The sequence below is a fragment of the Dyella sp. genome (genome assembly GCF_036746095.1).
In the GTDB taxonomy this organism is placed as follows: Bacteria; Pseudomonadota; Gammaproteobacteria; order Xanthomonadales; family Rhodanobacteraceae; genus Dyella_B.
In genome coordinates, this window is record NZ_DAIOEU010000017.1 from 1 (window position 1) to 57,363 (window position 57,363).

The 57,363-nt window shown below is 62.2% G+C and carries 50 protein-coding genes and 1 tRNA gene (1 of these 51 only partly in view); 20 read left to right on the forward strand and 31 right to left on the reverse strand.

The genetic code is table 11. The features are described 5' to 3' along the window. Positions 1–229: 229 nt before the first annotated feature. Positions 230–5,149, reverse strand: a complete 4,920-nt coding sequence (locus tag V7M64_RS09435; protein ID WP_333678839.1) for an NAD-glutamate dehydrogenase domain-containing protein — start codon at positions 5,147–5,149, stop codon at positions 230–232. A gap of 530 nt (positions 5,150–5,679) precedes the next feature. Here V7M64_RS09435 and V7M64_RS09440 point away from each other — a divergent pair. After that, positions 5,680–6,873: an efflux RND transporter periplasmic adaptor subunit gene (locus V7M64_RS09440; protein ID WP_333678841.1), complete on the forward strand. Its 1,194-nt coding sequence runs from the start codon at positions 5,680–5,682 to the stop codon at positions 6,871–6,873. An 11-nt stretch (positions 6,874–6,884) separates the two neighbouring features. After that, positions 6,885–10,106 (forward strand): efflux RND transporter permease subunit, encoded by a 3,222-nt coding sequence (locus V7M64_RS09445; RefSeq protein ID WP_333678843.1) that lies wholly within the window; start codon positions 6,885–6,887, stop codon positions 10,104–10,106. 152 nt (positions 10,107–10,258) lie between these two features. On the opposite strand, the gene V7M64_RS09450 is transcribed toward V7M64_RS09445, so the two are convergent. The 3 genes from V7M64_RS09450 to V7M64_RS09460 form a co-directional block, all read right to left on the reverse strand. Next, positions 10,259–10,627, reverse strand: coding sequence for a hypothetical protein (locus V7M64_RS09450; protein ID WP_333678845.1), 369 nt, complete (start codon positions 10,625–10,627; stop codon positions 10,259–10,261). Further along, positions 10,624–11,952 (reverse strand): hypothetical protein, encoded by a 1,329-nt coding sequence (locus V7M64_RS09455; RefSeq protein ID WP_333678847.1) that lies wholly within the window; start codon positions 11,950–11,952, stop codon positions 10,624–10,626. Before V7M64_RS09455 ends, V7M64_RS09450 begins: the two co-directional genes overlap by 4 nt. Positions 11,953–12,375: 423 nt before the next feature. Further along, complete coding sequence (locus tag V7M64_RS09460) at positions 12,376–13,536, reverse strand: acyl-CoA dehydrogenase family protein (RefSeq protein WP_333678849.1); 1,161 nt, start codon at positions 13,534–13,536, stop codon at positions 12,376–12,378. Between the two features lie 164 nt (positions 13,537–13,700). Here V7M64_RS09460 and V7M64_RS09465 point away from each other — a divergent pair, with 164 nt between their 5' ends. The 3 genes from V7M64_RS09465 (at position 13,701) to metH (ending at position 18,790) form a co-directional block, all read left to right on the forward strand. Beyond that, entirely contained in the window at positions 13,701–14,627 is a 927-nt protein-coding gene (locus V7M64_RS09465) for a metalloregulator ArsR/SmtB family transcription factor (RefSeq protein WP_333678851.1), read from the forward strand. A 202-nt stretch (positions 14,628–14,829) separates the two neighbouring features. After that, positions 14,830–15,915 carry a homocysteine S-methyltransferase family protein gene (locus V7M64_RS09470; RefSeq protein WP_333678853.1) on the forward strand — a complete coding sequence of 362 codons (1,086 nt, stop codon included), beginning with the start codon at positions 14,830–14,832 and terminating at the stop codon, positions 15,913–15,915. Positions 15,916–16,105: 190 nt separating this feature from the next. Further along, positions 16,106–18,790 carry a methionine synthase gene (gene metH / locus V7M64_RS09475; protein ID WP_333678855.1) on the forward strand — a complete coding sequence of 895 codons (2,685 nt, stop codon included), beginning with the start codon at positions 16,106–16,108 and terminating at the stop codon, positions 18,788–18,790. Between the two features lie 53 nt (positions 18,791–18,843). Here the strand turns inward: metH and V7M64_RS09480 are convergent, their stop codons facing one another. After that, positions 18,844–19,206, reverse strand: coding sequence for a lipid-A-disaccharide synthase N-terminal domain-containing protein (locus V7M64_RS09480; RefSeq protein WP_333678857.1), 363 nt, complete (start codon positions 19,204–19,206; stop codon positions 18,844–18,846). 117 nt (positions 19,207–19,323) lie between these two features. Here V7M64_RS09480 and V7M64_RS09485 point away from each other — a divergent pair. After that, positions 19,324–19,398: transfer RNA gene (locus tag V7M64_RS09485), tRNA-Val, on the forward strand. Positions 19,399–19,748: 350 nt separating this feature from the next. Beyond that, the gene (locus V7M64_RS09490; protein ID WP_333678859.1) at positions 19,749–19,943 is read left to right on the forward strand and encodes a hypothetical protein; all 195 of its coding nucleotides are present in this window, start codon (positions 19,749–19,751) and stop codon (positions 19,941–19,943) included. A gap of 7 nt (positions 19,944–19,950) precedes the next feature. Here V7M64_RS09490 and V7M64_RS09495 read toward each other — a convergent pair whose 3' ends face one another. The 3 genes from V7M64_RS09495 to V7M64_RS09505 form a co-directional block, all read right to left on the reverse strand. Further along, complete coding sequence (locus V7M64_RS09495; protein ID WP_333678861.1) at positions 19,951–20,550, reverse strand: DUF4142 domain-containing protein; 600 nt, start codon at positions 20,548–20,550, stop codon at positions 19,951–19,953. After that, positions 20,547–21,566, reverse strand: coding sequence for an SDR family oxidoreductase (locus V7M64_RS09500; RefSeq protein ID WP_333678862.1), 1,020 nt, complete (start codon positions 21,564–21,566; stop codon positions 20,547–20,549). The genes V7M64_RS09495 and V7M64_RS09500 overlap by 4 nt, the downstream gene beginning before the upstream one ends. A gap of 198 nt (positions 21,567–21,764) precedes the next feature. Then, positions 21,765–22,259, reverse strand: coding sequence for a cupin (locus V7M64_RS09505; protein WP_333678863.1), 495 nt, complete (start codon positions 22,257–22,259; stop codon positions 21,765–21,767). Between the two features lie 368 nt (positions 22,260–22,627). On the opposite strand from V7M64_RS09505, the gene V7M64_RS09510 reads away from it, so the two are divergent. Further along, complete coding sequence (locus tag V7M64_RS09510) at positions 22,628–22,813, forward strand: hypothetical protein (RefSeq protein ID WP_333678865.1); 186 nt, start codon at positions 22,628–22,630, stop codon at positions 22,811–22,813. A gap of 9 nt (positions 22,814–22,822) precedes the next feature. Here the strand turns inward: V7M64_RS09510 and V7M64_RS09515 are convergent, their stop codons facing one another. From V7M64_RS09515 to V7M64_RS09580, 14 genes are all read right to left on the reverse strand, one after another. Beyond that, on the reverse strand, positions 22,823–23,125 hold the full coding sequence (locus V7M64_RS09515; RefSeq protein WP_333678867.1) for a cytochrome C oxidase subunit IV family protein: 303 nt from the start codon (positions 23,123–23,125) through the stop codon (positions 22,823–22,825). After that, positions 23,122–23,775: a cytochrome c oxidase subunit 3 gene (locus V7M64_RS09520; protein WP_333678868.1), complete on the reverse strand. Its 654-nt coding sequence runs from the start codon at positions 23,773–23,775 to the stop codon at positions 23,122–23,124. Before V7M64_RS09520 ends, V7M64_RS09515 begins: the two co-directional genes overlap by 4 nt. Then, complete coding sequence (gene ctaD, locus V7M64_RS09525; RefSeq protein WP_333678869.1) at positions 23,775–25,391, reverse strand: cytochrome c oxidase subunit I; 1,617 nt, start codon at positions 25,389–25,391, stop codon at positions 23,775–23,777. The genes V7M64_RS09520 and ctaD overlap by 1 nt, the downstream gene beginning before the upstream one ends. Positions 25,392–25,556: 165 nt before the next feature. Next, on the reverse strand, positions 25,557–26,507 hold the full coding sequence (coxB, locus tag V7M64_RS09530) for a cytochrome c oxidase subunit II (protein WP_333678871.1): 951 nt from the start codon (positions 26,505–26,507) through the stop codon (positions 25,557–25,559). Beyond that, on the reverse strand, positions 26,504–27,298 hold the full coding sequence (locus V7M64_RS09535; protein WP_333678873.1) for an SCO family protein: 795 nt from the start codon (positions 27,296–27,298) through the stop codon (positions 26,504–26,506). The genes coxB and V7M64_RS09535 overlap by 4 nt, the downstream gene beginning before the upstream one ends. Continuing rightward, positions 27,295–27,648, reverse strand: coding sequence for a hypothetical protein (locus V7M64_RS09540; protein WP_333678874.1), 354 nt, complete (start codon positions 27,646–27,648; stop codon positions 27,295–27,297). Before V7M64_RS09540 ends, V7M64_RS09535 begins: the two co-directional genes overlap by 4 nt. Next, positions 27,632–28,723: a hypothetical protein gene (locus V7M64_RS09545; RefSeq protein ID WP_333678875.1), complete on the reverse strand. Its 1,092-nt coding sequence runs from the start codon at positions 28,721–28,723 to the stop codon at positions 27,632–27,634. Before V7M64_RS09545 ends, V7M64_RS09540 begins: the two co-directional genes overlap by 17 nt. Beyond that, complete coding sequence (locus tag V7M64_RS09550; protein WP_333678876.1) at positions 28,720–29,295, reverse strand: cytochrome c; 576 nt, start codon at positions 29,293–29,295, stop codon at positions 28,720–28,722. Before V7M64_RS09550 ends, V7M64_RS09545 begins: the two co-directional genes overlap by 4 nt. Before the next feature lie 149 nt (positions 29,296–29,444). Continuing rightward, positions 29,445–29,978 (reverse strand): DUF3341 domain-containing protein, encoded by a 534-nt coding sequence (locus V7M64_RS09555; protein WP_333678877.1) that lies wholly within the window; start codon positions 29,976–29,978, stop codon positions 29,445–29,447. Continuing rightward, the gene (gene nrfD, locus V7M64_RS09560) at positions 29,978–31,330 is read right to left on the reverse strand and encodes an NrfD/PsrC family molybdoenzyme membrane anchor subunit (protein WP_333678879.1); all 1,353 of its coding nucleotides are present in this window, start codon (positions 31,328–31,330) and stop codon (positions 29,978–29,980) included. The genes V7M64_RS09555 and nrfD overlap by 1 nt, the downstream gene beginning before the upstream one ends. Then, positions 31,327–34,281, reverse strand: coding sequence for a TAT-variant-translocated molybdopterin oxidoreductase (locus V7M64_RS09565; RefSeq protein ID WP_333678881.1), 2,955 nt, complete (start codon positions 34,279–34,281; stop codon positions 31,327–31,329). The genes nrfD and V7M64_RS09565 overlap by 4 nt, the downstream gene beginning before the upstream one ends. Next, positions 34,269–34,916, reverse strand: a complete 648-nt coding sequence (locus V7M64_RS09570) for a cytochrome c3 family protein (protein WP_333678883.1) — start codon at positions 34,914–34,916, stop codon at positions 34,269–34,271. The genes V7M64_RS09565 and V7M64_RS09570 overlap by 13 nt, the downstream gene beginning before the upstream one ends. 121 nt (positions 34,917–35,037) lie before the next feature. Then, a complete protein-coding gene (locus V7M64_RS09575) occupies positions 35,038–35,532 on the reverse strand; it encodes a hypothetical protein (protein ID WP_333678885.1) in 495 nt (164 codons plus the stop codon). Between the two features lie 172 nt (positions 35,533–35,704). Further along, on the reverse strand, positions 35,705–35,899 hold the full coding sequence (locus V7M64_RS09580) for a hypothetical protein (protein WP_333678887.1): 195 nt from the start codon (positions 35,897–35,899) through the stop codon (positions 35,705–35,707). Positions 35,900–36,254: 355 nt separating this feature from the next. On the opposite strand from V7M64_RS09580, the gene V7M64_RS09585 reads away from it, so the two are divergent. Then, positions 36,255–37,154, forward strand: a complete 900-nt coding sequence (locus V7M64_RS09585; protein ID WP_333678888.1) for an SDR family oxidoreductase — start codon at positions 36,255–36,257, stop codon at positions 37,152–37,154. 87 nt (positions 37,155–37,241) lie between these two features. Here V7M64_RS09585 and V7M64_RS09590 read toward each other — a convergent pair whose 3' ends face one another. The 3 genes from V7M64_RS09590 to V7M64_RS09600 form a co-directional block, all read right to left on the reverse strand. Then, the gene (locus tag V7M64_RS09590; RefSeq protein WP_333678889.1) at positions 37,242–37,592 is read right to left on the reverse strand and encodes a glycine zipper 2TM domain-containing protein; all 351 of its coding nucleotides are present in this window, start codon (positions 37,590–37,592) and stop codon (positions 37,242–37,244) included. Positions 37,593–37,695: 103 nt separating this feature from the next. After that, the gene (locus V7M64_RS09595; RefSeq protein ID WP_333678891.1) at positions 37,696–39,546 is read right to left on the reverse strand and encodes a CHASE3 domain-containing protein; all 1,851 of its coding nucleotides are present in this window, start codon (positions 39,544–39,546) and stop codon (positions 37,696–37,698) included. Between the two features lie 119 nt (positions 39,547–39,665). After that, on the reverse strand, positions 39,666–40,016 hold the full coding sequence (locus V7M64_RS09600) for a response regulator (protein ID WP_333678893.1): 351 nt from the start codon (positions 40,014–40,016) through the stop codon (positions 39,666–39,668). A 245-nt stretch (positions 40,017–40,261) separates the two neighbouring features. Here V7M64_RS09600 and V7M64_RS09605 point away from each other — a divergent pair, with 245 nt between their 5' ends. Next, positions 40,262–40,390: a hypothetical protein gene (locus V7M64_RS09605; protein WP_324150897.1), complete on the forward strand. Its 129-nt coding sequence runs from the start codon at positions 40,262–40,264 to the stop codon at positions 40,388–40,390. A gap of 7 nt (positions 40,391–40,397) precedes the next feature. Here V7M64_RS09605 and V7M64_RS09610 read toward each other — a convergent pair whose 3' ends face one another. The 3 genes from V7M64_RS09610 to tkt form a co-directional block, all read right to left on the reverse strand. Next, the gene (locus V7M64_RS09610; protein ID WP_333678895.1) at positions 40,398–40,877 is read right to left on the reverse strand and encodes a PA2169 family four-helix-bundle protein; all 480 of its coding nucleotides are present in this window, start codon (positions 40,875–40,877) and stop codon (positions 40,398–40,400) included. Positions 40,878–41,285: 408 nt separating this feature from the next. Further along, entirely contained in the window at positions 41,286–41,534 is a 249-nt protein-coding gene (locus V7M64_RS09615; protein ID WP_333678897.1) for a hypothetical protein, read from the reverse strand. A gap of 293 nt (positions 41,535–41,827) precedes the next feature. Continuing rightward, complete coding sequence (tkt, locus tag V7M64_RS09620; protein ID WP_333678899.1) at positions 41,828–43,873, reverse strand: transketolase; 2,046 nt, start codon at positions 43,871–43,873, stop codon at positions 41,828–41,830. A 490-nt stretch (positions 43,874–44,363) separates the two neighbouring features. On the opposite strand from tkt, the gene V7M64_RS09625 reads away from it, so the two are divergent. From V7M64_RS09625 to V7M64_RS09660, 8 genes are all read left to right on the forward strand, one after another. Then, positions 44,364–45,857 (forward strand): efflux transporter outer membrane subunit, encoded by a 1,494-nt coding sequence (locus V7M64_RS09625; RefSeq protein WP_333678946.1) that lies wholly within the window; start codon positions 44,364–44,366, stop codon positions 45,855–45,857. Beyond that, positions 45,854–47,176 carry an HlyD family efflux transporter periplasmic adaptor subunit gene (locus tag V7M64_RS09630; RefSeq protein ID WP_333678901.1) on the forward strand — a complete coding sequence of 441 codons (1,323 nt, stop codon included), beginning with the start codon at positions 45,854–45,856 and terminating at the stop codon, positions 47,174–47,176. Before V7M64_RS09625 ends, V7M64_RS09630 begins: the two co-directional genes overlap by 4 nt. Before the next feature lie 87 nt (positions 47,177–47,263). Continuing rightward, positions 47,264–48,796, forward strand: a complete 1,533-nt coding sequence (locus tag V7M64_RS09635; RefSeq protein WP_333678903.1) for a DHA2 family efflux MFS transporter permease subunit — start codon at positions 47,264–47,266, stop codon at positions 48,794–48,796. 108 nt (positions 48,797–48,904) lie between these two features. Beyond that, a complete protein-coding gene (locus V7M64_RS09640; protein ID WP_333678904.1) occupies positions 48,905–49,297 on the forward strand; it encodes a response regulator in 393 nt (130 codons plus the stop codon). A gap of 73 nt (positions 49,298–49,370) precedes the next feature. Next, entirely contained in the window at positions 49,371–50,270 is a 900-nt protein-coding gene (locus V7M64_RS09645) for a Ku protein (protein WP_333678905.1), read from the forward strand. 204 nt (positions 50,271–50,474) lie between these two features. Then, positions 50,475–51,338 carry a DUF72 domain-containing protein gene (locus V7M64_RS09650; protein WP_333678907.1) on the forward strand — a complete coding sequence of 288 codons (864 nt, stop codon included), beginning with the start codon at positions 50,475–50,477 and terminating at the stop codon, positions 51,336–51,338. A gap of 138 nt (positions 51,339–51,476) precedes the next feature. Further along, positions 51,477–54,056, forward strand: coding sequence for a DNA ligase D (gene ligD / locus V7M64_RS09655; protein WP_333678908.1), 2,580 nt, complete (start codon positions 51,477–51,479; stop codon positions 54,054–54,056). Positions 54,057–54,086: 30 nt separating this feature from the next. After that, a complete protein-coding gene (locus tag V7M64_RS09660) occupies positions 54,087–54,293 on the forward strand; it encodes a hypothetical protein (RefSeq protein WP_333678909.1) in 207 nt (68 codons plus the stop codon). A 381-nt stretch (positions 54,294–54,674) separates the two neighbouring features. Here the strand turns inward: V7M64_RS09660 and V7M64_RS09665 are convergent, their stop codons facing one another. Together V7M64_RS09665 and V7M64_RS09670 are read right to left on the reverse strand one after the other, a co-directional pair. Beyond that, positions 54,675–55,190 carry a DUF6496 domain-containing protein gene (locus tag V7M64_RS09665; protein WP_333678911.1) on the reverse strand — a complete coding sequence of 172 codons (516 nt, stop codon included), beginning with the start codon at positions 55,188–55,190 and terminating at the stop codon, positions 54,675–54,677. A 73-nt stretch (positions 55,191–55,263) separates the two neighbouring features. After that, the gene (locus tag V7M64_RS09670; protein ID WP_333678913.1) at positions 55,264–55,740 is read right to left on the reverse strand and encodes a YetF domain-containing protein; all 477 of its coding nucleotides are present in this window, start codon (positions 55,738–55,740) and stop codon (positions 55,264–55,266) included. Between the two features lie 196 nt (positions 55,741–55,936). On the opposite strand from V7M64_RS09670, the gene V7M64_RS09675 reads away from it, so the two are divergent. Next, on the forward strand, positions 55,937–56,158 hold the full coding sequence (locus tag V7M64_RS09675) for a hypothetical protein (protein ID WP_333678914.1): 222 nt from the start codon (positions 55,937–55,939) through the stop codon (positions 56,156–56,158). Positions 56,159–56,257: 99 nt separating this feature from the next. Here the strand turns inward: V7M64_RS09675 and V7M64_RS09680 are convergent, their stop codons facing one another. Further along, entirely contained in the window at positions 56,258–56,794 is a 537-nt protein-coding gene (locus V7M64_RS09680) for a DUF4142 domain-containing protein (protein ID WP_333678915.1), read from the reverse strand. Positions 56,795–56,984: 190 nt separating this feature from the next. Between V7M64_RS09680 and V7M64_RS09685 the strand changes: the two genes are divergently transcribed. Next, a protein-coding gene (locus V7M64_RS09685; RefSeq protein WP_333678917.1) for a hypothetical protein crosses the window boundary here: on the forward strand, positions 56,985–57,363 show its 5' portion. It continues 125 nt past the right edge of the window; 379 of the gene's 504 nt are visible here — the first part of the coding sequence; it begins with the start codon at positions 56,985–56,987; its stop codon lies off the right edge, out of view.

The window sequence follows — 57,363 nt, forward strand, 5'->3', positions numbered from 1 at the left end:
CCGGGTGCTATGCCCGCGCATTTCTGAAGAACTTCATTTTCCCCGGACAGCAGTGGGCGAAGGCCGGAATGACGGTTCGTTTTGAAACGGGGCCTATGTAACCCCAAGATTTTTCTGGAATAACTAGCAAAAAAACGTGGGGATACCTCAGCCCTATTCCTCCCCTACTGACGCAGGGGAGGGAATGGCACTTCGCTATTACAAGGACGGCTTGCGGTGAGTGAGAAAATTACACCGGCATTTGCGCCAATTGCGCCAGGCGGCGCACCGCCACCGAGGCAATCGGATAATCCGCATTCTGCGTGAGAATCTCCGCCAGCATGCTGCGGGTGTGCTTCAACGCGGGATCGTCACGCTCCAGCCATGCCTGCACCGGCGACTTGCTGCCGTTGCCGCCATTGAGCGCGAGCACTTGCGTCGCCAGCGCGCGATGCTGATGGTTGAGTTCATCCAGCAGCGAACCGCGTGCCTGCGCATGCCAATGCCCTTCCACCGGCAAGGCTTCGATCTGGCCGCGCAGCCATTCCAGGTCCAACGCCTGGCCCAGCTCGTAGAACACGCCGGCAACCTTGGCTATCGGCTGGCCGGTCTGTTGCGCGACTTCCACCATGTCCAGCATGGCGCGCAGTTCCGGCAGCTTGGCCAGGCGCAGCGCGAGATCGTTGGGCAGCCCTAAGCCTTCCCACTTTTCCTGGCTGGTGGCGAAGTCGGCCTTGCCGGCCGGGGTCAAGGTGTCGGGCAAGGTGTTGCTGAGTTCGGTCACTGCCGCCTGGTAGCGTTCCACGTTCGCGGCGATTTCCAGTGAGCCACCCGGGCGGTTGAGCAGCCAGCGCGTGAGATGGCGCAGTTGTCCCCAGACCTGCATGATCGCATCGACCTGCGTGTTCTCGGCGACCTTGCTGTCCTGCGCTTCGATCTCGGCCCACAGTTCGCGTGCGCCGAGAATTTCGCGCGCAGCCGTGTACGCCTTGGCGACGGCCGCCGGCCCCTGCCCGGTGTCTTCCTGCATGCGCATCATGAAGGTGGCGCCCATGCGGTTGAGGGTGGAGTTGGTCACCGCGGTGGCGATGATTTCGCGCTTCAGGCGATGGCGTTGCATGTGCGCGGCGTATTTGTCGTGCAGCGGCTTCGGGAAGTAGCGCACCAGTTCCTTGGACAGGTACGGGTCTTCCGGCACGTCCGATTCCAGCAGTTGCTGGTAGAGGCGGATCTTGTCGTACGACAGCAGCACCGACAGTTCCGGACGGGTCAGGCCATGGCCACGTGCCTTGCGATCGGATAGCTCGGTTTCGCTCGGCAGGTTTTCCACCTGGCGATCGAGCAACCCTTCGCTTTCCAGGGTGCGGATGAAATGCGCCATCGAGCCGATGCGCTTCACCGACTGGCGCTCCATCAAGGTGATGGCCTGGTTCTGGCGGTAGTTGTCCCACAGCACCAGCTGGCCGACTTCGTCGGTCATCGAGGCGAGCAGGCGGTTGCGGTCATCCGTGGTGATTTCGCCGCGCTGTACCGCATCGCCGAGCAGGATCTTGATGTTCACTTCGTGGTCGGACGTGTCCACGCCGGCGGAGTTGTCGATGAAGTCGGTGTTGAGCAGCACGCCATGCTGCGCCGCTTCGATGCGGCCTTTCTGGGTGAAGCCGAGGTTGCCGCCCTCGCCCACCGTCTTGCAGCGCAGTTCCGTGCCGTTGATGCGCAGTGCATTGTTGGCGCGGTCACCGACGTCGCCGTGCGTTTCGCTGCTGGCCTTGACGTAGGTACCGATACCGCCGTTCCACAACAGATCCACCGGCGCCTTGAGGATCGCGCTCATCAGTTCGTTCGGCGAGAGATGCTCGACGCTGGCCTTGATACCCAGCGCCTCGCGTACTTCCGGCGAAACCGGAATCGACTTCACGCTGCGCGGCCATACGCCGCCGCCAGCAGAAATCAGCGACTTGTCGTAGTCATCCCAGCTCGAACGCGGCAGCTTGAACATGCGCTCGCGCTCGGCGAAGGACTTGGCCGTATCCGGATTGGGATCGAGGAAGATGTGGCGGTGGTCGAACGCGGCCAGCAGGCGAATGTGGCGCGACAGCAACATGCCGTTGCCGAACACGTCGCCGGACATGTCGCCAATGCCGACGCAGGTGAAATCTTCACCCTGGCTGTCGCGGCCCAGCGCACGGAAGTGGCGCTTCACCGACTCCCACGCGCCCTTGGCGGTGATGCCCATGCCCTTGTGGTCGTAACCGTTGGAGCCGCCGGATGCAAACGCATCGCCCAGCCAGAAACCGTGTTCGATCGAGATGGCATTGGCGATGTCGGAGAACGTGGCCGTGCCCTTGTCGGCCGCCACCACCAGGTAGGGGTCATCGTCGTCGTGACGGATCACGTCATGCGGCGGCACCACCTTGCCTTCGACCAGGTTGTCGGTGATGTCGAGCAGGCCGTTGATGAACAGGCGATAGCAGGCAATGCCCTCGGCCAGCTGCGCGTCGCGATCGCCACCGACCGGCGGATGCTTGACGAAGAAACCGCCCTTCGAACCCACTGGCACGATCACGGTGTTCTTCACCATCTGCGCCTTCACCAGGCCCAACACTTCGGTGCGGAAGTCTTCGCGGCGATCCGACCAGCGCAGGCCGCCGCGTGCCACGGGCCCGAAGCGCAAGTGGATGCCTTCCACGCGCGGCGCGTAGACGAAGATCTCGCGATACGGCACCGGCTTGGGCGCATCGGGAACCTGCTTGGAATCGAACTTGAAGCTGATGTAATGGCGATGCGCGCCTTCCCACAGCTGGAAGAAGCTGGTGCGCAGCGTGGCGCGGATCGTGTTCATGAAGCTCAGCACGATGCGCTCGTCGTCCAGGCTGGCGACGTCATCGAGCAGCGACTTCAGCGATTGCCACAGCACGTGCACCTGCTGGTCGCGCTTTTCCGCCAGCGCGTTGACGATCTCGTCGATCAGCTCCGGCTTGGCCTTCTGCGTGTCGGCGGAGATCAGCGCCTGCATCTCGCGGCGCAGGTCGTCCTGTGCCTTTTCCAGCTCGTTGGCGGAAAGCAGCTCGCGGCGCGGATCGAACTTGGCGTTGAACAGCTCGATCAGCAAGCCGGCGATGGCCGGATAGCGGATCAGCGTTTCTTCCATGTAGCTCTGCGAGAACGCAATGCCCACCTGCTGCAGGTATTTGCAGTAGCCGCGCAAGGTGGCGACCTGGCGCCAGTCGGCTTGCGCCAGCAGCACGAGGTTGTTGAAGCCGTCGCTCTCGGCCTCGCCGCGCCACAAGGCTTCGAAGCCGCGTTCGAAGCGATCGCGCAGGTGGGCCAGGTCGAACTTCAGCGGCGCCTTCGTCTTCAGTTCGAAATCGTGGATGGTGAGCGTGCGGCCTTCGCTTTCCAGCGTATAGACATGTTCGGCGAGCATGCGCACGCCCATGTTTTCCAGCATCGGCAACGCGTCGGACAGCGAGATCGGCGCGCCGACGTGGATCACCTTGAAGCGCAGGCTCTGGTCGCGCGTATCTTCATAAAGATGCAGGTGGATCGAATCGTCGCTCTTGAGCGTGGTCAGCGCGATCACGTCCAGTGCGGCCTGCTCCGGCGCCACGTCTTCGATGTAGCCGGCCGGCAGCAGCTTGCCGAAGCGATTGAACAGCGCCACGCCCTGCGCTTCGCCGGCCTTGCCGATCAGGCTGTCGCGCAGCCCGTCGTACCAGTTGCGCACGATGTGCTGCAGGCGCGTTTCCAATTCTTGCGTGTTGAACTTGGGATGGTCGCCCAGGTGCGGGCGCACGGTGACATGCAGGCGTGCAAGCGCGGATTCGCCCATCAGAACGTTGGAATCCAGGCTCTCGCCGTGGAACACCTCGCGCAGCATGCCTTCGATGCGCTCGCGCACCGTGGTATTGAAGCGCTCGCGCGGCACGAACACCAGGCAGGTGAAGAAACGGCCGTAGCGATCGCGGCGCAGGAACAGCCGCGTGCGGGCGCGCTGCTGCAGCTCCAGGATGCCCATGGCGGTGGCGAACAATTCGTCTTCCGTGCTCTGGAACAGTTCTTCCGGCGGCAGCGTTTCCAGGATGTGGCGCAGCGCCTTGCCCGAATACGCATCGCGCTTCAGGCCCGAGCGAGCCAGCACCGCTTCCACGCGCCGGCGCACCAGTGGCACCTCTTGCGGACGCATCATGTAAGCGTTGGAGGTAAACAGGCCGAGGAAGCGCTGTTCGGAAACCGGCGCGCCGTTGGCGTCGAATTTCAGCACGCCGACATAATCCATGTTGCCGGCACGATGCACGTGCGAGCGCGCATTGGTCTTGGTCAGGATGATCGCATCGTACGCACCGGATTGCGGTAGGTCATGCGCCGCCAGCGAGCGCAGCGAGCGCGGCGCGATCGAACGCTCGCTCTTGTGCAGGATGCCGAGGCCCGATTCCTCGACCGGGCGCAGCACTTCATCGCCGTCGGTCTTGGCTACTTCGTATTCGCGATAGCCCAGGAAGGTGAAGTTGTCGTCGGCCAGCCAGCGCAGGAATTCGCTCGCTTCATTGACGGATGCAGGGTCCAGCGGCAGCTTGCGGTTCGGCAGGTCCGCGGCGATGGCCAGCGCTTTCTCGCGCATCGTGTTCCAGTCGCGCACGGCGGCGCGCACGTCTTCCAGCGCATCTTCAATGCGATTGGTCAACTGCGCCCGGATGGATTCTTCGACGATGCTGTCCACTTCGAAATGCATCACCGATTCGGCCGTGCCATGCTCGCCGCCAAGCTGTTGCAGCTGGCCGCCGGCATCGCGGTTCGCCTTCACCACCGGATGCAGCACGAGATGGACGGCAGAGTACTCGGCCAGGATCATGCTTACCGTATCGACCAGGAACGGCATGTCGTCGGTGATGATTTCCACCGCGCTGCGGGCCGCATGCGCGGCACCCGTGATACGTACGGCGGCGCGGTGCGGCGTGCGCTGCTGCAGGAAATCGAGCAGGCCGGCCACCACCTGCGCCCACGCGGCGGGCGTATGCAGGTCGACGTCGGTGCTGGCAATGCGCGAGAAAAAGGCGCTGATAAAAAATTGCGCCTCATCAAGGCGCTTGGTTGGATAACCGCTTTTCTTCAACTCTTCGAGCACGACAGACACGAGGGGGATGTCATTGGCCGCACGGATCGCATTCATGGCTTCTACTTAAGAAGTGGAGATGATGGGGTTTGAAAGCTTTAAAAGGATACGCTCCGCCCTGCGTTGAATCCATCGGCAGCGCAGCAACGCGCGTCATGCGCGATTAACCGTGCGATGTGCTTGGCAACGAGGCGATGCGTGCGCGTCATCCCCGCGAACGCGAACATGGACACCACCAGCTGTCGTTGTATTGCAGCAAGCGACAACGTCGAAGCGTGCCGCATCGGGGCGATGGCGATGGCATACATCGCCATGGCAGCGGCACGCGCCCGGCCGGTTTGGTCACAGGCGGGCCTGCCGCGCCTGTGCCGTTCGTCATCTGCCCAAAAGGCTGGATTCCCGCACTGCAGAAATTGTAAACTGGCCGGTATAGTCTTGCCCCTGAAACCTGTTGCGCAGCGACCAACGACACAGGACAAACTGGCCTTGATCCGATAAACGTAAGAAATTCCGGCAAGTACGGCCGGGCCTCGGCATGTGTTGCCAAGCCTCACCCCATCCGATTTACGCAAGTCCATGGAGCCCTCATGAAGTCGACGCCAATGCGCACACCGGTGCTGTGCCTGAGTTTGCTGGCACTTGCCGCCTGTAGCAGCAAGGAACAAGGTCCGCCCAAGATGCCGCCGCCGACGGTGGGGGTGATCGAAGCCCAGCCGCAGAACGTGCCGCTGACCAAAGACCTGGTAGGACGCCTGTCCGCCTTCCGCAGCGCCGACGTGCGTGCCCGCGTCTCGGGCGTGCTGCTCAAGCGCGTCTATACCGAAGGGACGGATGTGAAGCAGGGCCAGCTGCTGTTCCAGATCGATCCGGTGCCGTACAAGGCCGCCCTGGCCAATGCCGAAGCCGCGCTGGCTTCGTCCCAGGCCAGCTACACCAATGCGCACGTGATCGCCAACCGCGACCGCCAGCTGGTGCCGCAGGGCTACATCTCACGCCAGCAGTTGGATACCGATGAAGCCAACGAACGCTCCGCCCAGGCTGCGGTGAAACAGGCCCAGGCGAACGTGCAGACCGCACGCATCAACCTCGGCTATACCAACGTGACCGCCCCGATCGACGGCCGCGCCGGCGAGCAGCAGGTGACCGAGGGCGCGATCGTCGGCAACAGCACGACGGATGCAGGCGCCAACGCTACCTTGCTGACTACGGTGGACCAGCTCGATCCGCTGTACGTCAACTTCACCATGAGCGCCGCCGATCTCGAAACGCTGCGTCATGCCCAGACCAACGGCAACGTGCAGCTTGCCGAGCAGGACAAGACCACGGTGCAGATCACCCTGCCCAGCGGCGCCAAGTATGACAAGCAAGGCACGTTGGATTTCTCCGATACGTCGGTCAATCCGACGACGGGGGCGATCAACCTGCGTGCCGTGGTGCCCAATCCCAACCGCCGCATCCTGCCGGGCATGTACGTCACCCTCACGGCCAACATGGGTGAGCTCAACAAGGTATTCCTGATTCCGCAGGCCGGTATCCAGCGCGATCCTGTCGGCGCCTATGCGCTGGTGGTCGGCCAGGACGGCAAGGTCGCGCAGAAGCGCGTATCGGCCGACACCATGCGCGGCCACGATTGGATCGTTACCAGCGGCCTCGCCGCCGGTGATCAGGTGATCGTGTCGGGTGTCCAGGGCGTCAAGCCGGGCGCTCCCGCCAAGGCCACCCCGTGGAAGCCTGACCAGGCTCCCGCCGGCCAAGGTCCCGCCCCGGCCGGTCATCAGTAAGGAGAACACGGATGCCGAGTTTCTTTATCGACCGCCCTATTTTCGCGTGGGTGGTCGCCATCCTGATCACTCTGGTCGGCATCATTTCGGTGCTGGGCATGGGTGTGGAGTCCTACCCCAACATCGCGCCGCCGCAGGTCACGGTCACCGCCACCTTCCCGGGTGCCAGTGCACAGACCATGGAAGACACGGTCACCAAGGTGATCGAGCAACAGCTCACCGGCGTGGACAACCTGTTGTACTTCAGTTCGGCCTCGAACTCGAACGGCACCTCAACGATCACGCTGAGCTTCGCCACCGGTACCGATCCCGACATCGCGCAGGTGCAGGTGCAGAACAAGGTGTCGCTGGCACAGCCGCAGTTGCCGGCCGCAGTGACGCAGCAGGGCGTGGTGGTGGCCAAGGCCAACCCGGACTTCCTGATGTTCGTGGGCCTGATCTCCAACAATCCGGAGATCGACAGCGGCCGCCTCAGTGACATCGTCGGTTCGCAGGTCATCAACACGATCGGCCGCATTCCCGGCGTGGGCAGCACCTTCCAGGTGGGCTCCGAATACGGCATGCGCGTCTGGCTGAATCCGGACAAGATGCAAGGCTACGGCCTGTCCGCCTCGCAGGTGGAAAGCGCGATCTCCGCCCAGAACGTGCAGTTCGCTGCCGGCTCGCTGGGTTCCGATCCCGCCCCCAACGGACAGACCTTCACCGCCACGGTGTCGGCGGAAGGCCTGTTCTCCACCCCTGAGCAGTTCGGCAACATCATCCTGCGTGCCAATCCCGACGGCACCACGGTGCGCCTGAAGGACATCGCGCGCATCCAGCTCGGCCCACAAACCTATGGCTTCGCCTCCACCTGGAGCGGCCAGCCCGTGGGTGGCTTCGGCGTGCAGTTGCTGCCGGGTGCGAACGCGCTGCAGGTAGCTACGGCGGTGCGTTCGAAGATGGACGAACTGGCCAAGGACTTCCCGCAGGGCGTCACCTGGTTCGCGCCGTACGACAGCACGCCGTTCGTACGCGTGTCGATCGATGAAGTGATGCACACGCTGATCGAGGCGATCATCCTCGTGTTCTTCGTGATGCTGATCTTCCTGCAGAACTTCCGCGCCACGGTCATTCCTACCCTGGTGATTCCGGTCGCGCTGCTCGGCACCTTCATTGGCCTGGCGCCGATGGGCTTCACCATCAACCAGCTCACCCTGTTCGGCATGGTGCTGGCTATCGGTATCGTGGTGGACGACGCGATCGTGGTGATCGAAAACGTCGAACGCATCATGACCGAGGAAAACCTGCCGCCGAAGGAAGCCACGCGCAAGGCGATGAGCCAGATCACCGGCGCGGTGGTGGCCATCACCGTGGTGCTGGCGGCGGTGTTCGTGCCGTCCGCCCTGCAGCCGGGCGCCACCGGCGTGATCTACAAGCAGTTCGCGCTGACCATCGCCGTGTCGATGGGCTTCTCCGCGTTCCTTGCGCTGTCGTTCACGCCGGCGCTGTGCGCGACCATCCTCAAGCCCACGCACGAGCATAAGAAGAACTTCATCTACCGCGGGTTCAACAACGTCTTCGACCGCGTCACGCATACCTACCAGGGCCACATCGGCAGCGCCGTCCGCCATGCCCCGCGCTGGATGATCGTGTTCGCGCTGATCGCGGCGCTGGCCGGCTTCCTCTACACCAAGCTGCCCACCGGTTTCGTGCCCAGCGAAGACCAGGGCTTCGCGCTGGCCATCGTCAGCCTGCCACCCGGTGCTTCGCTTGAACGCTCCGAGCAGGTCATGAAGGAGGTCAAGGACACGCTGGACAAGAGCCCGCTGAAAGACGATTACGTCGGCATGTACCAGATCAGCGGCTTCAGTTTCGTGGGCCGCAGTGAAAACGCCGGCATGGTGTTCATCAAGCTCAAGGACTGGAGCGAGCGCTCGATCACCGCGGACCAGTTCATCCTGAAGGCCAACGGCATCCTGCACGGCGGTATTCGCGACGCGATGATCTTCGTGGTGAACCTGCCGACCATCCGCGGCCTCAGCCAGTTCGGCGGCCTGGACATGTACCTGCAGGCACGTAGCGGCCAGTCGCGCGCCGAGCTGGGCCAGGCGATGGGCATGTTGCTGGGCAAGGCTTCCAAGAGCCCCACCCTGTTCGGTACCCGTCCGAACATCCTGCCGGATGCCCCGCAGTACAACCTCACGGTGGATCGCGTGCAATCCGGAGCGCTGGGCCTGTCGGTCAGCGACGTGTACACCGCCATCCAGCTGATGCTGGCGCCGGTCTACATCAACAACTTCATCTACGAAGACCGCGTCAAGCGCGTGATGGTGCAGGCCGATGCACCGTATCGCATGGATACGGATGCGCTCAGCCACATCTACACCCCCAGTTCGCTGGGTACCAGCACCACGTCGGCTGCTTCAAACAGGTTGAGCACCTCGTCGTCGGGCAATGCTTCGAGCAGCACCAGTTCGCCGTACGGCCCGTACAACATGATCCCCCTGTCCAGCGTGGTGCATTCCACCTGGAGCATGGCTGCACCTTCGCTCACGCGCTACAACGGCTACCCGGCCATTGAAATCGTGGGTGACTCCGCCCCGGGCTACTCCACCGGCCAGGCCATGGCGACCTTGCAGAACATCGTCAACAACGACCTGCCGCATGGCTTCGGCGCGGATTGGACCGGCCAGTCGTACCAGGAATTGCTGGCGGGCAACTCGGCGACGTTGCTGATGATGCTGTCGATCTTCATCGTGTTCCTGTGTCTGTCGGCCTTGTATGAAAGCTGGTCGATACCGGTGTCCGTGCTGCTGGTGGTGCCGCTGGGCCTGCTGGGCATGGTGCTGGCGTCCATGTTGCGCGGCTTCCCGAACGACATGTACTTCAAGATCGGCATGGTGACGGTGATCGGCCTGGCCGCGAAGAACGCCATCCTGATCGTGGAATTCGCGGTGGAGCAGCAAGCCGAAGGCAAGACGCTGTTCGAGTCCGTGGTCACCGCCGCCCGGCTGCGACTGCGCCCGATCCTGATGACCTCGATGGCCTTCATCCTCGGCGTGCTGCCGCTGGTGACGTCCTCCGGCGCCGGCGCCAACTCCCGCCACGAAATCGGTACCGGCGTGATCGGTGGCATGCTGTTCGCCACCTTCCTCGGCCTGCTGCTGATCCCGGTGTTCTACGTGAGCGTGCGCCGCATGCTGGGCGACAAGATGGATGAAGCAACGCACAAGCTGGCTCGCCATGAGCACTAGTGGCTACGGTTAAAGCGTCAATGAAAAAAGCCCCGGCATTGCCGGGGCTTTTGTAAGTTGGTACGCAGACCCACCGTGATTTAGTCTCCAACTCAGACATTCGCGCTATTGGGGGTTGCACGTCAAACGACGCACAACCCCATCGACCTGAGTCAATCACACAGGCCATTGTTAACGTCAATGTACGCACGGAACCTTTCCGAGTAACACGTTTCCGGCCCGATGGGCTCTCTTTGAGCCTCGGCTTCTCTTTTTGGTGTCGTAATTTGCGTAGTTGGGCTCAAGTTGGAGGCGCCATTCGCCCATTGCCAGCTGGCATCTACATATGTTTTCACAACGCCTGTTTCCGCATGGCGCGCCAAGAAGTAGGAATAATCGCTGGCCGCGGTGGTTCTTGCATGCGTTGAAGACATGCATTGAATACCCATCACCACGATCAACACCGATCCCGCACGCACCGTTTTCCATCGCGCCACCGGCACATCACTCCTGACGCGTGCCGTGCCAAATAGTCTTTTCATGGCGTTACCTCCTCGACTGCATCGACTTCCTCACCGGTACCATCGTGCGAGGTCTCGCTTGCCCCCGCTATGAAGCCGCCACTCTTGGCAATGGCCCTTACACCATCGTTGCCGCCGCTTTGCAGAGGCGCAATGGGCGTCAACGTACCGTTGCTCGCATGCCATACATAGGCCTCGTTGACACCGTTGGCCTCGCCATTGCCGATAATCACACCGTTGTCCGCAATGCCCGCCGCACCTGCACGGGAGCCACCAGGGAGTTGGTCGATGGGCGTGGCATTGGTTCCCTTGGATGGGTCCCAGTAGAACGCGGAGGTGTAGCCGCCTGCGATCAGGCGAGTACCGGCAACCTGTCCGGAGGCATTCATATCCACACCGACATTGCGCAGCGAGGTGTTGCCATTGATCGTCATCAGCACGGTCGGCCCGCTTCCTCCGGAACCCCACTCCACCGTTCGAAACGTATCGGGTGTGGCACCGTTCGTCCCGAGATAAAAACACTCACCCAGGATCTGGCCGCTGGTGTTGATTTTTTTGGCCGTGCAATAGCTGGCGCCGCTTGGCTTGAACAATATGAGGGGGGCGCTGGTGCTGGTGAGCCAAAGCACTGCTACATTCTTGCCCCCGCCACCCGCGCCCGCCGGACAGTTGCCGACGATGGAAGGCGGCGCTGCATCATTGATGTCTACGGGAACGCAGTTGGTGACCGAACCGAGCAAGGCCGCAGGAAGGGCCGTAGGTGTGCCGGCAGCGTTCCATATGACTGGCGTTGCGTCTTCGTTCCCGTTGATGCTGGTGCCAACAATGTTTCCTTGCTGATTGACCGCAGTTTCGATGGTCTGCACATCCGCCAGCAGCCCGGCAATGCCAGGTAACGGCTGCAATTGCGTAGGTGTGATGGCTGGATTGCCAGCGTTCCAGAACACAGCCTGCGGCACGCTGTTGGCATCCTCGCAACTGCCGACAATGATCGCGCTGGGCAACAGCGCATTGTTGATACCCCCCACCGTACAAGCCTCGCCACCGTTTCCATTAGTGGTAAGAGGCGCCAGCGGTACAGGCTTGCCCAGTGTGGCCGCGACAAACCCTTCGCGAATGAACGTGCCGGAAAGGCAATTGCCGACGGCGATCGCACTGTCGTTTACATCCGCCGAACTGCATTGCAATCCAGCAGATGTTCCCTCATCACTCCAACTTGCGTAAGCCGGACTGGACATGCCCGCAAGAACCATTCCCGCTGCCAGAACGCTTAGCGATGCACCAAAAGCATGACGCATTTGCATAAAGCCTCCAGAGGAAAAAGAAAGACACACGGGCCGTTGCAACCACGTAAAGTGGCTGCAGAAGCCCGAACCGTAGCCTCACGCCGTTCAACAACACTCGTATCGACCCGCGACCGGAAAGTCGCAAGCGCAAAAGCAGAAGAAATGCAGAAAGCAGTAACGTCGATGCCCTTCGCAACAGCCGCCTTTTACGCTTGCAAACATAGGCAATGCGTAAGCTCGGGGTGAATGGCGCCTTGGCACACGCGTCCCCGTTTTGACCGAAGGCGCACGACGCGGGGAAATGCCGACGCTTGCGTGGGCTGGGATGCAATCCCGGCAATGGAAAAAACGTCTGGGATGCAATCCCAGCCTACGACTCCATCCCCACAGACGGTTCTCCACTCAGTGGCTGGAGAATCCGATTGGAATGGACGAAGCGTGCCACGCAAACGCCTCGCCCTTATCAACAGCAACGGTTGCTTGTCAGCGCAAACCAGTCTCCGCACGCGCAATCACCAGCCGCTGGATCTCGCTGGTGCCCTCATAGATTTCAGTGATCTTCGCATCGCGGAAATAGCGCTCCAGCGGCATCTCCTTCGAATAGCCCATGCCGCCATGAATTTGCACGGCCTGGTGCGAAATCCACATGGCCGCTTCCGAAGCCACCAGTTTCGCAATCGATGCTTCGGTACCGAAACGTCCGCCGTTCTTTTCCGCCTCGCCTTTCGCCCACGCTGCACGCAATGTAAGCAGCGTGGCCGCGTCGAGCTTGCACTTCATGTCGGCGATCTTGGCCTGCGTCATCTGGAACGTGCCGATCGGCTGGCCAAAGGCCTTGCGATCGCGCGACCACTGCAACGTCGCTTCATACGCCGCCCGCGCGATACCCACCGCCTGCGATGCAATACCGATGCGGCCGGCATCGAGCACGCCCATCGCGATCGAAAAGCCCTTGCCTTCGTCGCCGAGCAGGTCTTCCTTCGGACACACGTATTCGTTGAATTCGATTTCGCACGTGGCCGACGCGCGGATGCCCAGCTTCGGCTCCGTCTTGCCCGCATGGAAACCAGGCCGCTGCGTGTCGATGATGAACGCCGACACGCCCTTCGCCCCGATACCCGGCGTGGTGATGGCGAACAGCACGATATAGCGGGCCACCGGACCGGAGGTGATCCAGCTCTTCTTGCCGTTGATCACCCAGTCACCGTCGGCGTTCTTCGACGCACGGGTATGCATGGCCGATGCGTCCGAACCGGACTGCGGCTCGGTCAGCGCATACGCGCCGATCGCATCACCTTGCGCAATCGCACGCACATACTTCTGCTTCTGCTCTTCCGTGCCGTGCTTGAGGATGCCGTTGCAGAACAGCGAATTGTTCACCGACATGATGGTGGACGTCGCCGCATCCGCCGCGGCAATTTCAATCACCGCCAGCGCATAGCCGATCGGATCCATCCCCGCACCGCCGTATTCATGCGGCACCTCGATACCCATCAGCCCGAGCTGGCCCATCTCGCGGATGTTGTCCAGCGGGAACTCGCCCTTGGCATCGAGTTCGGCCGCCACCGGCACGATGCGCTTTTGCGCAAAATCGCGTGCGATGGACTGGATGGACAACTGATCTTCGGTGAAACGGAAATCCATGAGCGGCTCCGGGGGAAAAGGGGTGGGGAAGCCGGCCATTTTAGCTGCCCGCTGCATAAGGCCCTGTGCGAGTGCAGCAGAGCGCCTCGGCATTCATTCTCTTGACGGGTCACTCCTACCCGCCTACTCTTACCCATCTTTCTATCGCGATATAAGGATGCACGATGGATCTGGCCACCGCCTCCAGCGTGTTGCGCCTGCTGGCCGATCCCACTCGCGTACGGCTGCTGGCGCTGCTCGAGCGGGAGGAACTGACCGTGGCCGAGCTGGCCGCGGTGCTGCATCTGGCCCAGCCACGCGTCTCCACACACCTCGCCAAGCTCAAAGAGGCCGAGCTGGTGCGCGATCGCCGCGCCGGCGTTTCGGCCTACTACCGCGCCAACAGCGAAGGCGACGAGCGCCAGCACGCGCTGATCCGCTCCCTGCGCGAAAGCATCGACGACGCCCTGCTGCGCGAAGACGCAGCGCGACTGACCGCCGTGCTGGCCCAGCGCGGCAACGCACATGGCTGGGCCGATACCGTGGCAGGCGACATGGAACGCCACTACTCGCCAGGACGCACGTGGGAAACGCTGACCCGCGCCCTGCTGCAATTGCTGGAGACCGGCGACGTGCTGGACATCGCTTCCGGCGACGGCGTCACCGCCGAATTGCTCGCGCCGCACGCGCGCTCGATCGTTTGCGTGGATGCGAGCGAGCGCGTGGTGGAAGCGGCGGCCAAACGGCTCGCGCCTTTCAACAATGTCGAGGTGCGCCAGGGCGACATGCATGCCTTGACGCTGCAGGGCGGCAGCTTCGACCTGGTGTTGATGCTGCATGCGCTTACCTATTCCGAACGCCCGGCCAAGGCCGTGGCCGAAGCCGCGCGCGTGCTGCGCCCCGGCGGCAAGCTGCTGGCCGCCACGCTGGGCAAGCATGACCATCGCGCTGTGGTCGAACCCTTCGATCACCGCAACCTCGGGTTCACCGAGAGCGAACTCACCAAGCTGGCCACGCAGGCCAAGCTTGAAGTGTTGAGTTGCAACCGCCTGAGCCGCGAGCGCAAGGCACCGCATTTCGAAGTGATCAACCTGCTCGCGCGCAAACCATGAACGTCCCGACCTCCGTTTACTTCATACCGTCATTCCGGCGAACGCCGAAGCGCTTTACAACAGCGAATGCTGGTCAATCCAGTGCAAATACTCGTCCGAAGGACACAACACCTATGTCGAGTGCTTCGCACAGCGTATTCAGACTGGATTCCGGCCTTCGCCGGAATGACGGCGTTGAGGCACTACGCACAGGAGCATGTCCATGAGCACCCTCCCCTGGTCTCATCCCCATCGCGTTGCCGCACTCCAAGCCGCCCTGCGCGAACGCATCCTTATTCTCGACGGCGGCATGGGCACCATGCTGCAAGGCCACTCATTGGATGAAACAGGCTTTCGCGGCGAACGCTTCGCCGAAGGCCGCGATGCGCAGCACGCACATGCACACGATCATCCCGGCGCGTGCGACCTGAAAGGCAACAACGACCTGCTCACCCTGACCAAGCCGGAGATCATCCGCGGCGTGCACCAGGCCTATCTCGAAGCCGGCGCCGACCTGGTCGAAACCAATACCTTCAACTCCACGCGCATCAGCCAGGCCGACTACCACCTGCAACACCTGGCGTACGAGTTGAATCGCGAAGGCGCCAAGCTTGCGCGTGCCGCGTGCGATGCGTTCACCGCCAGGAACCCGGCCAAGCCGCGTTTCGCGATCGGCATCCTCGGTCCCACCAGCCGCACGGCTTCGCTGTCGCCCGACGTGAACGACCCCGGCTTTCGCAACGTCACGTTCGAAGAGCTGGTCGACAACTACACCGAAGCGGCCAGCGGCCTGCTCGACGGTGGCGCCGACATGATCATGGTGGAAACCATCTTCGACACACTCAACGCCAAGGCGGCCCTGTTCGCGCTGAGCGAGCTGTTCCGTGCACGCGGCAGCCGCGTGCCGGTGATGATCTCCGGCACCATCACCGACCGCTCCGGGCGCACGCTTTCCGGCCAGACCGCCGAAGCGTTCTATTACTCGGTCAAGCACATCCGCCCGCTGTCTGTCGGCTTGAACTGCGCGCTCGGCGCTGCCGATCTGCGTCCGCACATCCAGACCTTGGCCAACACGGCCGATTGTTACGTCAGCACTCATCCGAACGCCGGCTTGCCGAATGCGTTTGGCGAATACGACGAAACGCCCGCGCAGATGGCCGCCGTGATCGATGGCTTTGCACGCGATGGACTGCTCAACATGGTGGGCGGCTGTTGCGGCACCACGCCGGCGCACATCAAGGCGATTGCAGAGGCTGTGAGCAAGTATGTGCCGCGCCAACTTGCTTCTGAAGATAGGCAAGCGGCATGAGTGCATTCCAGATGCCGCCGCGCTTCGCTCCCTCTCCCCGCTGGGGAGAGGGCTGGGGTGAGGGGCTGGTCTCGCCACAAACCCCCTCTTTGCAAAGCCGCTCTCATCAAACATCCCCGCAAGATTCGTCCCTCACCCTAACCCTCTCCCCGGAGGGGAGAGGGAACTGTCCGTCGCAAGATCACCCTTGATGAACATAACCCGCCACACCCGCCTCGCCGGCCTCGAGCCGCTGGTCATCACGCCGGACCTGCTCTTCGTCAACGTCGGCGAACGCACCAACGTCACCGGCTCGGCGCAATTCAAGAAACTGATCAAGGAGGACCGCTACGAAGAAGCGGTGGAAGTCGCGCGCCAGCAAGTCGCCAACGGCGCGCAGATCATCGACGTCAACATGGACGAAGGCCTGATCGATTCGGAAGCCGCCATGACGCGCTTCCTCAACCTGATCGCCGCCGAGCCGGACATCGCGCGCGTGCCGGTGATGGTCGACTCCTCCAAATGGACGGTGATCGAAGCCGGCCTGCGCTGCCTGCAAGGCAAGGGCGTGGTCAATTCCATCTCGATGAAGGAAGGCGAAGAGATGTTCCTGGAGCACGCACGCAAGGTGCTCCAATACGGCGCCGCCGTCGTGGTGATGGCATTCGACGAACAAGGCCAGGCAGACACTTGCGAGCGCAAGGTGGAAATCTGCTCGCGTGCGTACAAGCTGCTCACCGAGAAACTCGACTTTCCGCCCGAAGACATCATCTTCGATCCCAACATCTTCGCCATCGCTACCGGCATCGACGAACACAACAACTACGCGGTTGATTTCATCCAAGCCACGCGCGAATTGAAGAAACGCTTTCCGCACAGCCACGTGTCCGGTGGCGTGTCCAACGTGTCGTTCTCGTTCCGCGGCAACAACACCGTGCGCGAGGCGATCCATTCGGTGTTCCTGTACCACGCCATCAAGGCCGGCATGGACATGGGCATCGTCAACGCCGGCGCATTGATGATCTATGACGACGTGCCGGACGAACTGCGCGAACGCGTGGAAGACGTGGTGCTCAACCGCCGCGCCGACGCCACCGAGCGCCTGCTGGAAATCGCCGACCGCTACAAGGCGAAGAAGGGCGAAGCCGTCGTCGAAAACCTCGCCTGGCGCGACAAGCCGGTACACGAGCGTCTTGCACACGCGCTGGTGCACGGCATCGACCAGTTCGTCGATGAAGACACCGAAGAAGCGCGCCAGCAGACGACGCGTCCGCTCGACGTGATCGAAGGCCCGCTGATGGCCGGGATGAACATCGTCGGCGACCTGTTCGGCGCCGGCAAGATGTTCCTGCCGCAGGTGGTGAAATCCGCGCGCGTGATGAAAAAAGCGGTGGCCTATCTGCTGCCGTATATTGAAGCGGAAAAACTGCGCACCGGCGATGCCGGCAAGAACAACGGCACCATCGTGATGGCCACCGTGAAAGGCGATGTGCACGACATCGGCAAAAACATCGTCGGCGTGGTGCTCCGCTGCAACAACTTCGAAGTGATCGACCTTGGCGTGATGGTGCCGGCGCAAAAGATTCTGGACACCGCGCGCGAGCACAACGCCGACATCATCGGATTGTCCGGCCTGATCACGCCATCGCTGGAGGAAATGAGCCAGGTTGCGCGCGAAATGCAGCGGCAGGAATTCCACATTCCGCTGCTGATCGGCGGCGCCACCACCTCGCGCGCGCACACGGCGCTCAAGATCGAGCCGCATTACAAGTCGCCCACGGTGTGGGTGAAAGATGCTTCGCGCGCCGTCGGCGTGGCGCAGTCGCTGGTCAGCAAGGAGCTGGTCGACGGTTTCATGGCGAAGATCCGCGCCGAATACGCCGACATCCGCGAACGCCACAAGCAACGCGGCGCCGCGAAAACGCTGGCGCCGCTGGAACACGCGCGCAAGCAGCGCTTCGATTGCGACTGGCAAAGCTATACGCCGCCACCGCCGAACAAGCCTGGCATCACCACCTTCGACAACTATGACCTGGCCGAACTGCGTGCGTATATCGATTGGACGCCGTTCTTCCAGGCGTGGGAACTGGCCGGGCGCTATCCCGCCATTCTCAAAGATGACGTGGTCGGCAAGCAGGCCACCGAACTGTTCGCCGATGCGCAAGCCATGCTGGACAAGATCATCGCCGAGCGCTGGCTGACGGCGCGTGCGGTGATTGGTTTCTGGCCGGCTTGCGGTGTGGGCGATGACATCGAGATCCAGCTGGCGGATGGGAAGCGGCGCGTTCACCATCTGCGCCAACAGGCCGAAAAACCCGTCGAACGTCCCGACTTCTGCCTGAGCGATTTCATCGCCCCGAAGGAAGCCAACAGACAGGACTGGATCGGCGCGTTCGCCGTTACCGCCGGCATCGGCATCGAAGCACATGTCAAGCGCTTCGAAGCAGAGCACGACGACTACTCAGCCATCCTGCTCAAGGCTCTCGCCGACCGCCTCGCCGAAGCCTTCGCCGAACGCATGCACGAGCGTGTGCGTCGTGAGTTCTGGGGTTACCAACCGGACGAGGCCTTGGACAACGAAGCGCTCATTGGTGAAAAGTACCGCGGCATCCGCCCGGCTCCCGGCTATCCCGCCTGTCCGGATCACACCGAAAAAGCCGCGCTGTTCGAACTGCTCGACGCCACGCGCAACGCCGGCATCCAATTGACCGAAGGCTTCGCGATGTATCCGGCGGCGGCGGTGTCCGGCTGGTATTTCTCGCATCCGGGCAGCCAGTACTTCGTGGTGGGGCGTATCACGCGCGAGCAGGTGGAAGACTATGCGAAGCGCAAAGGTTGGACGCGCGAAGAAGCGGAGCGTTGGCTGGCGCCGAACCTCGATTACGATCCGGAATAACGCCGCCCTCACTCCCGCCATTTCCGCGAAAGCGGGAGTGACGGCCGAGGGCGTTACGCCTTGTCCCCGATCTCATCCCGCCCGTGATGCCGCATATGCATCACCAGGTTGTAAACCGACACGAACACCGGGAAGAAGTTGGAAAGAATGCCCACCGAGTCATTCTTGCCGAACACGAAATAGGCCAGCAGCAAGGCGCTGCCCGACACCGACATCCACCAGAACGACAGCGGCATCACCACCCGCTTGTATTTGCGCGTGTAATAGAGCTGCACGAACCAGCGCCCGGTGAACATGAAAGTACCCATGAAGCCGACCACCTTCCAGGGCGTGAGATGGAAATTCTGCAGGGCATGCAGCATGTGCGAGAGATCGAAATGCATGGGTGGCCGCTTGGCAAAAAAGAAACGGGCCATTTTAGCCGCCCGGAGGCGCTAGGGATGCTCTGATCTGTTCCACGTACCCGGCAACGCAACGGCCCCACAGGCGGTTGACGTTTCAGCCCATGGTCCGTATAGTTGCGCGTTCCCGGCGGGCGGTTAGCTCAGCGGTAGAGCACTGCCTTCACACGGCAGGTGTCACAAGTTCGATCCTTGTACCGCCCACCACTCCAGTTTCAAGAAAAGAAGGCTACCTCCCGGTGGCCTTTTTTGTTGCCGGGGGCGGGCTTGCGCGCATGCCCGCCACTTGCAAAAAAGACGCTTGCGCAGTCACTTATTGGCGGACCGTCATGCAAGCGGCAATGAATGCACCGCCAAACAAAAACGTTCGCATGCACGCACCGGCACACGCATGCGTTTCATGCGGCTGACACATCGATGAAGCATGCTACGCCATGGAAATGGCGCCTTCCCCTGCCCCCTTCTTTCCGTGAAGAAATGCATTGACACGGCATGCGCGTTCTTTTCAAGCATCCGATGAGAAGGTGCCGAACGTCCCCGTCTTCGCCCCGACAACCATGAGCATCCGCAACGCCATCATCGCCAGACGCAAGCGCACGATCGGCCTGTCCGAGCAGGAGCGTGCCACCACGGAGGCGCACCGCCGCCGCGGGGGCAAGGCGAGCCAGGAGGGTGGCAAGCGGAGGATGGGGCCAACCCTGGCGCAGTGGGAATATGCCGGCCGTCGGCACGCCATCTGGGCGGACTGGTAATTCCTGCCTATTGGCTTTCGCGCCGCTGCTGCGCGGGGCCGCCTTCCTTCATCAATGCACGTGCCGCAGCCAGGTGTCCCTGCAGCACGGGGATCCCGCGCGCGGCGATGGTTTTCAGGCGATCGTCCGCGGCGGTTTTGGCAGCCGCTTCGTAGGCCGCGATGATGCTGCGGTGCTCCTTCACCATCATGCCGGCAAAGGCCTGGTCGAAGGCTTCGCCATGCAACGATTGCAAGTGCGCTTGCATCGCGCGGATGCTCCGCACCGGCACGCCATGCGCGTGGCCCTTGCTGCCCTTGCCCGCCGCGAACTGCGCAAATTGCAGGTTGAGCGCGGCGTGGTCGCTGACGATGCGGCTCGCCAACGCTCGCATGCGCGGGTTGTCGGACCGGCCCATGGCCAGCTTGGCCAGCGTGATCTGCATGGCGTCGTCTGCCGTTGCCTGTGCCACGAACGCCTGCTCCCGCGCATCGAGGGTGTGGTGATGCTCGCCGCGCCTGTTCGACTTCGACGTCGCTGCCTTCTGCGCAAAACCGACCGCGGGCAACAAGGCAAGGCAGAGCAATAACGGTAGACGGGTCGATGCGAACGCGCGCGTCCTGGTCACGGCTGTCCCCGCCCGCCGGATTCGCCGTAGATCTGCCCCGTCACGTAACTCGATTCGGCCGCGGCAAGCTGCACATACACGTGTGCGATTTCCGCCGGTTGTCCCGGGCGGCCCATGGGCGTGGTCTGGCCGAACTCCCTGAGGTTCTTCTCGCTCTGTCCGTCACTCACCTGCAGCGGCGTCCAGAACGGGCCCGGCGCAACGCCGTTAACGCGAATGCCGCGCTTGATCATCTGCTTGGCCAGCCCTTTGGTGAAGGTGACGATGCCGCCCTTGGTCAAAGCATAGTCCAGCAGATTCTCGGAAGGATCGTACGCATTCACCGAAGCAGTGTTGATGATGGCCGAGCCCGGCGGCATATGCGCGACGGCGGCCTTGGTGATCCAGAACATCGCGTAGAGATTGGTCTTCAAGGTCCAGTCGAAATACTCGCTGGAAATGTCCAGGATCGATTCGAAACTGTGTTGCCGTCCGGCATTGTTCACCAGCAGATCGATGCCGCCGAACGCATCGATCACCCGCGTCACCATGTTCTGGCAAAACGCCTCGTTGCGAATATCGCCCGGCAACGCCAGCGCCTTGCGCCCGGTTTGCTGGATCTGTGCGATGACGTCGCGCGCATCGGGCTCTTCGGCGGGCAAGTAGGAAATCGCCACATCGGCGCCTTCGCGCGCAAAGGCAATCGCCGCAGCGCGGCCAATCCCGGAATCGCCGCCAGTGATCAGCGCGCGGCGCCCCAGCAATTTGCCACTGCCGCGATAACTGGTTTCGCCATGGTCCGGGCGCGGGCGCATCTTTCCGGCCAACCCCGGCCAGGCTTGCGATTGCGCCTCGAACGGCGGATGCGGATACCCCTGGCGCGGATCTTTCAACGGCAGGGCCTGCTGACTTGCGCCGCTCCTGTCTTCCGGTTGCGAGGCGCGCGCCGAACCGATCACGGCGGTTGCCATGCCCAGGGAAGCCCCCTGCATCAGCCGCCTGCGCGAGGTGGAAATACGCTGGTTGTCATTGCTCATGGCACGCACTGCCTTATTGTTGCCAGGCTTGGCGTTGAAAAAGGGATGCTAGTGCGTGGGGCGGTGGATGGCAGGTCTACGAATGCGCAAGACGGCGTCAACGGCGCTTTCATCGCCGCCATGGAGGCGCGGATGAAAAACTCCCCACACCGCCATGCAAGCCATGCCGGGATTTCATTTTTCCATCTACATCCGCGCCTAGCGCCACAAATCCAGCAAGATGCCCTGCTCGCCCTCCACCGGGTCCGATGCTGGCGCCGGCAACCGCCGGATGCGCTCCAGCGCCGCCTCATCCGCCATCGTCTTGCACAGGTCCCAATCCTGCCCCGGCGGATAAGCGCCTACCGCAAGAAAATGCTTGTCGGTCCTGACGCTGCAATGCCCCACGCCCGCGGGCAACACCAGCACGTCGCCCTCGCTCACTTCCACTTCCCTGCCGCGTGGGCCGCCCAGCATCAGGCGCGCATGGCCGCCGGCAAAGCCGAGCGCCTCGTGCGCGGTGGTGTGATAGTGGTGATAGCCATAGACACCGTCGCGCCAGCGCGCTTGCCAACCGTTGCGCGCGAACAGCGCCTCCATGTCCTTGGCGCCTATCGATTCGCCCGCCACGGCCTGCCGGTACAGCACCGCCGGGAAGCGCGGGTTGTTCGGCATCCAGGCGTTTTTCTCCAGTAGAAAGGTTTCGATCTGCACGGCTCAGCCCGATGATGACGACGAAGGATACGGTTTCTTGCGTGGAACGTTCTGGGGTTCGTGAGGGGTCTTGGAGTCCGGTTCCTGCTGGTGCTGCTTGTTGGGTTCCGGTCGCTGTTCGGGATAGCCGGAGTTGTGCGGCGGCTGGGTGCTTGGACGCTCTTCCATCGTTGGATCACGCGTTAATGGGGAAGGTGCGAAAACTTTGCACCATGGCACTGCGTTCGAGCGTGAACATCTGCCGCGCCGATGCTGATGCCGCCGTCATGCTGATGACTGCGCGCCAACAAAGCCGGAATTTACGGCTTCTCCATGCGCACATCACAGGCGAAGTAGCAGCATGCCCTCGCTATCGTGGAGGACATCTCATGGCATCGCACGACCGTAAAGATTCGCCTCATCCATCCGACGGCAGCGCGCAACGCGCGGAAAGCCAGGAAGCGCGCGAGCGGCGCAAGCGGCACGAGAGCGAGAACCACGACCACGCCCTGGAAGAAACCTTTCCCGCCAGCGATCCGGTATCCGCCTTCGTGCCGAGCAAGAGCCCCGATTGAAACGCTCAATCAATGCAAGGCCGCGTGCAGCAGTGAGCGGGTGAAGTAATCACCCAGCGTCAGCGCCACCAGGATCAACGGCCACGCAAAGGCCAGGATGGCAATCATCCGCAGCGCCGGATGCCCGCTCTTCAGCCGCATGAACACCACCATCACCAACAGAGCCTGGCTCACCGCCACGCTTGCGGTAATCGCCAGCACCCACCAGCCAAGCGGCACGCGGGACAAGCCCGCGGAAAGGGCAAGCAAGATCAGCAAGCCGGCCAGCACCAGCAACTGGCTGCGCAAGCTGGGAATTTCCTGCTGCGTCATCCCGCGCTCCCCACCAGATAAAAGGCCGGGTAGACAAAGATCCACACGATATCGACCAGGCTCCAGTACAAACCGGTGATTTCGATCGGCGTGTGGTACTGCGCGCAAAATGAGCCACGCCAGGTGCGCCACGCCATGATCAGCAGCAACACCACGCCAATCAGCACGTGCAGGCTGTGAAAGCCGGTGGTCACGTAGTAAAGGCTGAAGAACAATTCCATCTCATGCGCGCTCGGCCCTTGCTGCAGGTAGCGGATGCCGGGTATCAAGCCTTCCTTGAATTCGTCGTGATACTCCATGCCGTGCAGCACCAGGAACGCCACGCCGAGCAAACTGGTCACCAGCAGCAACACCGCGCTTTGACGCGCCTTGTTCAACTGGATCTGCCGCAACGCGATCGCCGAAAGGCAACCGCTGGTCAGCAAGATCGCCGTTTCCGCCGTGCCCATCGGGAAATCCAGATGCGAACTGCCTTCGACGAACGCCAGCGGAAAACGCCAGCGGCAAACCACGTACGCCGCAAACAGCACGCCAAAGAACAGCACTTCCGTGGCAATGAACGCCCACATGCCGAGCATGGCGGCTTCTTTCTGCTGGGGTGCATCGTCGAATTGCTGCTGCACCGCCGCTGCTGGCATGGACGCATTCATCAGTCGTGGTAATCGTATGGGTCGGTAGTCACCACCGGCGTTTCATGGAAATTGTGTTCGGGCGGCGGTGAAGCGACGGTCCATTCCAGGCCGGTTGCGCGCCACGGATTCGGCCCCGCCGGCTCGCCGCGAAACAACGAATGGCCCAGGTAGAACAGTGGCATCAGATACGACACGGCAAGGATCAGCGCGCCGATCGAGGAAATCACGTTGAGCTCCTGGAACTGCGGCAAATACTGGTGATACCGCCGCGGCATGCCCTCGTAGCCCAATATGTATTGCGGAAAGAAGGTCAGGTTGAAGCCGACGAACATCAGGATCGCCGCCAGCCTGGCGATGTTTTCCGAATACATGCGCCCGGTGGCCTTCGGCCACCAGTAGTGGATGCCCCCCAGGTACGCCATCACCGAGCCGCCGACCATGATGTAGTGGAAGTGCGCCACCACGAAGTAGGTGTCGGTCAGGTTCACGTCCAAGGCCACCGCCGCGAGGAACAAACCGGTCATGCCGCCCAGGGTGAACAAACCGACGAAGCCGAGCGCATAGATCATCGGTGCATGAAAATGGATGTCGCCCTTGTACAGCGTGGCCAGCCAATTGAACACCTTGATCGCCGATGGCACCGCCACCACGAAACTGAGAATGGAAAATACGATGCCGGCATACATCGACTGCCCGGCCACGAACATGTGATGCCCCCACACCAGGAAACCGATGAAGGCAATGCCGAACATCGACCAGGCCATGAACTTGTAGCCGAAGATGCGGCGACGCACGCCATTGCAGATCAACTCGCTCGCCACGCCCATCGCGGGCAGGATCATGATGTATACGGCCGGATGCGAATAGAACCAGAAAAAATGCTGGAACAGGATCGGATCGCCGCCCAGCGCCGGGTCGAAAATCCCCACGCCGGCCAGCCGTTCCAGCCCGATCAGCGCCAGCGTCATCGCCAGCACCGGTGTGGCCAGCATCATCACCACGCTGGTGGCGTACATCGCCCATACGAACAACGGCAGGCGATACCAGTGCATGCCCGGCGCACGCATCGTGTGCGTGGTCACGATCAGGTTCATGCCGGTAAGGATGGTGGAAAAGCCGACCACGAACACACCCACCACGGCGAGAATCACGTTGGTGTTGGAAAACATGGTCGAGAACGGCGTATAGAACGTCCAGCCCGTGTCCACCCCGCCGAGCACCAGGGTAGCGGCGGTAAACAAACCCCCGATCATGTAGAGGTACCAGCTGAACAGGTTCAAGCGCGGAAACGCCATGTCGCGCGCACCGATCATGATCGGCAACAGGAAATTGCCCATCGTCGATGGAATGGACGGGATCAGGAAAAACCACACCATCACCACGCCGTGGAAGGTAAAGGTCTTGTTGTAGGTTTCCGCCGAAAGCAGGCGGCCGTCGGGATGGATCAGCGTGAGCCGGATCAATGTCGCCGCCGCGCCGCCCATGAAGAAGAACGCGGTGATCGCGATGGTGTACAGGATCGCAATGCGCTTGTGGTCGCGCGTGCTCAGCCATGACCAGAGCGTGCGGCCACCTTCGACCAGGTAGCCGGAGCCCATCGATTCGATGTCGGCGGTAGTGGCTGCTGCGTTCATGAGGTTCTCTCCCAACCATTTGCCTGCACCGCATTTGCGAAGCGTGTATCCCGACGCTTGCCACAATCTGCCACCTCCCCTACGGCAGTAGAGCCTGCCCCGGACTTGAGCCGGGGGGAGCGGACCGTCTCTCGCGGTGACAAGGATGCGCTACGACTTGCCCATCTAACGCTGTGCATGCTCCCCCTCCTGCTGCGAAGGCCCCGCCTCCAACGACTTGATGTAAGCCAGCAACGCCAGGACATCCTCTTCATCGATGCGCGACTGATACGTCGGCATGATCGGCGCATACCCCGCCACCCGTTGCGTGTTCGGCAGCATGATCGCGTCATGCAGATAGCGGTCGTCTGCCGTCACCGTGGGACCATCGGCCAGCTTTACGCGGCTTTGGTACAAGCCACGCAAATCCGGCGCACGAATGCCGGAACCCGGGTCGTGGCAACCGCTGCAGCCGAATTGCACGAACAGTTGCCGTCCCTGTTTTGCCGGCGGCAACGCCGTGCTCTCGTCGAGCCACCGCCGGTAATCCTCGCGCGAGACGACTTTCACCGTGCCCGTCATCGCCGCATGGTCAGTGCCACAGTATTCCGAACACAGCAGCGGGTAGCTGCCCAGCTTCGTCGCGGTGAACCACAACGCGGTATAGCGTCCCGGCACGACGTCCTGCTTCACCCGGAAATCCGGAACATAGAAACTGTGGATCACATCCTGCGACGTCATGATCAAGCGCACCGGCACGCCCAGCGGCACGTGCAGCACGTCGATCTCGCGCCGCCCGTTGGGGTGCTGCACTTTCCACATCCACTGCTTGGCGACGACGTAGATCGGCTTGGCGTCGGCCGGCGGCGTGCGCAGCAAGGTCCACAGATTGATGCTCCATGCGAACATGCCGACGAACAGCAGGAACGGAATCAGCGTCCAGCTGATTTCCAGGCCGAACTTGGTGCTCTGCCGTCCTTCGCGATTGGCATCGCTGCCGTGCCGGTACTTGATGCAAAACCAGAACATCACCACGAAGACGCCGAGCGCCACCGCGCCGCACAGCACCAGCATGGCATCGAACATGCGGTCGATCGGCACGGAAAAATTGGATGCTTCCGGCAGCGACCTGATCATGGCGACGCTCCCGGATGCCGCCGCAGCAGCATGAACATTCCCAGCAACAGGACCACAAAACCGATGCCCAAGCCCTGCATGATGCGCGTGATCGTCACCGTGTACCGCCCGGTGGCCGGATCGTAGCCGCAACACAGCAGCACCAATTGATCGACCATGCTGCCGAGCGTGTGATGCGATGCCGCCACCACCGCCAGGCGCAAGCTCTGCGGCACGTAGTTCACGCCCATCAGATACTGATTGACCCGGCCATCCGCCGTGGCAATCACCAGGCCCGCGGGATGTGCGTACTGGTCAAGCCGCGCATCGTAGAAGTAGTGGTAGCCGATCGCGCCGGCCAGCGCATCGATCGATGCCTTGCCGCCGACCAGGACATGCCAGGCGGCTGCATCCGCGTCGCCTTGCATGTTCGCGATCATGCGTTGCTTGCTCGCCGCAGCGGCAGGCGTATCGCGTGGATCGATGCTGACGAACAGCACGCTCACATCGCTACCGGGTCGCAACCTCGACTGCGCAATCGCATGCGCGAGGCCCTGCTCCGCCACATCGCACAGATTGGGGCAGCGGAAATAGCCGAGCATCAGCAAGGTCGGGCGTCCATCCATCCATTGTTGCAGGCTTGCCGTCTTGCCGGATGCGTCGGTGAACGTCGCCGCCATCGGCAGCGCGGCTCCAAGCTTCTGCTGGAAATCGGCCCGCGCCGTGAGATGCGGCGGCGGTGGCGGCGCCGTTTCGGCAGCGCATAACCAGCACGCCAGCAACAACAGCAATGCGCGCGAAAGCCGGCTCATGGCGACGAACTCCCGTTTTCTGGCCTGGACGCAGCCTGCTTCCGCACCAGCAGCGCCATCGCGCGTTCGATCGGGATATGCGCCGTGCGATGGCTTGCATCGGTCCAGCCGTAGGTAGTGAGCTGCTGCGTCTGCAAGTGGTATTGCGCGATGCGATCCGCCGGCGGGTTGACCTGCAGGCGCGGCTGCGGCGGCAGCGCCGGCGGCGGCAGGTTGAGCGTGCGCGAATGCACGTGCTGCCATAACACGTACATCCCGTACAGGATCACCACGAACAACACCACGAACAAGCCGCCCAGCTTGTGCAGGGCCGGCGCATCGATGCGATGCGGCTCATGCGCCCTGCCCATCGCGCACCCTCCTTCTTTCATGCAGGCCCGCGCGATAGCGCATGGCGCAGAATCCCAGGAGGCCGATGCAGATCAAAGGATCGGTCCAGTACAACGTAACGCCCTGCAAAGCGCCGCTGGGCAGCACCAGCCAGATCAGGTTGAGCCACTGCGCAAACAGGCTGACCACGGCGACGATGCGCAAGGCGCGCAGCGAGGTTTTCACCTTGCCGAGCAGCAGCGCGAAGAACGGTATGCCCAGGCCCAGGCACGCCACCATCACCCCCAGCCACCACCAGCCGGTGAGCAGGCGCGGCGCATACCAGGCGGTTTCCGCCGGCAAATCCGCCACCCAGCTGGTGAGATAGTCAATGAAACTGACGTAGGCCCAACCGAGCACCATCACCAGCATCAAGTTGCCGAAATCGCGCAACAGGCGCGGCGGCGCATCGTTGGCCTGAACATCACGCGCCAGATGCATCAACACCGCCAGCGCAAAGGCGATCAGCAACTGGCTGGTGAACAGCAGCAAGCCAATGTCGGTGGTGTGCCAGTGCGGCACCAGCGACATCACCCAGTCCACCGCTGCCAGCGTGACGGTCAGCAACATCGCCACCAGGCTGCCCGCGGCGAAACGCGGCTGCAGCGCCCGGCCGTTGCCCGTGGCGCACATCACGCCGTACGCCATCCACGCCCAGATCGCGAACACCACCAGGGTGCGAACGATCAAGCCCGGTGCATTGAGATACCAGCGCTGGTGATCGAGATAAGGATCATCCACCGGCTCCGTCCGCAGCCATGGAAACAACACGTGCATGCCGACCAGCAGCGGAATTACCGCCAACGCGGCGTAAGGCAGCAACCGCGTTGCCGCCAGGCATTCATTGCCAAGCCGCACGCCCCATGCACCGCCGGTCAGCGCGTGGATCATCATCAGCGTCATGCTGCCCAGCACCACGCCGAGCACGAACAGCCAGCTGGCCAGATATACGAACAAGGCGTGGCGCATATGGCCGACGGCGAAGAAAAAGCCCACCAGTAGCAGCGCCAGGGCCACCCCTGTTCCCACCAGGCTGGAAAGCGTCGTGCGCGTCATGGCGAGTTCGCCCCGCCTGCGCCGAGTGCATGCAGGTCTTGCGGCGACAATTGATCGGCTGGTGTGTTCTGGCTGAGCTGCAGCGCGCGAATGTAGGCGACGATGGCCCAGCGGTCATGCTCATTCACGCGGCCGGCAAAGGGATACATCACGCCGTAGCCATCGCTGATGGAGCGTTCCAATTCCGCATCCGATGCATGCAGCAGTTGCGGATCCAGATACGACGGCGGCTTTGGAAAACCACGCTGCACGATCATGCCGTTGCCCGCACCGGTCAGGCCGTGGCAGGCGGCGCAGTAGATCTCGTAGCGGTTCTGGCCGCGTTGCACGAATGCCAGCGTGATGGGATAGGGGTTGCCGTTCGACGACGTGGCCGGCGCGGGTTCGATGTGCCCCAGGCGTCCGCTGGATGGACCGGCCAGCTCGCCTTGCGCGATGGGAATGCTGCCTTCGGGCGGACGCCTGGCGGCCCTGCCATCGGCGAACAGGGGGCTGGGCGAGCCGGGTTTGTACTTGGCCTGGTTGTACATGTCGTGCATGGCGCGCTCGCAGCCGCTTAGGAGGAAGGCCATGCACAGCACAAGCAAATACCGCAGGCATGCCGAAGCGGAAACTGCTCCCTCCCCTACTGCCGCAGGGGAGGGAGCTGATCCTGCCAAACGAAAGCTTTCCAGCAGCTGGGATGAAGTGTGCTTCGAAGGTATTTTTTTGGCGCTCAGTCTCACACCGCCACCTCATCCACCTGCACCGCACCCAAGCCTTGCAACATCTCCCGCAACCGCGACGTATCCCCCTCTTCCATCCGCACCACCAGCACGAACCTATCCTGGCTTGCCCGCCCGAACCGCTCGACGTTGAACACCGGGTGATAGAACTTCGGCAACCGATTGCCGGCCAGCATCGCCAGCACACCCGCCGCGGCGGCCAACAGGAACGTCATCTCCAGCGCGGAAGGAATGAAGGCCGGCCAGCTGGCAAATGGACGTCCACCTACGCGAATCGGGTAATTCAGCACAGCCGCGATGTATTGCATTACCAGCATGCCGACGAAGCCGATGGCGCCACCCGCAAACGTCACCAGCGGTATGCAGTTGCTGCCAATGCCCAGCGCGTCGTCCAGCTCCTCCACCGGGAACGGCGTGAACGCCTCGATGCCTTCGTAGCCGGCCCCGCGTAGCGTGCGCACGGCATGCACCAACGACTCGGGCGTTTCGAAAAACGCCATGCAACCGTAGCGTTTCTGTTCCTTCGCCATCACCCCGGCTCCTTCAACTCATGCACCAGCTTGCGCATTTCGTAGGTCGCCACGATCGGCAGCCAGCGTACGAACAGTGTGAACAGCAACAGGAAGATGCCGATCGAGCCGAACAGGAAAATCAAATCCCATACGGTGGGATAGAACATGCCCCAGCTCGACGGCAGGTACGGACGAAACAGGCTGTTGACGATCAGCATGAAACGCTCGAACCACATGCCGATCAGCACCAGCATGGCGATGACGAACAAAGCCGCCGGTTTGCGCCGGATGCGCGGCGACCACAGCCACAAGGGCGTCAGCACGTTGCAGAACACTACCGTCCAGAACACCCATGCGTAGGGACCGACCAACCGATCCCTGGCTTCCGCGATCTCATACGGATCGCCGCCGTAGTACGCCATGAAGAACTCGACGGCGTAGTTGTAGGCCACGAACAGGCCCGCGGCGAGCATCATCTTGGAAAGGTTATCCAGATGCTTCAGCGTGATGATGTCGCCCAGCCCAAGCCAATGACGCAAGGGAATGCCCAGCACCAGCGCCATGGCAAAACCGGAAAAGAGCGCGCCGGCGACGAAGAACGGCGGGAACATGGTGGAATGCCAGCCCGGCACCGCGCCTTCGGAGAAATCCAGCGCGACCATGCTGTGCACGGAAAACACCAGCGGCACCGCCAGCCCGGCCAGCAGAAGGTTCAAGGTTTCGAAGCGTTTCCAATGCCGCGCTTCGCCGCGCCAGCCCAGCGCAAGCAAGCCGTAGAAAACCTGCTTGCCCCGCGTGCGCGCCTGGTCGCGCAAGCTGCCCAGGTCCGGCAACAGACCGACGTACCAATACATGACCGACACTGCCAGATAGGCGACGATGGCCATGAAATCCCACACCAGCGAACTGCGCCATTGCGGCCACAGCGCCATGCGATTCGGGTAGAACGCCACCCAGTAGAAAAAATACGGGCGGCCAAGGTGAAAGATCGGGAACAAGCCGGAGACCGACACCGCGAACACGGTCATCGCCTCCGCATAGCGGTTCAGCGCGGAGCGCCACTTCTGCCGCGCCAGATACAACGCGCCGGAAATAAATGTGCCGGACATGCCGATCGCGATCCACCACACGTAGTTGATCAGCGCGAACGCCCAGGCCACCGGAATGTTGATGCCCCAGATGCCGACTCCCTTCGCCAGCAACTCGCCAACGCCGGCAACGAACAGCAAGGTCAGCAGCAGCGCGCAGACGAACGCGACGAACCAGAGCCTGCCGTTGGGCCGCAATGCCAGTTCGCCGATTTTCTCGGACAAGCTGGTGTACGTGTGCTCGCGCGCAAGCAGACGCTCGTCCTGCACCGGCGCACTCATGCCTCGTCCTCCAGGTCCGGATGTGGATTGCGTACCTGCGCCAGATAACTGGTGCGCGGACGGGTATTGAGTTCCTCCAGCAGGTCGTAGTTGCGCGTGGATGCCTTGGCGCGATTCACGGCACTGTGTGGATCGCGCAGGTCGCCAAAAGTGATCGCCTGCGTGGGACAGGCGGCCTGGCAGGCGGTGACGATTTCCCCGTCCGTGATCCGGCGCTGCTCGCGATCGGCGGCGATATGCGCGTTCTCGATCCGCTGGATGCAGTACGTGCATTTCTCCATCACGCCACGGCCACGCACCGACACCTCCGGATTACGCTGTGCCTTGAGCGTTTCGGTAGTGATGTCGCTGAACTGCAGGAAATTGAAGCGGCGCACTTTGTACGGACAGTTGTTCGAACACCAGCGCGTGCCGATACAGCGGTTGTAGACCTGCAGGTTCAAGCCTTCGTCGTCGTGCACGGTGGCACCGACCGGGCAGACCAGTTCGCACGGCGCATGCTCGCAATGCATGCACGGCACTGGCTGGTTGTGAGTCGTGGGGTTTTCGGCGGGGCCGGCGTAATAGCGGTCGACGCGCATCCAGTGCATCTCGCGCTCGCGCAACACCTGGTCGGCGCCGACCACCGGAATATTGTTTTCCGCCTGGCAGGCAATGGTGCAGCCCTTGCAACCGATGCAAACGTTGAGGTCGATCGCCATCGCCCAGGCGTATTCGCCTTGCGGTTGCTGGGGATAGATCGACCGCGGCGTCTTGTCGCCCTCCTGGGCTGCATCAGGATCGTGCTTGAATTCGGCCAGCGTCAGGCTGCGCACCGGCGGCTTGCTGCCTTCCGTATCCATCGCGAAATGGGCTTGCGTGCTCGCCAGCGTTACTGAGCGGCCGGTCTTGTGCAGCGTGAGTCCGGGCACGAGCCACGGCTGCGCCGACGTACGCAACGCGTAGGCGTCAAAGCCCAGGTCGTTGCCGACGCGCCCGGCACGCTTGCGTCCATAGCCAAGATGCACGGTGACGCTGTGCGCGGCCTGCCCCGGCGTGATCCACACCGGTGCATCCACCTGCCGCCCTTGGCACGTCAGCGACACGACGTCGCCATTGGCAAGCTCGCGCTCCTTTGCCAGTTGCGGGCTGATCAGCGCGGCATTGCTCCAGGTAAGCTGCGTCGGCGGCTTGGGCAATTCCTGCAGCCAGCCATTGTTGGCATAACGTCCATCCCATACGGTGGGATCGGGACGAAACACCAGTTCCAATGCATCGTGTTGCAATGGTTGCGGCGACCAGTCCTGCAAGCCGTGAGCACGAACGCCGGTCTGCGCAGGCTTGCCGCCGCTGCCCGCGATCACACCCGTGCGCACGCTGTCCGGCCATGCCATGGACGGATTCTGCGAACGCCACTGCGCCTGCACGATCGCCAGGCCGTCCTGCACCGGCTCGCTCATCAGCAGCGCCAGGAATTCGTGCACCGAACGTCCTTGGTACAAGGGATCGATCAACGGCTGCACGATGCTGGCGATGCCGTCATCGGTCTGCGCATCGGACCAGCTTTCGAGCACGTGGCTGGCTGGCAGGTGCCATTGGGCTAACTGCGCCGTTTCGTCGACATACAAACCCCAATGCACCAGGTGCGGGACCCGCTTGAGCAACTGCGGCAACTGCAGATCGGCCGGCGCGTTGTAAACGAGATTGCTGTCCAGCACGACCAGCCGTTGCACCTGCCCGGCCACGATCGCGTTGCGCAGCGCGCTCAAGGGTTCGCGCTTGGTGACATCCTCGGGTACGTCCACGTAGTCGACGGTATGCCCCACGTTGCCGAGCTTGTCGTTGAGCAGATGCGCGATGGCGTGCACGTGCGGCGGTTGCGACTCCCCCGCAACAATCAGGCAGCGACCGCGATGCGCCAGCAGATCGGATTGCAACGCCTGGTGCTGTTTCGTGGACAAGCCACTGGGTGCCACGGGCGAAGCCGCGTCGATGGCGAGCGCACGCGCCAGTTCAAGCGCGAACAGGGCGATGGACGATGCCGCCATTGCCCAGCGGTGGTCAGCCATTGTGCCCGTGAGGCTGGGCGTGGCTTCCAGCACGTAAAGCCGGTTCATGCCCGCCGAAGCAGACGGCTTGCGGCGCTCGGCAAACGCATGCGCGTAAGCCACGCGCCCCGGCATGCTGCCGAGAAAATCCGCTTCCAGCGACAGGATCACATCAGCCCGCTCGAAGTGATAGCGCGCAGCGACGGGCTTGCCGAAGGCCAGCATCGCGCCTTGCTCGGCATGATCCTGCGCCACCGGGGCGTGTTCGTACCAATGCATGCGCGGATAACGCAGCAACCATTGCTCACGCTGCGCACGCAAGGTGGGCGAGACGACACGGTCGCTCACCACGTGCAAGCCGCTGCCATCGCGCGCAAAGGAAGCCGGCCACATCGCCACGTCCGCCGCAAACGCTTCCCACGTCGCCGCCTGGCCGCGATACAAAGGCACCTGCGAGCGGTCGGGATCCCACACGTCCAGCACCGCCGCCTGCGGCATCGGCCCGGTGGCACCCAGGCTTGCCGGGTGCAGCGGGTTGCCTTCGATCTTCGTCGGGCGCCCCATATGGCTGGTGACCAGCACGCCGATCACGTCACCTGCGTAGGCAAGCGTGGTGGCGTAGAACTGCGGCGTATCCGGTGTCACGCCAGGCGGCGGCGTCTCCCACGGCACGATCTGCTCCGGCGGCGGCCCGCTGCATGCGGCCAGGCCGGCGAAGGCCAGCGACGCGCCCAGCAATTGCAGAAAGCGGCGGCGGTCCATCGCGGCAAACGCGGAGAACTGCGGCAAGGCCTCGACCAGTTCGCGCTTGAAAGCGGGATCGTCCGCCAGCTCTTCCAACGCGCGCCAGAAACGCGGGCCGGTCGCATCGCCCAACTTGCGACGCGCCAGCGCGGCAGCCTGCTCGATCCTCAGCGATGACATAGCGAGCAATCCGTCATGCGGCCGGTATCGATGTGGTACTGATGCAGCAGCTCGGCGCCGAGCTTCTTCTGATCCCGCGGCTGCCACGCAAGATCGAATACCTTGTCGCGCGGACGCAGGAATTTCTGCGGCTGGCGATGGCAGTCCAGGCACCACGCCATCGACAGCGGCGCCACGCGCTGCGTCAACGGCATCTTGTCGATGCGGCCATGGCATGACACGCAGCCCACGCCCTTGGCGATGTGGATGCTGTGGTTGAAATAGACAAAGTCAGGCAACTGATACACGCGATTCCAGCGCAACGGCACCCCGCTTTTCCAGCTGTCGATCAACGGCTTCAACACGGGGGCATCGGTAAACAATTGTGAATGGCAGGTCATGCACGTCCCGATGGGTGGAATGCCGGCAAACGCGGATGTCTCCACGCTCGTGTGGCAGAAGCGGCAATCGATGCCGTCGTCGCCCACGTGATGCTTGTGGCTGAAAGGCACCGGCTGGTTCACGGGTTCGCCGAGCCGATGCGGATCGGTCACCACGCCGCGCCACGCAAATCCCGCACCGACCACCACCAGCACGGCGCCAAGCAACGCCAGCTTGGCGTACAGCCCAAAACTTCGTGAGAAAACCTGGCTCATGCTTGCGGCAACGTGCTGTCATCCTCGCGCGGCTTACGACGCAGATCGCCGCCCATCCACGCGACCGTATCCCGCGAAAAGTGAATGCACAGTCGGCGTTTCGACGCTGTCGCGTCGACGCTCACGTCATGGCCGTCGGCCGCTCGAACGGCAGCGGCTTCGCCCCGCTTGCAACCATGGTCCGGTAGGTCAGGCCTACCTGCTCTTCCTCCGCATCGACCACTACCAGGATGCGACCGGCTTGCACTTCGTCTTCGAATTGCCGCCGCACCGGATCGTCCAGCGCGGAACCGGAAAGCGCGGTGGACCAGGCACCCAACACGCTTCCACCCACGGCCATCGCCAGCGCACCGGCAAAGGTGATGCCCAACGGTGGAATCGCCACCGCCACCAGCCCGGCCACCAGACCAAGCGCCGCACCGCCCGCGGCACCTTTCGCAGCGGCGGGATAGAAATCGCCTTCAACGACCTTGCGATCGTCGGGAATCATTTCCGATTTGTCGGAACGCGCGATCAGCGAGATGCTTTGATCGGCAATGCCTGCCGCACGCAGTTGATCCATGGCGGCACGCGCCCCCGCCACGTCGTCGACGCTGAATACCACTCGCTTTTTCATGGTTGAGCTTCCTGCGCTTGGCGTGTGCACACGCTAAGCCGGAGCGCTTCAACTGGGTGTGAGCCAGGGGTGAACGCGTTTCCGATAAATCGCGTAGCGATTTGCGTTGAGCAGATGGCTGGCTCGCACCGAGCGGTTTGTCGCCTTCAAACCACCACACACATCGCGCGCCTCAAATCAGCTCCGCGTCATGCAACAACTCGCTCAACGCGGACTCCAACTTCGGCCCTACGAAATGGTCGTCCGCCACCCAATGCAACGTAGCCAACAAAGCCGGATCGCTACTGACCACCAGCGTCCACCGGTCGCAGCACTCGTTGCCTGGTGTAGAGCGGTCGCCAAGGTATTTGTTCTGCACCTGGTTCACGAGCGCGCCTGTGCCGGCGTCGGCTTGGATGGGCTGCGGACACTGCCGGCAGGCGCAGGCCACTGATGTGGTTGCGTCGAACTTGGGGAGGTGGAAGGCGCTGACGGACCGTACGGTTGCTGCAGGGCAGGATCGCGATCGTGGCAGGCGCCCAGCGCAAGCGCGCACGTGCCGGCCAGCAATGCAGCGAGCAGGCGCATCCGTTTTGTGTGCGTCCTTTTCATGCCACCCAGCTTGTCACTCCGCACTTGAAGAAAGCGCATTCGCCGCATCAACGCCGCATCCGACGCGAAACACACGCGTCTTCGACGATGCGCAGCGTATGCATGACAGCTGATCGGAGACGGAGATACTCATGAGCTCGACCAACCAGTACACCATGCGCGATCCCACCACTCAGTATCCGCGGCCGCCGTTTGAAGAGCAGCCGCAACCGGCGCCGGGCCTGGCCAAGGAGATGACGCCGCGTCCCGACCACGGTGAAGACAGCTATGTCGGGTTTGGCCGTCTGAAAGGGCGCAAGGCGTTGATTACCGGCGGTGATTCCGGCATCGGCCGCGCCGTGGCCATCGCTTTCGCGCGCGAAGGCGCGGACCTGACGCTGAACTACCTGCCCGATGAAGAGGAAGATGCCAAAGACCTGCTGCCGATCATCCGCGACAGCGGCGTGTCCGTGCATACCGTGCCCGGCGACATCCAGGACGAGGCGTTCTGCACGAAGCTGGTGGAAAGCGCCGTCAAGGAAATGGGCGGCCTCGACATCGTGGTGAATGTCGCCGGCAAGCAGGCGTATCAGGACAGCTTCCTGGACATCACCACCGAGCAGTTCGATGCGACGTTCAAGACCAACGTCTACGCCATGTTCTGGATCTGCAAGGCGGCCGTGCCGCATCTGCCGCGCGGCGCGACGATCATCAACACCGCATCCATCCAGGCCTACGATCAATCGCCGATCCTTGGCGACTACGCGCCGACCAAATCAGCCATCGTCGGCTTCACCAAGGTGCTGGGCAAGCAACTCGCCGACCGCGGTATCCGCGTCAACGCGGTGGCGCCAGGCCCGATCTGGACGCCGCTGCAACCTTCCGGCGGACAACCCCAGAAGAAGGTGAAGGAATTCGGCAAGAACGTTCCGCTCGGGCGACCGGGCCAACCGGCAGAGCTGGCATCGATATACGTATTTCTCGCTTCGCAGGAATCGAGCTACGTGACGGCGGAAGTGTATGGCGTAACCGGCGGGCATCCATTGCCATGACGCGCAGGCGAGGTTGAGCGGGATCACCCAACCTAACCTGCCGGATTCGACCTGCCATGTTGGCGTTCGGCTGCGCCTCCTCCCCGCTTACTGCACGTCGTGGCACCGCTCTTCGTAGTGATACGTGGCATGGTTTTCCTGATGGTTTTCCTGCACTTTCTTGCCTGCGTAACCACCCGCCAGCACGCCACCGGCGGTGGTAAGCACTTTGCCCTTGCCGCCGCCGAACTGATTGCCGACCAGACCGCCCGCCGCCGCGCCGACCAGGGTGCCGGCGATCTGGTGTTTGTCCTTCGGCTTGTCCTGCACCCGCACGCGGTGGCAGACCCGATGCGGGTGATCGCTGGAGCGATCGTGGTCCTGGGCCGCAGCGGTGCCGATGCCCGTCACCATCAAGCATGCGACCAATGCGAGGCTCGCCGACATACGCGTCTTCATGCGCCATCACCTCTGTGGAAAGTGAGCGCATTATTTTTCGGCAAAGGTGATCGGCAGGTCGTTGGCGCGTGAGCGCGTTCAGCTGGCTTCCATGTGTGTTGCCTCAATGCACCAGCCCGTGCGCGACGATGGCCGCACGCAATTCACGCGACAGCTCATCTACCGTGAACGGTTTGGTGATCAGGCGCACGTCCGGATCCAGCACGCCGTTATGCACGATGGCATTGCGCGAGTAGCCGGTCATGAACAGAACCGCCATGTCTGGCCGCATATCGCGAATGTCGTCGACCAATTGCTTGCCGTTGATGCCCGGCATCACCACGTCTGTCAGCATCGCATCGATGTGTCCATCCTTGGCCAGGGCGCTGCGAGCCGATTCGGCGTTGGCGGCGGAGATGGCCTGGTAGCCAAGGTCCTGCAGAACCGTCACGACGAACTCGCGCACGTCCGCATCGTCCTCCACCACCAGCACTTTGCGCGGGGGCTGGAGCGGTGCATCCGGTGCGGCGGACGGCCGGGCCTGCTCTTCCTTGCTGGCCGTATCGCGCGGCAGATACAGCTTGACCGTGGTGCCTACGCCCAGCTCGCTGTAGATCTTGATATGTCCCTGCGATTGCTTGATGAAACCATGCACCTGGCTGAGCCCAAGACCCGTGCCTTGCCCGACTTCCTTGGTGGTGAAGAATGGATCGAACGCCCGGCTCAAGACGTCGGCCGACATGCCGCTACCGGTATCGGTGAGGGCGACCAGCACGTATTGTCCCGGCGTCACGTCGTTATGCGCGTCGGCATAGCTGCGGTCAAGAAACACATTGGCCGTCTCGATGGTGAGTTTGCCCACGCCTTTCATGGCATCACGCGCATTCACCGCCAGGTTGAGCAGTGCGCTTTCCAGCTGCGGGCGGTCCACATACGCCCGCCACAGCCCACCGCCCTGCACCGTTTCGATCTGCATGTTTTCGCCGAGTGAACGATGCAGCATCACGGAGACGTCCTGCACGCACTGATTGACGTCCACCGGCTTGGGTTGCAAGGACTGCTGGCGCGAAAAGGCCAGCAGCCGCTTGGTGAGCTCGGCCGCGCGCTGTGCGCCGGTCAGGGCGTTGCTTGCAAATGTGCGGCAACGGGCTTCGCTTTCCGGCAGGCGCCTGAGCAGCATTTCCAGATTGCCGACAATGATCGCCAGCATGTTGTTGAAGTCATGCGCCACGCCGCCGGTCAGCTGGCCCAGCGCTTCCATCTTCTGCGACTGGCGCCATTGCCGTTCGGCCGCTTCGCGCTGCACGATTTCCTCGCGCAGCACGCGATTCTTGTCGCGCATGTCCCACGCATAACGGCGCGCTTTCCATACCACGATGCAGCCCAGCAGGCAGGTCAACAGGGTCAGCAGCACCGCTACCGCGGTGAGCAAGCGGTGATGCATCGCCGCTGCCGAACTGCGCTCGCGCAGCATCTCCAGTTCGCTGCGATCGAAATCGGCGACCAGGTCGCGAATGCGCTGGATCAGGTTGCGGCCAAGATGGGTGGCGACCAGTTCCATCGCCGCCCGGGCATGCCCGCGCTGGCGTTGCTGGATGGTGCTGGAGAGCTCGTCCATCTTCGCGGCGATCGCGGGATAAAGTTCCCTCAATTGCTGTTGATGCACCGCGTTTTGTTCGGTCAGCTGGCGCAGCTGGCCTTCCAGTACCGGCAGTTCGGCCTTTGCCTGGAAGAAGGGAACGGTGTAGCTGACGTTGCCGGTCAACAGATAGCCACGCTCTCCCGACTCGGCTTGCTGCACGGTGACCAGCAGTTGCTGCAGCGTTTGGCGTACCAGCATGGAATGCTCGACCAGCCGATCGGCACCCGAACTGGAAAACGCCGCGATGATCACCAGCACGCACACGCACAGCAACAGCATGAATGCGCCGACGAGCCCGAGCCGGATACGTACCCGTGCTGATTCGTGCTCCATACGCCAAAGCCTTTAGTAGAACTGACTCGAGCCGGTTTGCAGGCTCGCATCCTTGCGTTTACGCGTTCCGGATTGAGACATCCATGCCAGCCAGTCGATGCGTGCGCACCGCCTTTGGCTCATGCTTGTTCGGTGATGGCCGCCAACAGGGTCTTGCGGTCAAAAGGCTTGGAGAGATATTTCATCCACGATTGGAGTTGTTCTTCGGGCGGCTCGCTTTCACCGGACATCACGATCATCGGGCACTTCAGCCCTTCATCGTGCATGGCCTTGCCCATTTCGATGCCGCTCATTCCCTTGTTCAAATTGAGGTCGGTCACCACCACGCCAATGTCGGGACGAACCGAGGCCACTTGCAAAGCTTGTTCGGGACCGGCCGCCGCTACGACTTCGTAACCGGCATCCTCGAGCATGAATGCGGTCACTTCCAGCACATCCCGATTGTCGTCTACGAGCAGAACTGTCTTCATGCCATCCCCACCCGACTTGCCATGCCGAACCCGGCGATCCGCCGAACGGTATTCGGCGCCAGTACAACGGACAATGAACACCTTACTGATAAGGCAACAATAGCCAAAACGGCGGGACGACTTGTGAAAGCCGGGTCAACGCAATCGTTTCCTTTCGTCAATGGAATGTGTTCGTTCACGCGCAGGCGACCCATCCCTGACTAGTTTGCTTTGGTCGCAAATAGTTTCGGATGTAATGACTAAGGATGCTCAAACGCATAGGCTGGATCGTGTTCGTATTGCTGCTGGCGGGGTTCATTCTCGCCGGCGCCTATCGCGCCATGCGCCATGAAGAAGCCCGTCCGCCCACGCCGCATTCCCCGCCTTACCGCTGATGGAGACCTACCACTGTTCCATCCGCTCCGCGCGGGTATGTTCGGCGTACGGATACCGCTTCAGCGCATGCATGTCGGCACTGCCCTCCTGCACCGCTGCATAGGCATGCTCGATCACCACACGCGACAGCCTGGAAAGGCGATCATCCAGCAACGCGCGCTCGTACTTCGCCTTGATGCGTTCCTCGCAGCGCTCCACTTCGTCGATCAGCGCGCAGTAGCCGTAGTCCATGAGCAGGCGAAGGTTGCCGAACAGACGCAAAGGATGGGGCGGCGGCATGCTCTCGCGCTGCGGATTGCCGGTGATGGCCACCAGTTGGTCCTGCAGTTCCTGCGCAATCAGCTTGCGCTGGACTGACAGATGTTCGAACAGGGCACGAATTCTCGGATTGCCGACATTGCCCGCCACTTTGCGGTAATGCCTGGCGCTATCCATCGTCGCTCCGATGAGGCCATTGAGAGTGTTGATGTCACCATCCGCGTTCATGAGCTTTCTCCCCACACCAGAACGCTGATCTTGAATGCACGCCCGTACATGGCGGGCGGAAACAAGGTGAAAATTTTCGGCTTGCGACGTGAGTGATGCGAAGCTAGCAAAAGGGTTGCGGGGAGATGCGTGGGCTGGGATGAAAATCCCAGCTTCATTTTCGGCGTTTCACGCTGGGATTTCATCCCAGCTACGCGGCTAACAACTCTCACCCGTCATCCCCGCGAAGGCTGGAATCCAGTGAAATACATCGTGCGCAGCACACGAAAACCTTTATATCGTGTGCTGCACACATCACTTTTAACTGGATTCCGGCCTCCGCCGGAATGGCAAGCACCCTATCTATCGCAGATAAAGGGTGCCGATGCCTCTCGCCCTCAAGCGAGAGCAAGTGTTGCCCGGCTGTTACTAATGCCCCGCCGTCGACGGCGTCGCCGGTGCTGCCGGCGAGGGTGCGGTGCCGGTCGTGGCCGGCGGCATGGCAGCGGTATGCGCGGGTGCCGGTGTGACAGGTGTCGCCGCGGGGCTATTGGCGGTGGAAGTGGTCGCCGGCGCATTGCCGTTGGGGTTGCTATTGCCGTTGTCACCATTGTTGCCGCAACCGGCGAGGGCAAGTCCCAGACAGGTGGCAGCCAGAGCAAGTGTCGTGCGATTCATGAGATTTTCTCCTGACGTGACATGGAAATTTTCGCGTCGAGCCAAGTGGATCTGTAATCGTGCATCGCCGGATCAACTGCATCTCATTAGACGATTACAAGCCGCACCTTGATCCCCTTGTATGCAAGATTTCGTGGAGTAATTGTCAAGGTCCTGTTTCAAAAACCGAATAAAACCCGACAATCGCCCGCTTGCCCCTGAAAAGCGGGGCTTTCGTGAATGAAGCCTCAGCGCATCGGTTTCCTCCTTCTGGCAGCTGGGCAGCCAACGCAAATCCGGCGGCTGCCTCGCCCTCACATCAGCAACGACCGGGCCAGCGTGCATACCCGGTCCACCGTAAACCCGTATTCCCGTACCACTCTTTCGCCCGGCGCCGAAGCGCCGAAACGGTTCACGCCCAGCATGGCGCCACGCGGCCCGATGTATTTGTCCCAGCCTTGCGGCACACCCATTTCCACCGCCAGGCGTGCTTCGATCGAGGGTGGCAGCACCTTGTCACGCTCGCTCTGCGGCAAGGCTTCGAACAGTTCATGGCTGGGCATGGATACGCAGCGCACGGGGATGCCCTCCTCGCCGAGGCGGCTGGCCGCAGCCAGGATCAACGGCACTTCCGAGCCGCTGGCGATCAGGATCAAGGCAGGCTGCCCCTGCGGTGGATCGGCCAGCACATAAGCACCCTGCCGCAGGCCGTCGGCGGGGGCGTAGCGGCTGCGATCGAGCGTGGGCAATTTTTGCCGGCTCAACGCCAGCAGCACCGGACGGTTGCGCGTTTCCACCGCAACTTTCCATGCCACCGCCGTTTCATTGGCATCCGCCGGACGAATGACGATTGCCTCCGGTATCGCGCGCAATGCGGCAAGCTGTTCCACCGGCTGGTGGGTTGGGCCGTCTTCGCCCAGCGCAAGGCTGTCATGCGTGAACACGTGCACCAGGTGCAAGCCCATCAACGCGGCCAGGCGGATCGGCGGGCGCATGTAGTCGGAAAAAGTGAGAAACGTCGCGCCGTACGGAATGAAGCCGCCATGCGCCGCAAGACCATTCACGATCGCGCCCATCGCATGTTCGCGCACGCCGAAATGAATGTTGCGGCCGGTGTAATCGCCATGCTCGATGGCCGCTTCGCGCTCGCCGGTTTCGCCGGTACGCGGCGGGCGGAAATCGCCGAATTTGCTCAAGGCGGTCTTGGTGGAAGGGTCAAGATCGGCCGAACCGCCTACCAGCGCGGGCAACCGCGGCGCCAGCGCATTCATCACCTTGCCGGACGATTCGCGCGTGGCCAGCCCCTTTTCGTCCGGCGGGAAGATGGGGACATCCGCATCCCAACCTTCCGGCAAACCATCGCGCAAGCGCGTGTCGAGCTCGCGGTACAGATCGGGATAGTGGTTCTGGTAATCCGTGAGCAGTTGCGTCCATGCATCGTCCTGTTCATGGCCGCGCGCAGGCTGCTTGCGCATGTGTGCGAACACGTCATCCGGCACCAGGAATTCCGGCTCCAGTGGCCAGCCGAGTTTTTCCTTGGTTTTACGCACGTTCTCTTCGCCAAGCGCCGAACCATGCGCTTTGTAGCTGTCCTGTTCGGGCGAACCAAAACCGATGTGGGTGCGCACGCGAATCAACGAAGGACGGGCCACCTCGCGGCGCGCCTGGCTGATTGCCATGTCGATGGCGTGCAGATCATTGCCATCTTCCACCGTGGCGGTGTGCCAGCCATAGGCCTGGAAGCGCTGCACGCGATTTTCTGAAAAAGTAATCTCCGTGCTGCCGGCGAGGGTGACGCTGTTGTCGTCATAAAGAACGATCAGCCGCCCCAATTTCAAATGGCCGGCAAGCGAAGCCACCTCCGATGCCACACCTTCCATCAGGTCGCCATCGCTGGCGAGCGCGTAGGTGTAGTGATCGAACAGCCGGTACGCATCGCGGTTGTAGCGCGCTGCCAGCTGCGCTTCGGCAATCGCCATGCCGACCGCATTGCCGAAGCCCTGCCCGAGCGGTCCGGTGGTCACTTCCACGCCGGGCGTCACGCCGCGTTCCGGATGCCCGGGTGTCTTGCTGCCCCATTGGCGGAACTGGCGAAGATCATCCAGGGTGATGCCATAGCCGCTCAAGAACAGCAGCGCATACAGCAGCGCCGAGCCGTGTCCGGCCGACAGCACGAAGCGGTCGCGGTCGGGCCAATGCGGATTGAGCGGGTTGTGCTTGAGATGGCGGTCCCACAACACGTACGCCATGGGCGCGGCACCCAACGGCAGGCCAGGGTGTCCGCTGTCGGCTTTTTGCACCATGTCGACGGCGAGAAAACGAATCGCGTCGATGCACTTTTGATCGAGATCGGGAGACATGGGTCGGAATCGGGCGAACGCGGTTCAGGTGCTGCCGGCCGCCTTGCAGGCCTCGTGCCCGCAACTACATTGCGTGCTTTCGGCACGCAGCTTGTCTGCCTGGCTACAGTGGTCGCTGCAATATTCGCCCAGCTGCGCCACCTTGCACTGGCACGGCCCATAGGCACATTTGTGATCGATCTCCATGCGGATGTCGCCTCTGGTCTGAAGAGCACAGGATGCTTTGAACGCGCACCATGCAATGGCGCTGGTTTGCCTGGAGTGAAGATGGGATCGTCGTGATGGCGACACGCGCGCCAGGGTTCATGCGAGCGTACGCGCATCCCAGCGACGATGCAGGGCTGCACGGCGTGTCGCATCAGCGTGAACAGCTTCCGTCACACGCTGACCACGCGAACGGATGCTACTTTGCGCCCCTGCAACACCAGTCCGCATGAGCACGCCGCCGCATCTATTACTGATGGTGACAGGTATTGGCACAACACAACGGATGTGCCGCCCCTTATGGCAAGGAGGCCTCGTTCTTCTCGGTGTTTCGTTGATCGCCGCGTGTGCGCCGGCTGCGCGGCCGCCGCAGTTTGCACCGCGTCAGCGAGTGCCTTTGACAGGCACACCCACCGGCACGGCGAGCTGGCCCGAGGATCAATGGTGGAAGCGCTACCACGATCCGCAACTCGATCGCCTGATGGCGCTCGCCCTCCGCGACTCGCCCGATCTGCAGCAAGCGCAAGCGCGCTATACCGCTGCGGAGCGCGCCGTCGCTACGCAAAAAGCGCAACTCAACCCGCAAGTGCGCGGTTTCGTCAGCGGCGCTCATGCCTACAGCAAGGTCGTCACCCATGCGAACCCGGGCAACGGCAGCAGCGGCGCGCAAGGCATCAACCTCAATCCCAGACACAGCTGGGCCAACGACGGCCTCGCCGCCGCGCGGTTCACCTGGGACCTGGACCTATGGGGCAAGCAGAAAGATGCGGTGGCGCAGGCGATCGGCCAGGCCAATGCCGCCAAGGCCGAACGCGCCATGGCAGCCAACTCGCTGCACTACAACGTCGCGCGCACGTATTTCGATTGGCAAAGCCAGCAGGCTCGACTGCAGCTGGCCAGGCAGGCAGCGCAGGATGCATCGGCCTATCGCAACCTGGTGGCGATGCGCGTGCACGCCGGGCTGGACGATCCACAAGTGCTCGACCAGGCCGATGCGCAACTGGCGGCGCAGCGGCGCGAGATCGCCGCGCTGCAAGGCATGAGTTCGCTCGACCTGGTGCAACTGGCAGCCGTGGCCGGTGTCTCCGCGCAGGAACTCGGCACGCTGCAAGCACACGCACTACCGGCTCCCGATACCAGCGTGCCGCCCTATGCCGGCCTGGAACTGATCGCGCGACGGCCGGATATCGTCGCCAACCGCTGGCAGATCGAATCCTCCATCAAGGGCATAGACGCCGCACGCGCCGCCTACTATCCGGACGTCAGCTTGCTGGCGCTGGGCGCTTATCTGCGCATGTATCCCAATCTCGGCTCCGGCACGCGCGCGAATATCGGGCTCGGCAATGTAGGCGCTTCCGTGAACCTGCCGATCTTCAGTGGCGGACGCTTGAAGGCGCAGCTGGAAAGCCGCCAGGCGGAACTGGACAGCGCCGTTGCCACTTACAACAGCACCGTCGTGCAGGCCGCGCGCGACGTCGCGCAGCAGATCGCCACCATGCAGCAATTGCAGGCGGAACAGACCCAGACCGATCGCCAGTTCACCGACGTCAGCGCGCAAAACCAGCGCGCGGACCGGCGCCGCCGGCAAGGCCTGGATGACGACCGCAGGTGGCTCAGCCTGCAGATGCAACTGGCGCAGCAGCGCGATGCGCAAGTGCAAGTAAGCAGCCAGCTGCTGACCGCCAACCTCGCGCTGATCTACGCCCTCGGCGGCGGTTACCGCGACACAAACATACCCGCCCTTCCCTCCGGCCCGACCGCACAGGATGCCTCGCGATGAGCCCGGCGCAAGACAACGAACACAACGACGAAAACCCCGGCGAATACCGGTACCGCTACAAGTACCTGTACAAGTACGGCGACGACAAGGACGAGCCAAAGAGCGACGAGGACAAGCAAAAGGAAGAAGAAAACAAAAAGAAGGAACAGGACAAGCAAAAAGATCAGGACGCCGAGCAACAGCGCAAGAAGAAGCGCAAGCGCATCATCGTGATGAGCATCATTGCCGACGTGTTCGTGCTGGCCGGCCTGGTCTGGCTGCTGCTCTACATCTTCGTCTTCAGCCAGCGGGAAAAAACCGACGATGCCTACGTGCGCGGCAACATGGTCACCATCTCGCCGCGCGTGCCGGGCACCGTGGTGGAAATCGCCGTCGACGAGACCCAACGGGTGCGTGCGGGCCAAGTACTGATCCGCCTCGATCCGGCCGATGCGCAAGTCACCCTGATGAGCGCCGAAGGGCAACTTGCCCAGGCCGTACGCAACGCACAGCAGGCCATCGAGCAAGCAGCCGAAGCGGACGCCGCCGTGACGCAGCGGCGCGCACAGTACGAAACGGAGCGCGACGATTACCAGCGCCGTTTTCCGTTGATCAGCGCGCATGCGGTGTCCAAGGAAGAAGCCTATAACGCAGGCCGCCAGATGCGTGCCGCGTACGCTGCGCTTCAACAGGCCGAACACCAGGCCGCCGCCGCGCACGCGCTAGTCGACGGCACCGATGTACGCAGTTTCCCTGCCGTGGTGCAGGCACGCGCGCAGTTCCGCAATGCGTGGATCAACAACAATCGCGACGCCATCGTCTCGCCGATCGACGGCATTGCGTCACGCCGCCAGGTGCAGGTCGGCCAGCGCGTGCAACCGGGCCAGGACCTGCTCACCATCGTGCCGCTGACCGATCTGTGGGTGGACGCGAACTTCAAGGAAACCCAGCTGCAGAACATCCGCATCGGCCAGCCGGTAACGATCACCACCGATACCTATTCGCACGCGACGTACCACGGCAAGGTGGTGGGCTTCAACGCCGGCACCGGCAGCGCGTTCTCCCTGCTGCCCGCGGAAAACGCCACCGGCAACTGGATCAAGGTCGTGCAGCGCCTGCCGGTGCGCATCTCGCTCGATCCGAAGGAACTCCAGCAGCATCCGCTCATGATCGGCCTGTCCACCGACGTCAAGGTGGATACGCACAACCGCCAAGGCACGATGCTGCAAACGCAGGTGCGCAGCAAGCCGTTGATGAGTACCGATGTGTACGAACGCGAGGTGCGCGATGCGGATGAGAAAGCGGAGCAGATCATTTTGAAGAATACGGTGGAGCCGTGAGCGTCAACCTTTATGCCTGCGGGACACGGCTCACCCCCCTGCGCGCAGTAGAGCCTGCCCCGGGCTTGCTCCGTGACAGGCATGCCCATGGCTGACGACACCAAGCCACCTTTTGCCGGCGGCATGCTCGTGCTGCTTACCGCCGGCGTGGCGCTCGCCACCTTCATGGAAGTGCTGGACATTTCCATCGTCAACGTGGCCGTCTACACCATCTCCGGCAATCTCGGCGTCAGCCGCGTCGAGGGCACCATGGCGATCAGCGCCTATTCGATGGCCAGCGCGGTGATGCAACCGCTCACCGGTTCCATCGCGCGGCGCTTCGGCGAAGTGCGCACCTTTGGCGCGTCCGTGCTGTTGTTCGTGGTGTTTTCCTCGCTGTGCGGCCTGTCGCGCAGCATGACGATGCTGATCGTGTTCCGCCTGTGCCAGGGCGCGGTATCCGGACCGATGGTGCCGCTGTCGCAAACGCTGCTGCTCAACAACTATCCGCCCCAGAAGCGCGCGATCGCCCTGGCGCTATGGGCGATGGTGGTGGTGGTGGCGCCCATCTTCGGCCCGATCATGGGTGGCTGGATCACCGACAACTACAACTGGTCGTGGATCTTCTTCATCAATATTCCCGTGGGTGCGTTCGCCTTGCTGATCACCTGGTCGTTGCTGCGCAAGCGCGAGAGCAAGACCTCGGTGGTGAAAGTGGACGGCCTCGGCTTGTTCCTACTGGCGGTCGGCGTGGGCTGCCTGCAGTTCATGCTGGACAACGGCAACGACTACGACTGGTTCTCCTCCAACATCATCCTGACCCTGGCGCTGATTGCCGGCGTGTGCCTGACGTTCCTGATTGCCTGGGAACTGATGCATGATCATCCCATCGTCGATCTCTATCTCTTCAAGCGGCGCAATTTTGCGGTAGGCGTGGTGTGCCTGTTCACGGGCATGTTCGCCTTCTTCGGCGGTACGGTGGTGCTGCCCAACTGGGTGCAGGAGGTGATGTCGTATACCGCCACCTGGGCCGGTTTCGTAGTGGCGCCGGTGGGCATCCCGGCCATTTTCATGTCGCCGCTGGTGGGCCGGTATCAGCACAAGTTCGACATGCGCCTGATCATTACCTGCGGCTTTGCGATCTTTGCCGCGTGCTCGTTCTGGATGGCGCATTTCAATGCGGATGCCAGTTACTTCAAGCTGGTGCTGCCGCGCATGGTGATGGGTTGCGGCATCGCGTTGTTCTTTGTCCCGGTCAACCAGGTCATCCTCTCCGGCCTGCCGCCGGAAAAAGTCGCGAGCGCTTCGGGCCTGTCCAACTTCTTCCGCACCATTGCAATGAGCGTCGCCACCGCGGCCAGTACCACGCTATATGCCCATCGCGGCATTTACCACCATGCCAGGCTTGCCGAACATACCCACATGGACGCGCGCGCCACCAGCGAATGGCTGAGCCGGCTCCAGCAACTGGGCCTGCCGGACAGGGCGACCTATGCCGCGCTGAACCAGCTCGTGAACAAGCAAGCCAGCACATTGGCGATCAACGACGTGTTCTGGGGCTTCAGCCTGATTTTCGGCTTTGCCATGGTCGCCATCTGGTTTGCAAAGCCGCCGTTCGAAACCACTGCCAAGGCAGGTTGATGACGGTGGCTGACACATCGGCGACATGTTTCTTTCACGCCCGGGTCATCTTGCAAGTGAATGATCGCGGATGGGGAATACAGGGTCGCCGTGCATGTGGAGAAGTAGATGCACGTGCTCGTCGTGGAAGATGACCTGGACACCAGAGATCTTCTTCAGCACGCATTGAAGAAGGAAGGTCATGAGGTGCTGCAAGCCTCGGGCGTCTGCGAAGCTCTGCGTCTTTCCTGCATGCATCCGGATATCGACGTGGTGGTGCTGGACATGCATCTGTGCCCCCGCCAGGTGATCGAGGACGCCACCCGGGAAATCCGCCAGCACCTGCACAATGGCCACTATGTGCTGGCTTCCGGCGACTGGGATACGCTCGAACCCCGCTGCCGCGAACAGCAGGACACGACCGTGCTGCGCAAACCTTACGGCAAGCAGGAACTGCTGCGTGCCATCGGATGTTGCATCGCCCGGCTCAGCCTTGGCGCCGGCTATGAACCCAACGCTTGAACCCCGGCGCGTTGGCGCCGGCATCACACGCGATCCGGAATAAAGAGCGCATCCCCGCAAGAGGGAGGCCGTCATGGCACGTCCCATCTGGACCGGAAACCTGACCTTTGGACTGCTCAACGTACCCGTTTCGCTGATGTCCGGCGAACGCGGCATCGACCTGCATTTCCGCATGCTGGATAGCCGCAACAAGGCGCCGGTGCGTTACGAGCGCGTCAATGCGGAAACCGGCGAGGAAGTGCCGTGGAAGGAAATCGTCAAGGCATTCGAATACAAGAAAGGCAACTACGTGGTGCTGGAACCTGCGGACATCAAATCGGCGGCTTCCGAGAACCGCGAATCGGTGGAAGTGGAAGCCTTCGTCGACGCCGCCGACATCGGCGCGGAGTATTTCGAGAAGCCTTACATCCTCGTCCCCGGCAAGAAGGCCGAGAAAGGCTACGTGCTATTGCGCGAAACCTTGAAGCGCACCGGCAAGATCGGCATCGCCCGCGTGGTGATCCGCACGCGCGAATACCTTTCCGCGGTGATCCCGCGCGAGCATGCATTGATGCTGGTGCTGATGCGCTTCCAGCAGGAACTGGTCGACGTCGAGGAGTTTTCCATCCCCAGCGAAGACATCAAGAGCTACCGCATCAGCGAACGGGAACTGTCGATGGCCGAGCAGCTGATCGAATCGATGACCAGCGGGTGGGCGCCCGCCGAATACAAGGACGAATTCCGCGACCGGCTGCGCCAGGTGATCGAGCGGCGCATGAAGGCCAAGGGCGCCCTGACCGAAATCGAAGAGCCGGCCGAAGAGGAAGCCGAGGCTACCACCAATGTGGTGGACTTCATGGCGTTGCTGAAGAAGAGCATCGATACCAAGAAGCGGACACCGGCGAAGGTGGAGGCGAAGCCGAAATCGCCGGGGCGTGCGGCGAAGAAAGGCAAGGCGACGAAGAAGCGTAGTTCGCGGCGCAAGGCGAGTTGACATTCAGCATGGCGCACATATCGCCGTACGTCGTTCCGGCGAAGGCCGGACGCAGCGCGAAGCGCGGAGAACATCCGAAAAATGGCCCCGAAGGGCTGTGCGAAGCGCTCGACATTAAAGATACTGTGTGCTTCGCACAGCGTATTTAAACTGGATTCCAGCCTTCGCCGGAATGACGGGAAATAATTGCTCGCGAGGTTCCACATGCCCAAAACCCGCATCGGCATCTCCGGCTGGCGCTACGCCCCATGGCGCGGCGTGTTCTACCCCGAAGACCTGCGCCAGCGCGACGAATTGCATTACGCCTCGCGCCAGTTCAACACCATCGAGATCAACGGCAGTTTCTATTCCCTGCAAAGCCCGTCCAACTACCAGCGCTGGTATGCAGAAACGCCACGCGGTTTCGTATTCGCGGTCAAGGCGCCGCGCTATGTCACGCATATCAAGCGCCTGAAGAACGCCGAACAAGGCGTGGCCAATTTCTTTGCCTCCGGCGTGCTGGCCTTGAAGGAGAAATTAGGCCCCATCCTGTGGCAGCTGCCGCCCAGCCTCCGCTACGACGAAGAAAAGCTGGAATCGTTTCTCCGGCAATTGCCGCGCAACAGCGAAAGCTTGGCCGAGATTGCACGGGAGCATGACGACACGGTCGAAAAAGTGATCGTGAAGGCCGATCGCAAGCGCGCCGTCAGGCACGCCATGGAAGTGCGCCATCCCAGCTTCGTCAATGAAAGTTTTATCGCCCAGCTGCGCCGCCACGACGTGGCGCTGGTGGTGGCCGACACCGCCGGCAAATGGCCATTCCTCGAAGACGTCACCGCCCGTTTCATGTACCTGCGGCTGCATGGCGACAAGGTGCTGTATGCCAGCGGCTACAGCAATGCCGCCTTGACCCGCTGGTGCAGGCACATCGACGCATGGCGCAAAGGCAGCGAACCGGAAGATGCCACGCGCTGCAGCGACGAAAAGCCGCGCAAGCGCACCGGCCGCGACGTGTATTGCTACTTCGACAACGACACCAAGGTCAAGGCGCCCTTCGATGCGCGCAAACTCGCCGAAAAACTCGCCTGACCTCCGTTGCCGGCATTCCCAGCCTGCGCCGCCCTGAACGCGATTCCGGCCCAACATCCTGGTCACATTCACTTGCCTTGTCGTTGACATATCCCGTTGCAAGGTCGTCCTTCAACGGGCCGCCGCGGCGAAGCAGATGTGAGCCTTTGGGAATATCAACGCAAGCGCAATTTTAAATCCACCAGGGAACCCAAGTCGGATACGGCCGTTCCCGAGGGCAGCCGTGCGCTGTTCGTCGTGCAGCTTCATCACGCCAGGCGCCGCCATTTCGATTTTCGCCTGCAAGTAGGCAATGCGTTGAAAAGCTGGGCCGTGCCAAAAGGGCCAAGCTACAACCCGCATACCAAGCGGCTTGCCGTGGAGGTGGAAGATCATCCGGTGGCTTATGCCGATTTCGAAGGCGAGATCGAGGAAGGCTACGGCAAAGGCCACGTCGATCAATTCGATCGCGGTGTGTGGTCCACCGACGGCGATCCGATGGCGCAATTGAAGAAAGGCCATCTGCGCTTCGAACTGTTCGGCACGCGCCTGAAGGGAGGCTGGCACCTCGTGCGCAGCGGGCGAAAAGAACGCCAGCAGCCCTGGTTCCTGATCAAGGACGACGATGCCTTCGCCAGCGACGTCGAAGCCGATGACCTGCTCGATACCAAGATGCGCGAAAGCACGCGCAAGGCGGCCAAGTCCGAAAGCGCGCGCATCGCCGCAAAGAAATCCACCGCACACGTGCGCAAGCCGCCGGCGGCACGCAAGCTCAGCAAAACTTCGTTGATCAACCAGGCGAAGGCCTTGCCGAACGCGAAGAAAGCCGCCGCCAGCGCGGAATTCTTTGCGCCTGCGCTGACACAGCTGCGGCTGGAACCTCCGGCTGGCGAGAACTGGATCCAAGAGGTGAAATGGGACGGCTACCGCATCCTTGCCACCATCGCCAAGGGCAAGGTGGCGCTGTGGTCGCGTAATGCGTTGCGCTGGGACGACAAGATTCCCGACATCCGGCAGGCGGTCGAATCACTGGGGCTCGATTCGGCGCGGCTTGATGGCGAACTGATCGCCACCGACAGCCGCGGCCGCAGCGATTTCAATGCCCTGCAGAAAACCCTCTCCGGCGAAGCACAACACCCGCTGGTTTACGTGCTGTTCGACCTGCCCTATTTCGAAGGCTACGACCTTGCGCGCACGCCACTGCTGGAGCGCAAGGCGCTGCTCGAACGCATGCTGGGCCACGGCCGTCGCCACCTGGCTTTCAGTTCCCACACGCAGGGCGACGGCGTGGAGGCCATGCAGCGTGCGATGGAATTCCAGCTGGAAGGGATCGTGTGCAAGCGCATCGATTCGGGCTATCACGCCGGACGCGGCGGCGACTGGATCAAGGTAAAGCGCCTTGAAGGCGACGAATTTGCGGTGGTCGGCTACACGCCACCGAAGGGCAGCCGCAACGGCTTTGGCTCCTTGTTGCTGGCCAGGCCCGATCCCGATCGTCGGGACGGCTGGCTGTTCGCCGGGCGCGTCGGCACCGGCTTCACCGACAAGTCGCTGGCACAGACCGCCGGATTGGTGACGAAGGACGCATCGCGCAAAACCCCGCCGAACCTGCGCAACATCGATCCGCTGTTGCGCGATGCCTGGTGGGTGCGACCGAGCCTGGTGGTCGAAGTGAATTACCGCGGCATCGGCAACAACAACCTGCTACGGCAACCGAGCCTGAAGACCTTGCGCATGGACAAGACACCGAACGATTTGCGAAATGCCGATCGCGCATCCTCCAAGACATCCAAGCCGGCGAAGAAAGCCCCGGCCAAGACCGCGCGCGCACGCTCCATTTCCAACGAAACCGGCACCAGCCTCGTCACTATCACGCATCCTGATCGGGTGGTATTTCCCAGCGACAACATCACCAAGCAGGACGTGGCCGACTACTACAGCAGCATCATGCGATGGTTCCTGCCGAGCGTACTGGAGCGTCCGCTATCCATCATCCGATGTCCGGAAGGCGCGGAAAAAACCTGTTTCTTCCAGAAACATCCGGTGCAAGGCCTGCATCGGGTGGGCTTTGTACGCCTGAAGGAAGAGAAAGGCTCGCAGGCCATCTACATCTACGTGAAAGATGCCAATTCGGTGATGGAACTGGTGCAATTCGGCACGCTGGAATTCCACCTGTGGGGCAGCATGGCCAACAACCCGGACAAGGCCAACCGCGTGGTGTTCGACCTGGACCCCGCGCCGAAAGTGGGCTGGGAACGCGTGGTCGCCGCGGCACGCCTGCTCAGGACATGGCTGGATCGCATCGGCCTGAAATCCTTCCTGCGCACCACCGGCGGCAAGGGCTTGCACGTGGTGGTGCCGCTCAATCCAGGCTGCCCATGGTCGCAGGTGAAGGATTTCTCGCATGCCGTCGCCAGCACCATGGCGAGCGCATATCCGGATGAATTCATCGACACCGCCAGCAAGGCAAAGCGCAGCGGCAAGATCTTCGTCGACTACCTGCGCAACAGCCGCGGCGCCACCAGCATCGCCAACTATTCGCTACGCGCCCGCACGGGCGCCCCCGTTGCCGTGCCGCTGCGCTGGGAAGAACTGGCGAAGATCGACCGTGGCGACGCTTTCAACATCCATACCCTTCCCAAGCGCCTGGCTCGATTGCGCAAGGATCCATGGGAGGGCATCGACACTATCGAGCAATCCTTGGACACGGCGCTCGAAACCCTGCACAACCAACAGTGACCCTGTTCCATCCATCCCGGAGAACCACTCATGACGACCACGCTTGAAAAATCCTTGAGGCGCGAAATCGACGTAGAAGGTCAACCCTACACGGTAGTGATGGATGCACAAGGATTGAAGATCACGCGTAAAGCCCACCGCCGGGGCATCGAGTTGAAGTGGGCCGACCTGATCAATGGCGATGCGGCAATGGCGGCGGCGTTGAATGCGTCGGTGGGAGATGAGCAAGGCAACTGAGCAGGCCGGTGAGTTGATCTCCCGCCGTCATTCCCGCGAAAGCGGGAATCCATTTTGCTCTGATGCATCCTTAAAATGGATTCCCGCTTTCGCGGGAATGACGGCCATAGAGCTTCTGGCACTTTTCGAGTTGCGGCATCGACAGACGACGCTAAGTGCTTGTGATCCATCATGTCGCCATGGATTCGCAAAACGCATGCCGGACAGCAGTGAGCTTTCGCTGGAATGACGTCGTTTTAGCTTTCCCGCAAGAACAGCGAAAAATTTCCCCGGACAGCAGTGCGCGAAAGCGGGAATCCATTCTGCTCGGACGCATCCTTAGCAATGGATTTCCGCTTTCACGGGAATGACGCCCATGGGTGGATGTCTATGGGTTGATGTCTACGCCCGCTTGCGCGTCCTCGCCGCCTTCTTCGCCGCCGCGGAACGACCACGCGCACCCTTCGTACGTGCAGCTTTCCTCGCCGCCGCCGACCGCGACGCGGAACTACGCTTGGACGCCGCCCGCTTGCCCTGCTTGGACAGCGCACGCTTGGATGCGGCGCCATGCCCCTCCCGGCGCAACGCACGCGATGATGCACTGGCGCGCTTGGCGCTTGAACGTTTTGTCGTGGCGCGTTTGCGCGACGCGGATTTTCCCGTGCTGGCGCGCTTGCGGCTTGACGCCTTTTTACTTGAGGCTTTCTTGGTGGACGATTTCTTCCGCGGCACCTTTACGCCGGCACGCCGCGCTTTGGAAAGTCCGATGGCAATAGCCTGTTGCGGCGAACGCGCACCATGCTTGCCTTTGCGTACATGTTCGATTTCTTCATGCACGTATTCGCCGGCCTGGGTACTGGGCGACTTGCCTTGGCGCTTGTCCCGGGCAGCTGCTTGCCGCGTCTTTTTCTCGGGCATGTCGTATCTCCGATGTGAGCAGGCACAACCAGCTTTACTCGCGCGTGCGTCGACACGCTGTCAAGGCAATGCGCTATTCCTGCTTGCGGATAAGCGTGATGCGTCCATTCGGTTCCAGCCTGGCGATGCTGATGCTCTTGGTGTCTTCAAGGCCCGCCGCATGCAAGGCGCGCCGAAACGCCGCCTTGGGCAGACAGACACGTTCCAGCGAGCCGGGCACCAGTTCGCCATCGTGCACCAGGATGGTGGGGCACCCTTCGACGAAACGATTCAACCAGGGCGAACGCGTGCATGCCCACGCCACCGCGCGATCCGTCGCAAGCATGGCTGCCACGGCGATCAGGCCGCCCTGGAACGAGCCGTCATGGCCCACGATGGAATTGCGCAAGACACCACCGACCAGCACCAGCACGATGATGTCGAAGGTGGACATGTCGCCGAACGAACGCTTGCCGACGATGCGCATCATGAACACCGCCGCGAGATAGGCGGCGACGCCGCGCCACACGAATTGCCACCACGGCATGGCCATATCAAATGCACTGCTCATGAAACAGACTCCTTCGCGGCTGTCCGACGGGCTATCACTATCTCCCTGCCGGTTGTGAAAAGCCGTCGAAACGTCGTGAACGCAGCCGGCAAGCAGCCGAGGCAACACTGAATATGCCATCACGGGGATTTCGTTCTCCGTGCACGCGAGCGCGCTCACAGTAGGCTCAACCGTTGCAGCCGGCGAGACAGCATCCATGAAACGCATTCCTACGACGCGGCATGCACCGTACCTCCATGCAGAAGTCCCCGAACCGGAACCCGGAAAACCACCGGCGCCTTCGCCCGGCATTCCGGAACCCGGACCCGAACCGCCGTTGCCCACGCCGGAGCGTCCGCCGCTGACCGATCCGGAACCACCGCCGATGCCGATCGGCGATCCGACCGGCGCGCCGCCGGTGCCGCAAGCGCTGATTTGAATAGCGTCGTGCCATGGAGTGCCATCTCGCGGCGCGGCCTATCTTTCGCCGAAATGACGGCGAGGGATGCCCCGACATCGTGATATTCACCCGCTACAACTACAACGCGTTCGCCATCGCCAAGTGGTGCTGCAGCGTTGGCAACGTCTGCGTCGCAAACGACTTCAGATCGCCATCCATTCCCGAGGTGGATTCGGCCTGGAATAACGCCACCGCATCGCGGTGGTCTTTCACCATCATCTGCGCATACGCGGTATCGAAATCCTTGCCATGCAGCGAACGCAGCCTGGCGAGGTTGTTCTGCTGTTCCGGCGTGGGTGACATCGAAACGGTATAGCCGTCTTTCTGCGCCACGCTTTTCAGCTCGTCGTTGGCTTTGCCGTGGTCGCGAATCATGGTGGCGGCGAACGATTTGACCTTGCTCGACTGTGCCTGGGCCTGCGCCAGGCGCGCCGCCATGACTTCCGTCTCGCCCGCGGCAGAGGCGGCCGTGACGAAGCGGACGTCCTGCGAAGTGTGCGCGCCAACGGCGCCAGTCGCCGGAGTGGATGCCTGCGAAGTGCCGCTCTGCGCCCAAGCGGGCGAACCCATCGACAGCATCAGCAACGGCACGAGGGAAAGTTTCAGCGGTGACATGTTGGCATCTCCAACGCTTGGGTCATCGCATAGTTAGCATCGATGGTGTGACTCGCATGTATCCCGGATGTATCGATCGAGCATACTTGCGCATGAGGCGGCGATTCATGCGGCGTTCGATGCCACCCTCACATGCAAATTATGTTCGACGTCCTACAGTACCGCGTAGTGAACGTCATGGAGCACAGTCATGACCGAACTTGTCGTTGCCTGCTTTGACACGCAATTCGATGCCAACGCCGCCGCCGAAAAATTGTTGTCCCGAGGACTTCGGCGCCAGCAAATCGTGCTGAGCGTCGACGAGAGCGTGGGACATTCACCTGCAAGTTCGAGTGCGCCGACCACGGTGGTATCGCAGGTCAGCCACACCGGACGAGTCGATACCAGCACGGGACGCGACAGATCGAACCGCAGCCTGTCGTCCGACCGCACGCCGTTGCAGCTGCCGGATCCCAGCCTGATCGGCCACTCCACGCTGGTGGTCGAGCTACGCGGCGAGATGTCGATGGACGAGGTGTGCGCGCTGCTTGATGGCGCCGGCGCCAGTTCCGTGCGTTCGCATGAACAGG

What these genes read in the sequence shown, in the direction of transcription:
- V7M64_RS09435 (WP_333678839.1), bottom strand. Translation starts at nt 5,149, where the DNA reads ATGAATGCGATCCGTGCGGCCAATGACATCCCCCTCGTGTCTGTCGTG.
- V7M64_RS09440 (WP_333678841.1), top strand. Translation starts at nt 5,680, where the DNA reads ATGAAGTCGACGCCAATGCGCACACCGGTGCTGTGCCTGAGTTTGCTG.
- V7M64_RS09445 (WP_333678843.1), top strand. Translation starts at nt 6,885, where the DNA reads ATGCCGAGTTTCTTTATCGACCGCCCTATTTTCGCGTGGGTGGTCGCC.
- V7M64_RS09450 (WP_333678845.1), bottom strand. Translation starts at nt 10,627, where the DNA reads ATGAAAAGACTATTTGGCACGGCACGCGTCAGGAGTGATGTGCCGGTG.
- V7M64_RS09460 (WP_333678849.1), bottom strand. Translation starts at nt 13,536, where the DNA reads ATGGATTTCCGTTTCACCGAAGATCAGTTGTCCATCCAGTCCATCGCA.
- V7M64_RS09465 (WP_333678851.1), top strand. Translation starts at nt 13,701, where the DNA reads ATGGATCTGGCCACCGCCTCCAGCGTGTTGCGCCTGCTGGCCGATCCC.
- V7M64_RS09470 (WP_333678853.1), top strand. Translation starts at nt 14,830, where the DNA reads ATGAGCACCCTCCCCTGGTCTCATCCCCATCGCGTTGCCGCACTCCAA.
- metH (WP_333678855.1), top strand. Translation starts at nt 16,106, where the DNA reads ATGAACATAACCCGCCACACCCGCCTCGCCGGCCTCGAGCCGCTGGTC.
- V7M64_RS09480 (WP_333678857.1), bottom strand. Translation starts at nt 19,206, where the DNA reads ATGGCCCGTTTCTTTTTTGCCAAGCGGCCACCCATGCATTTCGATCTC.
- V7M64_RS09490 (WP_333678859.1), top strand. Translation starts at nt 19,749, where the DNA reads ATGAGCATCCGCAACGCCATCATCGCCAGACGCAAGCGCACGATCGGC.
- V7M64_RS09500 (WP_333678862.1), bottom strand. Translation starts at nt 21,566, where the DNA reads ATGAGCAATGACAACCAGCGTATTTCCACCTCGCGCAGGCGGCTGATG.
- V7M64_RS09510 (WP_333678865.1), top strand. Translation starts at nt 22,628, where the DNA reads ATGGCATCGCACGACCGTAAAGATTCGCCTCATCCATCCGACGGCAGC.
- V7M64_RS09515 (WP_333678867.1), bottom strand. Translation starts at nt 23,125, where the DNA reads ATGACGCAGCAGGAAATTCCCAGCTTGCGCAGCCAGTTGCTGGTGCTG.
- V7M64_RS09520 (WP_333678868.1), bottom strand. Translation starts at nt 23,775, where the DNA reads ATGAATGCGTCCATGCCAGCAGCGGCGGTGCAGCAGCAATTCGACGAT.
- ctaD (WP_333678869.1), bottom strand. Translation starts at nt 25,391, where the DNA reads ATGAACGCAGCAGCCACTACCGCCGACATCGAATCGATGGGCTCCGGC.
- coxB (WP_333678871.1), bottom strand. Translation starts at nt 26,507, where the DNA reads ATGATCAGGTCGCTGCCGGAAGCATCCAATTTTTCCGTGCCGATCGAC.
- V7M64_RS09535 (WP_333678873.1), bottom strand. Translation starts at nt 27,298, where the DNA reads ATGAGCCGGCTTTCGCGCGCATTGCTGTTGTTGCTGGCGTGCTGGTTA.
- V7M64_RS09540 (WP_333678874.1), bottom strand. Translation starts at nt 27,648, where the DNA reads ATGGGCAGGGCGCATGAGCCGCATCGCATCGATGCGCCGGCCCTGCAC.
- V7M64_RS09545 (WP_333678875.1), bottom strand. Translation starts at nt 28,723, where the DNA reads ATGACGCGCACGACGCTTTCCAGCCTGGTGGGAACAGGGGTGGCCCTG.
- V7M64_RS09550 (WP_333678876.1), bottom strand. Translation starts at nt 29,295, where the DNA reads ATGGCCTTCCTCCTAAGCGGCTGCGAGCGCGCCATGCACGACATGTAC.
- V7M64_RS09555 (WP_333678877.1), bottom strand. Translation starts at nt 29,978, where the DNA reads ATGGCGAAGGAACAGAAACGCTACGGTTGCATGGCGTTTTTCGAAACG.
- nrfD (WP_333678879.1), bottom strand. Translation starts at nt 31,330, where the DNA reads ATGAGTGCGCCGGTGCAGGACGAGCGTCTGCTTGCGCGCGAGCACACG.
- V7M64_RS09565 (WP_333678881.1), bottom strand. Translation starts at nt 34,281, where the DNA reads ATGTCATCGCTGAGGATCGAGCAGGCTGCCGCGCTGGCGCGTCGCAAG.
- V7M64_RS09570 (WP_333678883.1), bottom strand. Translation starts at nt 34,916, where the DNA reads ATGAGCCAGGTTTTCTCACGAAGTTTTGGGCTGTACGCCAAGCTGGCG.
- V7M64_RS09575 (WP_333678885.1), bottom strand. Translation starts at nt 35,532, where the DNA reads ATGAAAAAGCGAGTGGTATTCAGCGTCGACGACGTGGCGGGGGCGCGT.
- V7M64_RS09585 (WP_333678888.1), top strand. Translation starts at nt 36,255, where the DNA reads ATGAGCTCGACCAACCAGTACACCATGCGCGATCCCACCACTCAGTAT.
- V7M64_RS09590 (WP_333678889.1), bottom strand. Translation starts at nt 37,592, where the DNA reads ATGAAGACGCGTATGTCGGCGAGCCTCGCATTGGTCGCATGCTTGATG.
- V7M64_RS09595 (WP_333678891.1), bottom strand. Translation starts at nt 39,546, where the DNA reads ATGGAGCACGAATCAGCACGGGTACGTATCCGGCTCGGGCTCGTCGGC.
- V7M64_RS09600 (WP_333678893.1), bottom strand. Translation starts at nt 40,016, where the DNA reads ATGAAGACAGTTCTGCTCGTAGACGACAATCGGGATGTGCTGGAAGTG.
- V7M64_RS09605 (WP_324150897.1), top strand. Translation starts at nt 40,262, where the DNA reads ATGCTCAAACGCATAGGCTGGATCGTGTTCGTATTGCTGCTGGCGGGG.
- V7M64_RS09610 (WP_333678895.1), bottom strand. Translation starts at nt 40,877, where the DNA reads ATGAACGCGGATGGTGACATCAACACTCTCAATGGCCTCATCGGAGCG.
- V7M64_RS09615 (WP_333678897.1), bottom strand. Translation starts at nt 41,534, where the DNA reads ATGAATCGCACGACACTTGCTCTGGCTGCCACCTGTCTGGGACTTGCC.
- tkt (WP_333678899.1), bottom strand. Translation starts at nt 43,873, where the DNA reads ATGTCTCCCGATCTCGATCAAAAGTGCATCGACGCGATTCGTTTTCTC.
- V7M64_RS09625 (WP_333678946.1), top strand. Translation starts at nt 44,364, where the DNA reads ATGTGCCGCCCCTTATGGCAAGGAGGCCTCGTTCTTCTCGGTGTTTCG.
- V7M64_RS09630 (WP_333678901.1), top strand. Translation starts at nt 45,854, where the DNA reads ATGAGCCCGGCGCAAGACAACGAACACAACGACGAAAACCCCGGCGAA.
- V7M64_RS09635 (WP_333678903.1), top strand. Translation starts at nt 47,264, where the DNA reads ATGGCTGACGACACCAAGCCACCTTTTGCCGGCGGCATGCTCGTGCTG.
- V7M64_RS09640 (WP_333678904.1), top strand. Translation starts at nt 48,905, where the DNA reads ATGCACGTGCTCGTCGTGGAAGATGACCTGGACACCAGAGATCTTCTT.
- V7M64_RS09645 (WP_333678905.1), top strand. Translation starts at nt 49,371, where the DNA reads ATGGCACGTCCCATCTGGACCGGAAACCTGACCTTTGGACTGCTCAAC.
- V7M64_RS09650 (WP_333678907.1), top strand. Translation starts at nt 50,475, where the DNA reads ATGCCCAAAACCCGCATCGGCATCTCCGGCTGGCGCTACGCCCCATGG.
- V7M64_RS09660 (WP_333678909.1), top strand. Translation starts at nt 54,087, where the DNA reads ATGACGACCACGCTTGAAAAATCCTTGAGGCGCGAAATCGACGTAGAA.
- V7M64_RS09665 (WP_333678911.1), bottom strand. Translation starts at nt 55,190, where the DNA reads ATGCCCGAGAAAAAGACGCGGCAAGCAGCTGCCCGGGACAAGCGCCAA.
- V7M64_RS09670 (WP_333678913.1), bottom strand. Translation starts at nt 55,740, where the DNA reads ATGAGCAGTGCATTTGATATGGCCATGCCGTGGTGGCAATTCGTGTGG.
- V7M64_RS09675 (WP_333678914.1), top strand. Translation starts at nt 55,937, where the DNA reads ATGAAACGCATTCCTACGACGCGGCATGCACCGTACCTCCATGCAGAA.
- V7M64_RS09680 (WP_333678915.1), bottom strand. Translation starts at nt 56,794, where the DNA reads ATGTCACCGCTGAAACTTTCCCTCGTGCCGTTGCTGATGCTGTCGATG.